General features: G+C 43.4%; 57 protein-coding genes (2 of these 57 only partly in view). 28 read left to right on the top strand and 29 right to left on the bottom strand.

Going from position 1 to position 57,671, the window contains the following annotated elements; all coding sequences use genetic code 11:
- From glnA to tsaC, 5 genes are all read left to right on the top strand, one after another.
- Positions 1-254, top strand: the end of a protein-coding gene (gene glnA, locus C0J08_RS03050) for a glutamate--ammonia ligase (protein ID WP_212654665.1). It extends 1,153 nt beyond the left edge of the window; 254 of the gene's 1,407 nt are visible here — the last part of the coding sequence; its start codon lies off the left edge, out of view; its stop codon occupies positions 252-254.
- Between the two features lie 243 nt (positions 255-497).
- A complete protein-coding gene (glnL, locus tag C0J08_RS03045; protein ID WP_212654664.1) occupies positions 498-1,583 on the top strand; it encodes a nitrogen regulation protein NR(II) in 1,086 nt (361 codons plus the stop codon).
- On the top strand, positions 1,580-3,013 hold the full coding sequence (gene ntrC, locus C0J08_RS03040; RefSeq protein WP_212654663.1) for a nitrogen regulation protein NR(I): 1,434 nt from the start codon (positions 1,580-1,582) through the stop codon (positions 3,011-3,013). The genes glnL and ntrC overlap by 4 nt, the downstream gene beginning before the upstream one ends.
- Before the next feature lie 152 nt (positions 3,014-3,165).
- Positions 3,166-3,546: a DUF3461 family protein gene (locus C0J08_RS03035; protein WP_212654662.1), complete on the top strand. Its 381-nt coding sequence runs from the start codon at positions 3,166-3,168 to the stop codon at positions 3,544-3,546.
- Positions 3,547-3,694: 148 nt separating this feature from the next.
- Positions 3,695-4,252 carry an L-threonylcarbamoyladenylate synthase type 1 TsaC gene (gene tsaC / locus C0J08_RS03030; protein WP_212654661.1) on the top strand — a complete coding sequence of 186 codons (558 nt, stop codon included), beginning with the start codon at positions 3,695-3,697 and terminating at the stop codon, positions 4,250-4,252.
- Positions 4,253-4,429: 177 nt separating this feature from the next.
- Here tsaC and C0J08_RS03025 read toward each other — a convergent pair whose 3' ends face one another.
- From C0J08_RS03025 to amaB, 12 genes are all read right to left on the bottom strand, one after another.
- Positions 4,430-5,143, bottom strand: a complete 714-nt coding sequence (locus tag C0J08_RS03025; protein WP_212654660.1) for an ABC transporter ATP-binding protein — start codon at positions 5,141-5,143, stop codon at positions 4,430-4,432.
- Positions 5,140-6,021, bottom strand: coding sequence for an ATP-binding cassette domain-containing protein (locus C0J08_RS03020; RefSeq protein ID WP_212654659.1), 882 nt, complete (start codon positions 6,019-6,021; stop codon positions 5,140-5,142). The genes C0J08_RS03025 and C0J08_RS03020 overlap by 4 nt, the downstream gene beginning before the upstream one ends.
- A complete protein-coding gene (gene livM, locus C0J08_RS03015; protein WP_212654658.1) occupies positions 6,018-7,292 on the bottom strand; it encodes a high-affinity branched-chain amino acid ABC transporter permease LivM in 1,275 nt (424 codons plus the stop codon). The genes C0J08_RS03020 and livM overlap by 4 nt, the downstream gene beginning before the upstream one ends.
- Positions 7,293-8,204, bottom strand: a complete 912-nt coding sequence (locus tag C0J08_RS03010; RefSeq protein ID WP_212654657.1) for an ABC transporter permease subunit — start codon at positions 8,202-8,204, stop codon at positions 7,293-7,295.
- Positions 8,205-8,312: 108 nt separating this feature from the next.
- On the bottom strand, positions 8,313-9,425 hold the full coding sequence (locus C0J08_RS03005; protein WP_212654656.1) for a branched-chain amino acid ABC transporter substrate-binding protein: 1,113 nt from the start codon (positions 9,423-9,425) through the stop codon (positions 8,313-8,315).
- A gap of 439 nt (positions 9,426-9,864) precedes the next feature.
- Complete coding sequence (locus C0J08_RS03000) at positions 9,865-10,920, bottom strand: divergent polysaccharide deacetylase family protein (protein ID WP_212654655.1); 1,056 nt, start codon at positions 10,918-10,920, stop codon at positions 9,865-9,867.
- 84 nt (positions 10,921-11,004) lie between these two features.
- A complete protein-coding gene (locus tag C0J08_RS02995; protein WP_212654654.1) occupies positions 11,005-12,282 on the bottom strand; it encodes a S41 family peptidase in 1,278 nt (425 codons plus the stop codon).
- Positions 12,283-12,337: 55 nt separating this feature from the next.
- Positions 12,338-13,477, bottom strand: coding sequence for a murein hydrolase activator EnvC family protein (locus C0J08_RS02990; RefSeq protein ID WP_212654653.1), 1,140 nt, complete (start codon positions 13,475-13,477; stop codon positions 12,338-12,340).
- Between the two features lie 7 nt (positions 13,478-13,484).
- Positions 13,485-15,014, bottom strand: coding sequence for a 2,3-bisphosphoglycerate-independent phosphoglycerate mutase (gene gpmI, locus C0J08_RS02985; RefSeq protein ID WP_212654652.1), 1,530 nt, complete (start codon positions 15,012-15,014; stop codon positions 13,485-13,487).
- 124 nt (positions 15,015-15,138) lie between these two features.
- The gene (locus C0J08_RS02980) at positions 15,139-16,050 is read right to left on the bottom strand and encodes a LysR substrate-binding domain-containing protein (RefSeq protein ID WP_212654651.1); all 912 of its coding nucleotides are present in this window, start codon (positions 16,048-16,050) and stop codon (positions 15,139-15,141) included.
- Positions 16,051-16,238: 188 nt separating this feature from the next.
- A complete protein-coding gene (locus C0J08_RS02975; RefSeq protein WP_212654650.1) occupies positions 16,239-17,510 on the bottom strand; it encodes an NAD(P)/FAD-dependent oxidoreductase in 1,272 nt (423 codons plus the stop codon).
- 107 nt (positions 17,511-17,617) lie between these two features.
- The gene (gene amaB, locus C0J08_RS02970; protein WP_212654649.1) at positions 17,618-19,162 is read right to left on the bottom strand and encodes an L-piperidine-6-carboxylate dehydrogenase; all 1,545 of its coding nucleotides are present in this window, start codon (positions 19,160-19,162) and stop codon (positions 17,618-17,620) included.
- A gap of 196 nt (positions 19,163-19,358) precedes the next feature.
- Between amaB and C0J08_RS02965 the strand changes: the two genes are divergently transcribed.
- The 8 genes from C0J08_RS02965 (at position 19,359) to C0J08_RS02925 (ending at position 26,122) form a co-directional block, all read left to right on the top strand.
- The gene (locus tag C0J08_RS02965) at positions 19,359-20,228 is read left to right on the top strand and encodes a LysR family transcriptional regulator (protein WP_212654648.1); all 870 of its coding nucleotides are present in this window, start codon (positions 19,359-19,361) and stop codon (positions 20,226-20,228) included.
- Between the two features lie 97 nt (positions 20,229-20,325).
- The gene (locus C0J08_RS02960; protein WP_212654647.1) at positions 20,326-21,129 is read left to right on the top strand and encodes a DUF1338 domain-containing protein; all 804 of its coding nucleotides are present in this window, start codon (positions 20,326-20,328) and stop codon (positions 21,127-21,129) included.
- Positions 21,130-21,285: 156 nt separating this feature from the next.
- Entirely contained in the window at positions 21,286-21,705 is a 420-nt protein-coding gene (locus C0J08_RS02955) for a rhodanese-like domain-containing protein (RefSeq protein ID WP_249344485.1), read from the top strand.
- A gap of 11 nt (positions 21,706-21,716) precedes the next feature.
- Positions 21,717-21,971 carry a glutaredoxin 3 gene (gene grxC, locus C0J08_RS02950; protein ID WP_212654646.1) on the top strand — a complete coding sequence of 85 codons (255 nt, stop codon included), beginning with the start codon at positions 21,717-21,719 and terminating at the stop codon, positions 21,969-21,971.
- Positions 21,972-22,037: 66 nt separating this feature from the next.
- Complete coding sequence (gene secB, locus C0J08_RS02945) at positions 22,038-22,517, top strand: protein-export chaperone SecB (protein ID WP_212654645.1); 480 nt, start codon at positions 22,038-22,040, stop codon at positions 22,515-22,517.
- A 225-nt stretch (positions 22,518-22,742) separates the two neighbouring features.
- Positions 22,743-24,410 (top strand): COG3014 family protein, encoded by a 1,668-nt coding sequence (locus tag C0J08_RS02935; RefSeq protein WP_212654643.1) that lies wholly within the window; start codon positions 22,743-22,745, stop codon positions 24,408-24,410.
- Positions 24,411-24,473: 63 nt separating this feature from the next.
- Positions 24,474-25,100: a penicillin-binding protein activator LpoB gene (locus C0J08_RS02930; protein ID WP_212654642.1), complete on the top strand. Its 627-nt coding sequence runs from the start codon at positions 24,474-24,476 to the stop codon at positions 25,098-25,100.
- Between the two features lie 2 nt (positions 25,101-25,102).
- Complete coding sequence (locus tag C0J08_RS02925) at positions 25,103-26,122, top strand: LPP20 family lipoprotein (protein WP_212654641.1); 1,020 nt, start codon at positions 25,103-25,105, stop codon at positions 26,120-26,122.
- Positions 26,123-26,255: 133 nt separating this feature from the next.
- On the opposite strand, the gene pobA is transcribed toward C0J08_RS02925, so the two are convergent.
- On the bottom strand, positions 26,256-27,458 hold the full coding sequence (gene pobA / locus C0J08_RS02920) for a 4-hydroxybenzoate 3-monooxygenase (protein WP_212654640.1): 1,203 nt from the start codon (positions 27,456-27,458) through the stop codon (positions 26,256-26,258).
- 295 nt (positions 27,459-27,753) lie between these two features.
- Between pobA and C0J08_RS02915 the strand changes: the two genes are divergently transcribed.
- The 4 genes from C0J08_RS02915 to C0J08_RS02900 all read left to right on the top strand — a co-directional run bounded on the left by C0J08_RS02915 (position 27,754) and on the right by C0J08_RS02900 (position 31,920).
- Positions 27,754-28,644, top strand: coding sequence for a helix-turn-helix domain-containing protein (locus C0J08_RS02915; RefSeq protein ID WP_212654639.1), 891 nt, complete (start codon positions 27,754-27,756; stop codon positions 28,642-28,644).
- A gap of 136 nt (positions 28,645-28,780) precedes the next feature.
- Positions 28,781-28,966, top strand: coding sequence for an RSP_7527 family protein (locus C0J08_RS02910; protein ID WP_212654638.1), 186 nt, complete (start codon positions 28,781-28,783; stop codon positions 28,964-28,966).
- Between the two features lie 300 nt (positions 28,967-29,266).
- Positions 29,267-31,039 (top strand): GGDEF domain-containing protein, encoded by a 1,773-nt coding sequence (locus C0J08_RS02905; RefSeq protein WP_212654637.1) that lies wholly within the window; start codon positions 29,267-29,269, stop codon positions 31,037-31,039.
- Positions 31,040-31,116: 77 nt separating this feature from the next.
- Positions 31,117-31,920: a UDP-2,3-diacylglucosamine diphosphatase gene (locus tag C0J08_RS02900; protein ID WP_212654636.1), complete on the top strand. Its 804-nt coding sequence runs from the start codon at positions 31,117-31,119 to the stop codon at positions 31,918-31,920.
- A gap of 129 nt (positions 31,921-32,049) precedes the next feature.
- On the opposite strand, the gene C0J08_RS02895 is transcribed toward C0J08_RS02900, so the two are convergent.
- The 3 genes from C0J08_RS02895 to C0J08_RS02885 form a co-directional block, all read right to left on the bottom strand.
- Positions 32,050-32,712: a hypothetical protein gene (locus C0J08_RS02895; protein WP_212654635.1), complete on the bottom strand. Its 663-nt coding sequence runs from the start codon at positions 32,710-32,712 to the stop codon at positions 32,050-32,052.
- Between the two features lie 204 nt (positions 32,713-32,916).
- Complete coding sequence (locus C0J08_RS02890) at positions 32,917-33,579, bottom strand: 3'-5' exonuclease (protein WP_212654634.1); 663 nt, start codon at positions 33,577-33,579, stop codon at positions 32,917-32,919.
- A complete protein-coding gene (locus tag C0J08_RS02885) occupies positions 33,579-35,456 on the bottom strand; it encodes a DUF294 nucleotidyltransferase-like domain-containing protein (protein WP_212654633.1) in 1,878 nt (625 codons plus the stop codon). The genes C0J08_RS02890 and C0J08_RS02885 overlap by 1 nt, the downstream gene beginning before the upstream one ends.
- A 344-nt stretch (positions 35,457-35,800) precedes the next feature.
- On the opposite strand from C0J08_RS02885, the gene C0J08_RS02880 reads away from it, so the two are divergent.
- The 9 genes from C0J08_RS02880 to fecE all read left to right on the top strand — a co-directional run bounded on the left by C0J08_RS02880 (position 35,801) and on the right by fecE (position 44,266).
- On the top strand, positions 35,801-36,817 hold the full coding sequence (locus C0J08_RS02880; RefSeq protein WP_212654632.1) for a TRAP transporter substrate-binding protein: 1,017 nt from the start codon (positions 35,801-35,803) through the stop codon (positions 36,815-36,817).
- Between the two features lie 84 nt (positions 36,818-36,901).
- Positions 36,902-37,459 carry a TRAP transporter small permease subunit gene (locus C0J08_RS02875; protein WP_249344483.1) on the top strand — a complete coding sequence of 186 codons (558 nt, stop codon included), beginning with the start codon at positions 36,902-36,904 and terminating at the stop codon, positions 37,457-37,459.
- On the top strand, positions 37,452-38,768 hold the full coding sequence (locus C0J08_RS02870) for a TRAP transporter large permease (RefSeq protein ID WP_011978525.1): 1,317 nt from the start codon (positions 37,452-37,454) through the stop codon (positions 38,766-38,768). The genes C0J08_RS02875 and C0J08_RS02870 overlap by 8 nt, the downstream gene beginning before the upstream one ends.
- 85 nt (positions 38,769-38,853) lie before the next feature.
- Complete coding sequence (locus C0J08_RS02865; protein ID WP_212654631.1) at positions 38,854-39,345, top strand: gluconokinase; 492 nt, start codon at positions 38,854-38,856, stop codon at positions 39,343-39,345.
- A 175-nt stretch (positions 39,346-39,520) separates the two neighbouring features.
- Positions 39,521-40,531: a gluconate operon transcriptional repressor GntR gene (gntR, locus tag C0J08_RS02860; RefSeq protein WP_502711624.1), complete on the top strand. Its 1,011-nt coding sequence runs from the start codon at positions 39,521-39,523 to the stop codon at positions 40,529-40,531.
- A gap of 116 nt (positions 40,532-40,647) precedes the next feature.
- Positions 40,648-41,541 (top strand): Fe(3+) dicitrate ABC transporter substrate-binding protein, encoded by an 894-nt coding sequence (locus C0J08_RS02855; RefSeq protein WP_212654630.1) that lies wholly within the window; start codon positions 40,648-40,650, stop codon positions 41,539-41,541.
- Positions 41,538-42,539, top strand: coding sequence for an iron chelate uptake ABC transporter family permease subunit (locus C0J08_RS02850; RefSeq protein ID WP_212654629.1), 1,002 nt, complete (start codon positions 41,538-41,540; stop codon positions 42,537-42,539). The genes C0J08_RS02855 and C0J08_RS02850 overlap by 4 nt, the downstream gene beginning before the upstream one ends.
- Complete coding sequence (gene fecD / locus C0J08_RS02845) at positions 42,536-43,495, top strand: Fe(3+) dicitrate ABC transporter permease subunit FecD (protein WP_249344481.1); 960 nt, start codon at positions 42,536-42,538, stop codon at positions 43,493-43,495. The genes C0J08_RS02850 and fecD overlap by 4 nt, the downstream gene beginning before the upstream one ends.
- Positions 43,496-43,498: 3 nt before the next feature.
- Entirely contained in the window at positions 43,499-44,266 is a 768-nt protein-coding gene (gene fecE / locus C0J08_RS02840; RefSeq protein WP_212654628.1) for a Fe(3+) dicitrate ABC transporter ATP-binding protein FecE, read from the top strand.
- Between the two features lie 9 nt (positions 44,267-44,275).
- Here fecE and C0J08_RS02835 read toward each other — a convergent pair whose 3' ends face one another.
- Both C0J08_RS02835 and C0J08_RS02830 read right to left on the bottom strand, forming a co-directional pair.
- On the bottom strand, positions 44,276-44,854 hold the full coding sequence (locus tag C0J08_RS02835) for a cysteine hydrolase family protein (RefSeq protein ID WP_212654627.1): 579 nt from the start codon (positions 44,852-44,854) through the stop codon (positions 44,276-44,278).
- 24 nt (positions 44,855-44,878) lie between these two features.
- Positions 44,879-45,244: a hypothetical protein gene (locus C0J08_RS02830; RefSeq protein WP_212654626.1), complete on the bottom strand. Its 366-nt coding sequence runs from the start codon at positions 45,242-45,244 to the stop codon at positions 44,879-44,881.
- Between the two features lie 246 nt (positions 45,245-45,490).
- Here C0J08_RS02830 and C0J08_RS02825 point away from each other — a divergent pair, with 246 nt between their 5' ends.
- A complete protein-coding gene (locus tag C0J08_RS02825; protein ID WP_212654625.1) occupies positions 45,491-47,146 on the top strand; it encodes a methyl-accepting chemotaxis protein in 1,656 nt (551 codons plus the stop codon).
- 88 nt (positions 47,147-47,234) lie between these two features.
- Here C0J08_RS02825 and C0J08_RS02820 read toward each other — a convergent pair whose 3' ends face one another.
- Complete coding sequence (locus tag C0J08_RS02820; RefSeq protein WP_212654624.1) at positions 47,235-48,128, bottom strand: LysR family transcriptional regulator; 894 nt, start codon at positions 48,126-48,128, stop codon at positions 47,235-47,237.
- A 158-nt stretch (positions 48,129-48,286) separates the two neighbouring features.
- Between C0J08_RS02820 and C0J08_RS02815 the strand changes: the two genes are divergently transcribed.
- Positions 48,287-48,976 (top strand): type 1 glutamine amidotransferase domain-containing protein, encoded by a 690-nt coding sequence (locus C0J08_RS02815; RefSeq protein ID WP_212654623.1) that lies wholly within the window; start codon positions 48,287-48,289, stop codon positions 48,974-48,976.
- An 89-nt stretch (positions 48,977-49,065) separates the two neighbouring features.
- Here the strand turns inward: C0J08_RS02815 and C0J08_RS02810 are convergent, their stop codons facing one another.
- The 10 genes from C0J08_RS02810 to C0J08_RS02765 all read right to left on the bottom strand — a co-directional run.
- Positions 49,066-49,362 (bottom strand): Dabb family protein, encoded by a 297-nt coding sequence (locus C0J08_RS02810; protein ID WP_212654622.1) that lies wholly within the window; start codon positions 49,360-49,362, stop codon positions 49,066-49,068.
- A 134-nt stretch (positions 49,363-49,496) separates the two neighbouring features.
- Positions 49,497-50,303 (bottom strand): endo alpha-1,4 polygalactosaminidase, encoded by an 807-nt coding sequence (locus tag C0J08_RS02805; protein ID WP_212654621.1) that lies wholly within the window; start codon positions 50,301-50,303, stop codon positions 49,497-49,499.
- Between the two features lie 108 nt (positions 50,304-50,411).
- A complete protein-coding gene (gene dapF / locus C0J08_RS02800; protein WP_212654620.1) occupies positions 50,412-51,260 on the bottom strand; it encodes a diaminopimelate epimerase in 849 nt (282 codons plus the stop codon).
- A 17-nt stretch (positions 51,261-51,277) separates the two neighbouring features.
- Positions 51,278-51,913: a response regulator transcription factor gene (locus C0J08_RS02795; RefSeq protein ID WP_212654619.1), complete on the bottom strand. Its 636-nt coding sequence runs from the start codon at positions 51,911-51,913 to the stop codon at positions 51,278-51,280.
- Positions 51,914-51,937: 24 nt separating this feature from the next.
- Positions 51,938-53,293, bottom strand: a complete 1,356-nt coding sequence (locus C0J08_RS02790) for a cache domain-containing protein (protein WP_212654618.1) — start codon at positions 53,291-53,293, stop codon at positions 51,938-51,940.
- Positions 53,294-53,412: 119 nt separating this feature from the next.
- Complete coding sequence (locus C0J08_RS02785; protein ID WP_212654617.1) at positions 53,413-54,702, bottom strand: TRAP transporter large permease; 1,290 nt, start codon at positions 54,700-54,702, stop codon at positions 53,413-53,415.
- 34 nt (positions 54,703-54,736) lie between these two features.
- A complete protein-coding gene (locus tag C0J08_RS02780; protein WP_212656223.1) occupies positions 54,737-55,276 on the bottom strand; it encodes a TRAP transporter small permease subunit in 540 nt (179 codons plus the stop codon).
- 62 nt (positions 55,277-55,338) lie between these two features.
- Positions 55,339-56,424: a TRAP transporter substrate-binding protein gene (locus C0J08_RS02775; protein WP_212654616.1), complete on the bottom strand. Its 1,086-nt coding sequence runs from the start codon at positions 56,422-56,424 to the stop codon at positions 55,339-55,341.
- Between the two features lie 166 nt (positions 56,425-56,590).
- Positions 56,591-57,268 carry a platelet-activating factor acetylhydrolase IB subunit gene (locus C0J08_RS02770; protein ID WP_212654615.1) on the bottom strand — a complete coding sequence of 226 codons (678 nt, stop codon included), beginning with the start codon at positions 57,266-57,268 and terminating at the stop codon, positions 56,591-56,593.
- Positions 57,265-57,671: the 3' portion of a GNAT family N-acetyltransferase gene (locus C0J08_RS02765; protein WP_212654614.1), read on the bottom strand. The gene runs 58 nt beyond the window's last position; 407 of the gene's 465 nt are visible here — the last part of the coding sequence; its start codon lies beyond the right edge, outside the window — the gene reads right to left on this strand; it ends in the stop codon at positions 57,265-57,267. The genes C0J08_RS02770 and C0J08_RS02765 overlap by 4 nt, the downstream gene beginning before the upstream one ends.

Here is a 57,671-nt window from a genome sequence, read left to right as displayed (position 1 = left end):
AGATTCACCCTGGCGATGCAGCAGATAAAGACTTGTACGACCTACCAGCGGAAGAAGCGTTGGCTATTCCACAAGTTGCTAGCAGCCTAGAAGAAGCGCTTAAGTCTCTAGATGAAGACCGTGCATTCTTGACTCAAGGTGGCGTATTCTCTGATGACATGATTGATGCTTACATCGACCTTAAGTCTGGCGAAGCTCAACGTATATCTATGACAACTCATCCTCTTGAGTTCGAACTTTACTACAGCGTTTAAGAATCCAAATTGCTAAGTAAAATACGAAAGCCTCGAACCTAGTTCGGGGCTTTTTTTATCGCTTTATTTGCACAAAAATGAACATCATAATTTCAATGCACTATAATTGTGCAATCCACTTTTTATAGTGAATACAAAGACCTTAATAAATACGCCATTTCGAGCTGCCCAATGTTGGTTCGCTTTTTGCAACTATTATTCAGGGGAAACAATCAAAGCAGGAGCAATAGAGAGGCACTGTCTGTGTATAGCTTATTAATCGACCATTTATCTACTGCTGTTGTGCAATTAAACAACAAGCTTGAGATCGAATATTTAAATCCTGCTGCCGAAATGCTGCTTGCGGTAAGCCGACGTCGTATCTATGGCAATGATATTAGCGCCGCCTTCCGTGAAAACGAAAAAAGCATCCAAGCTTTACTTACAGCGATTGAATCTGGCCATCCGTTTACTAAACGAGAGGCGGAAATCGAATGTAGCAACAACAAAAAGCTTTTTTGTGATTACACTGTCACACCTATCATGGGTACGTCTAATGAGACAGAAAGTCTCATTATCGAACTTTACCCACGCGACAGAATGAAACGAATTTCACAAGAAGATGAACTGATAGCTAATCACGAAACGAGTAAAGAACTGGTTCGAGGCCTGGCCCATGAAATCAAAAATCCATTAGGTGGAATACGCGGCGCGGCGCAGTTAATTAGCCGTGCTTTTACCGACGAAGCTCTCAACGACTATACGCAAGTCATCATCGAAGAATCTGATCGACTACGCGACCTCGTTGATCGATTGTTGGGACCAAGACAACTACCTAAAAACAAAACGCTCAATATCCACAAGGTAATTGAACGGGTAAGACAACTCATTTCAGTCGAAGCCGATAATCAAATTGAAATAATTCGTGACTATGACCCCAGTATTCCTGACTTGATTGGTGACGAATCACAGTTAATACAGGCTTTATTGAACATTACAAGAAATGCCATGCAAGCCTTGATAGAAGATGAAGACAATCATCATAAAGCCATTCATATGGTAACGAGAGCGTTACGACAATTTACCATAGGCTCTAAACGCCATCGGCTAGTATGCAAAATAAGCATTATTGATAATGGTCCTGGTATTCCAGAAGCCATTCTAAAAACCTTATTTTACCCTATGGTCAGCGGTCGATCTGATGGTACAGGCCTAGGACTTTCTATCGCTCAATCCATCATTCATCAGCACCACGGGATTGTTGAATGCAACAGTTATCCGAAAAAAACCGAATTCAATATATTAATTCCCATTGAGACGACAGTCCAAGAACAGGAGAAACACTCATGACAGCAGAAGAAACCGTATGGATTGTTGACGACGATCGCTCTATTCGCTGGGTTCTAGAGAAGACATTAGAACAAGAAGGTATCCAATGTCGTTTGTTTGATTCTGCAGAGAACCTCGTCAATCTTATTGATAAAGAACAACCTAGCGCTATTATTAGCGATATTCGTATGCCAGGCATGGACGGATTGGCCTTACTTCAAAAACTCCAAAAGGACCATCCTTATCTACCCGTAATTATTATGACAGCACACTCAGACCTAGAAAGTGCTGTTGCTTCATACCAAGGCGGTGCATTTGAATACCTACCAAAGCCCTTCGATGTAGAAGAAGCCGTCAGCTTGGTTAAGCGCGCTATGCTCCACCACCGCAATGCCAGACCTAGTACTGATGACATGGAGGCCGAACAAGAACAACAAGTTGATAAAGAAATCATTGGCGAAGCACCTGCAATGCAGGAAGTATTCCGTGCTATTGGTCGCCTGGCCAACTCAAATATTACTGTTTTAATTAATGGCGAATCCGGCACTGGTAAAGAGTTGGTAGCACAAGCATTGCACACTCACAGCCCAAGAGCCGCTAATCCTTTTATTGCCTTGAATATGGCAGCCATTCCGCATGACTTAATTGAGTCTGAGCTATTCGGCCATGAAAAAGGCGCCTTTACTGGAGCCAATACACAACGTCGCGGTCGCTTTGAGCAAGCCAATGGCGGTACACTTTTCTTAGATGAAATTGGTGACATGCCAGCCGAAACCCAGACTCGACTATTGCGTGTTTTAGCCGATGGAGAGTTTTATCGCGTTGGCGGTCATACACCTGTCAAAGTAGATGTGCGAATTATTGCGGCTACCCACCAAAATCTAGAGAATTTAGTAGAAAAAGGGTCGTTCCGTGAAGATCTATTTCATCGCCTGAATGTTATCCGCATCCATTTACCTAAGCTGGCAGAACGTCGTGAAGATATCCCCAAGTTGGCTCGTCACTTTTTAAGTCGCGCCGCCGAAGAATTAGCCGTTGAGCCAAAACAACTGACAAAAGAAACCGAAAACTACCTGACTCAACTTGATTGGCCGGGTAACGTTCGACAGTTAGAAAATACCTGTCGTTGGTTAATTGTTATGGCATCAGGACGAGAAGTCTTGGTGGAAGATTTACCACCAGAACTGTTAACCGCTATTCCCAATGAACAACCGTTTTCTTCTTGGGAAGATGCCTTAAGAAATTGGGTTGATAGCACACTCGCTACAGGCCAAAAAGGCATTCTTGATCAAGCTGTTCCAAAGTTTGAACGCATCATGATTGAAACGGCACTGGCTCATACTGGTGGGCGCCGCCGAGATGCATCTTTATTATTGGGCTGGGGAAGAAACACCTTAACGCGCAAGATAAAAGAGCTAAACATTGATCATGCCGAACAAGATGAAGATTAAAACTCCTTTTCACTGAAAAATAAATGCAGGCAAAGTTAAATGCAATTTGCCTGCATTATCTCAGCTTTCTACTATTTTGGACTTGCTTTTACTGGCACAATCCCCTACTAATTAAAGACAGTTATTTGTTTAATAATCAACGGGAAAAAGTTATGTATCCAACACTTCAGTCCATGGGTATCACAAGCATACAGGACATAGAAAAATTTACATTACGCTACGAAGGCGGTCACGACGTTCTTAAAATTTATTACCGTCGTGAAAAAGGTTCTCTACTTCCTAAAAGCAAGAAATTTAAATTTGGTCGATCGACTAAAACCGTACTAGCAGACGGTGGTCAGCAAACCTATCGCCAAGTCCAAGAACCTTCTTTAATTGTTTTACGTGCAATGGAAGAGCTTGAACAAATCGTTGGCAAACAACAGGCACAGCAAGTATCTAAAGAAGATTTAATCAAAGAGCTTGAGCACCTAGAAAAAGTCGTAAACAGTAAAATCGGTGAACTCAAAGAAAAAATCGACGCTATGCAATAGTCTCTAATAGCCAAGCGGGAGTTTTTCCATACTTCGAAAGAGTACTTTTCGACACGCTATAGAAAACTCCCAGCTAGCCCAAATTTAAAAATCTCGCTACAATTTCCCCCCTATATATCTTCCACGCTTCTCTCGAGTCTTTACTTTTATGCACCTTATTACCTCTGAAATAGAGCTTGCAAACATCATCCGTAATGGTGGCGTTATTGCTTATCCAACTGAAGCTGTTTGGGGGCTGGGTTGTGATCCTTTTAACGAATCTGCGGTAAGACGTATTTTAGCTATAAAATCTCGACCAGAATCAAAAGGTCTAATCTTGATTACAGGCGAAAAAGAGCACCTTACGCCATGGTTAAACATCTTAGATTCTAAAAGTGGCGAACGATTAGTTAGCATGAATACAATCCCAACGTCTTGGGTTGTTCCCGACACGACAATCACTCCAAGCTGGGTAAAAGGCGAGCACCAAAGCGTTGCCATACGCTTATCTCAACATGAGCCAGTGAAGCGTTTGTGTGCTGCCTTTCAAGGGGTGGTAGTTTCTACTTCTGCAAATCCCGCAGGGCTAGAGCCTGCTACCAGTGCAGAAGAGGTAAACGCGTATTTTGGAGAGAAGATTGACGCAATATATGATGCTCCCCTAGGCACAGCCTCACAGCCTTCCCAAGTGCGTGACATTTTGACTGATACGTTATTTAGAGCTTGAGACCCAACTCAACTGCCATAAATATGTGGCATGAAATACGACTCTTTTAGATCTCCTTGTGTAAAAGCCACTCTTTTATCCACAATAAAATAAAAAGCGACGTTTCATTCTATGTATAAATGAAACGTCGCTTTACTTTAGCCAAGCCATTATCAATGACTGTTTTAAATTGCCTTTTTAATGACCACCTAAGTAGGCTTCACGCACTTCAGGGTTAACCAATAATTCTTCACCGGTTCCCGTCATACGAATCTCACCATTCACCATTACATAACCACGATTGGCCAGTTTCAATGCATGATTCGCATTCTGCTCAACTAAAAAGATCGTCATTCCTGTACTGGCTACATCTTGCAATATCTGAAAGATTTGCTTAACAATAATAGGCGCCAAACCAAGGCTAGGTTCATCCAACAAAAGCAATTTAGGGCGACTCATTAAAGCTCGTGCAATAGCCAGCATTTGCTGCTCACCACCAGACATGGTTGAAGCGCGTTGATTACGGCGCTCTAAAAGTCGCGGAAATAATTCGAACATATGCTGCATATCTTCTTCAGCATGATCCATACCGATAGGAATCGTCCCCATCAGCAAATTTTCTTCGACAGACATGCTCGGAAATATTCGCCGCCCTTCTGGTGATTGTGCTAAGCCATGCGATGCAACATAGTGAGCAGATTTTTTGGAAATATCCTCGCCACGGTAAATAATTTCACCCGAAGAAATACGAGGCTGACCAAAAATAGACATTAACAAGGTCGATTTACCTGCCCCATTTGCCCCAATCAAAGTAACAATTTCACCTTCATCAACAGTCAACGAAACTTTTTTAAGGGCTTGAATTGGACCGTAATGAACATCAACATCTTTGAATTCCATCAGTGTAGTCATAGCGTTACCTCCTCACCTTCTTCGGCACCAAGGTAAGCTGCAATAACCTTTGGATTATTCTTAATATCATCAGGGCCACCTTTGGCGATCACCTCGCCGTGGTCTAAAACAACGATATAATCGGAAATATCCATAACCATCCCCATATCGTGCTCAATCAATAGAACCGTCGTATTATGCTCATCACGCAATACTCGAATCATCTTAGTCAAGGCTTCCGTTTCGGATGGATTCAAGCCTGCTGCGGGCTCATCTAGGCAAACGATTTCTGGGTTCGTACACATAGCACGCGCTATTTCCAATCGACGTTGTTGACCATAAGAAAGTTCACCCGCCAAGCGATTGGCTGAATCCACCAAATCCACAACACCCAGCCAATAAAAAACACGCTCTAGCGCTTCCTCTTCCGCTTTTCTATAAGCCTTGGTATTTAATATACCCGCTAACAAATTACGATTAACTCTCATATGCTGAGCAACTAAAAGATTCTCTACCACTGACATCTCTTTAAACAATCGAATATTCTGAAAAGTACGAGACAATCCAGCACGATTTACAAGATGTGAGCCGCCAAACATTTTATATTTCAGGCGAGCAAAAAAGGCCGTTGGAGAAAAGAAGTCAGATGCTTGGAATGGTTCACCCAACACTTTAATAATACTGGTTTCTTTTTCAGAAGCAGACAACATAATCTTGCCTCCTGTCGCTTTATAAAAACCAGTAAGGCAGTTAAATACCGTCGTTTTACCAGCACCATTCGGTCCAATCAAAGCTGATACCGAGCCGCGCTTAATATTAAAAGTCACATCATTTAAGGCCTTAATACCACCAAAGTGCATCACCAAGTTTTCAACCGCTAAAATATTTTCTTGGTTCATTTAACCACCCCTTTTCTCGTAGCAAAGCCAGTTCGAGTCACACGAACAATACCCCGAGGTTTCCAAATCATCATAACAACCATCAAAATACCAAACATTAAGACACGATATTCTGCAAACTCCCTTAACATTTCTGGCAATACGGTTAAACAAAATGCAGCGATAACAACACCTAGTGTTGACCCCATACCACCAAGTACCACGATAGCTAAAATCAAAGCCGACTCGAAGAAGGTAAAAGAGGATGGGTTTACGAAACCTTGGTAAGTCGCAAAGAACACACCAGCTAAACCACCAGTAGATGCCCCCAACATAAAGGCAGACAATTTCACTAACACATGATTTAAGCCTAGCGAACGACAAGCAATCTCATCTTCACGAAGCGCTTCCCAAGCACGGCCAATAGGCATTTTAACCAAACGATGCTTAATGAAGAGCACCGCCCATACCACAGCAAATAGAACCAAATATATAAATATATACTTATAAGCTGAATCATAAGGAATATTAAAGAACTCATGGAAGGTTTCGCCATCTCTCGATCTACGCTTAAACTCTAATCCAAAGAAGGTTGGTAAAGGCGCTGAAACTCCGTTTGGTCCATGAGTAAACGACGCCCAATTAGTCAAAATAAGACGAATAATTTCCCCAAAACCCAGTGTAACAATCGCCAAATAGTCGCCATGCATACGCAATACCGGGAAACCCAATATAGCCCCTGCAACCGCCGCCATAATCGCAGCAATTGGCAACATTGACCAAAAGCCTAAGCCTAAGTTTTCATATCCCAACGCCAGACCATAAGCGCCAATAGCATAGAAACCAACAAAACCTAAATCCAGCAGCCCAGCCAGCCCAACAACAACATTTAGCCCAAGGCCCAGTAAGACATAAATTAAACCTAGGATAATAACCGTAAGGACATATTTTGAAGCAATAAATGGTACTAATAGACCAATCGCAATCACCAATGGAATAACCCATACCAATTTTGATTTATGTCCAGGAGGAAGAACTTCTACACCTTCATCGTTGTTGGCATAACGGTAAACCAGTGCAATACCTTTTTCGGTTTGCAAAAAACAGGACATAATAAAACGCCCAACAGCAACAGCGGCAACCAGCCAAGCAACTCGACCAAATTCCGTATTAAAGCCGTAACCATCCAACACGATACCAACAATCGGACCGAATAAAACCAGTGCCATAAAGCCAGCAATTAAGGCATCAATACTACTTTTCTTAAAATTTATTCCGATAGCTTGGCTCATTTATACTTTCTCCACTTCAGGTTTGCCGAGAAGGCCACTTGGGCGAACAATCAAAATGAGTACTAACAAAGAGAACGAGAACACATCCTTATAATCAGAGCTAATCAACCCAGCAAATAAAGCCTCAGATAACCCTAAAATAAGACCTCCCAACATAGCACCAGGTAAAGATCCAATCCCACCCAACACAGCAGCAGTAAAGGCTTTGATACCAATAATGAAGCCGACATAAAAATCAAATGCGCCATAATCCAATGTCACAAGCACACCGGCTAACGCAGCCATAACCGCACCAATAACAAAAACCGTTGAAATGACTTTATCTGTGTCTATTCCTAAAATCGATGCCATCTTACGATCTTGTTGAGTCGCTCGACACATGCGCCCCAATTTTGTTTTTTGGATTACGTATGTAAGTACAGCCATCCCCAAAATAGAAATAAATAAAATTAACAATTTCATATAAGTGATTTGCACAAAACCATCACCTATGTGAAAACGAAATGCCCCCGTTAAAAGCGTTGGCACACCTTGTTGATTAGCGCCCTGACTGAGCTGAACATAGTTCTGCAAAATGAGCGACATACCAATCGCAGAAATCAATACAGATAAACGACTAGAGCTTCGTAGTGGGCGATAAGCAATACGTTCAATCACCCACCCATAAGCGCCAGTAACAGCAACCGTCAGAAATAACGTGCCGACAATAATGATTGGAAAAGATTCGATACCGAAGAATGTTAAAAGGGCAAGTGCAATAGCGGTGATATAAGCAGACACCATGTAAACATCGCCATGGGCGAAGTTAATCATACCGATAATGCCATACACCATGGTGTAACCGATCGCAATGAGTCCGTACACGGAACCAAGGGTAAGACCGTTTACCAGTTGCTGGAGAACGATATCCATCGTAAGACCTCGTGGGAATTTTTTTAATAATAGAGAGCATGCCTACCAGCACAATCCTTAGCTGGTAGACATGGGTCGGTTATAACTGAAATGTAAGACCAAATAGAATTAGTCTACAGTGTGATATTTACCTTGAGCATCCCACTCATACATAACGTAGTCGGAAACCGTTAAATCACCCTTTTCATCAAAGTCTTTCTTACCCATAACGGTATTTACAGAATGTGACTTCAACCATTCAGCGCCTTTAATCGGATCCAAATTGTTGTTCGCTAAAGCTGCAGCAGCAACCTGCATAGCAGTATAAGAGTACAAGGTATAACCTTCTGGCTCATAACCACTATCACGGAACTCTTGAATAACTTTTTTGCCTGATGGGTAAGATGTTGGTGGCGCACCAAATGTCATTAGTACACCGTCCACATATTTAGGAGAACCAGCAACCGAAACAAACTCATCTGACACAATACCGTCACCAGAAATGAAAATTGCTTTTGAACCTTGTTCGCGCAACTGACGAACTAGTGGACCAGCTTCAGAATGAAGACCACCAAAATACACGACATCGGCGTCTACTGAACGAATTTTAGTAATCAAGGCATTAAAATCTTTTTCGCCACGAGTCAAACCTTCGTACATCACTTCTTTAACGCCATAAGCATTAAGCGTCGACTTCATTGCATCGGCAAGACCTTTACCATAAGTGTCTTTATCGTGAATAACAGCAACTCGTTTAGCATGTAGCTGATCCACAATATAGCTTGCAGCTACATCACCCTGCTGGTCATCACGGCCACACACACGGAAAACGTTCGGTAATCCTTGATCAGTTAATGTTGGGTTTGTTGATGCTGGAGTGATCATAAGAACCCCAGCCTCTTCGTAAATTCTTGAAGCAGGAATGGAAGATGATGAACAGAAATGACCAACGACAGCGACAGCGCCATCAGAATCTACTAGGCGGTTAGCAACGGATACAGCTTGTTTTGGCTCACAAGCATCATCCGCTTTGACTAACTTAATCATTTCGCCGTCAATACCACCTTTATCATTAATATCTGCCGCAGCCTTTTCAGCTCCCTTCCACAGCTGCTCACCAAATGCTGCATAAGCACCTGTATGAGGACCAGCAACACCTATGACCACATCTGCTTGAGCTAGTGTTGTAACACCTGCCACAGCAAGAGAAATTAATGTTTTTCTAACAACCGCATTTGACATAAGAAAAGCCTCTACTCGTTTTGTGTTTTATCGTTATTATTCAAAAGCAAGAAGCGTTCCAACAATTCAACCCAACAAAAGGTAGAAAATATGAAACTTTCACTACAAATATCCAAAAATTGTGCACCGAAGTGATACTACACATTAATAGGAGTATAAACTTTGGTCAATAGTAGTGCGCACAAATATCGAAAATAGGCAAAATAAAACTCTAAACTAATGTTTTTTCACAAAACAAAGCCCTGAAAAAATCACTTTTTCTAGTCTTATGAACTAAATGAGAATAAGTAGTGCTCTAAGAAGAGGCATAAAAAGCTAAAACTAAAAAATAAAGGTGGGAAACAGCCAAATCAATTAGACTTAAGTATAAATTTAATACAAAAAAGAAATTAAAAATTACATAAAAATCGCTTTTTTTATCAAAAAACTCGGCTTTTCTTTAATTCGAGGATTTATATGGAGAAGCAATCAATACGTCGGATAAGGGAACAAGCTCAACACCATCCGGTGTAAGTCGCTGAAGACGCTTTTTAAGATAAGCCATGGTTTCTGGATAAGGATGACCAATAGCCAAGGCACTTCCATGCAGCCTTGCTAACTTTAATAATCGAGAAAATTGTCTATCTATCGCCTTTTCCGTGCGAATATTATCTAAAAATACATCGCGACTAACAGTATCTAGACCAAAATCTTGTGCAGTTTTCTTCGCCACACTCTTTGGGCTAGTCAGGCTATCGATAAAAAATAATGAACGATCCTTCAAAGTTTCCATAACCCATTTCATTGAATCGGCTCTGGTTGTCAGCAAACTTCCCATATGATTATTCACACCTTGTATGCCAGGCAGCCCATCTAAATCCTTATTCAAAGTTGCTTTTAACTCATGCTCCGTCATTCTTGCATACAAACCACCAGGACCCAATTTAAGCTCCCGCTGATTTTCCATGGGTGCGTGTAACAGCGTTATACGCTTTTGCTTTTGCGCCGCTTTTGCTGTTTGTATAGCAAAAGGTGTGCTTGGTAATATAGCCAAAGCAACTTCTTTAGGCAGCAAAAGTGAAGACTCCATACCATGGCGGTTATAACCTAAATCATCGATCAAAATCGCAATCCTAGGCATCTTAGGATGCACATCAACAGCCAATCGCTTCGCTGGAAGTTTATCTTTCTCAATAGCTTGATGTTGTTTTTGAAGGACATCATTAAGTGAATCAGAACCAATAGGAACCTCTAAAAATGGCGCAATCGAAGGTTCCCATGGCTTAACTCGTTCAAATAAAGGAGAGTTATAAGGCGCTTGAATACGCTCACCTGACTGCGAAACATCATTTTTTGGGTTAACTAATACAGGACCAAGATGCTCAGGTAATACCTCAGATACAGAAAAATAGCTTTCATCCAGCAAGTTCTGAGCCTCATCAATATCAGAACTCTTCAAGGATATGTATTCATCATCCAGACGACTTCCTGTGGCCCCCACCCCCCCAGAAAACATGAATGAAACCAATATAACGAGAAAAGCTTTCTTTAAATTAAACAAACGAACATTGACCAAAAAAATAAATACGTAAAAATACCATCACTGATTTTGCATTAACTTTGGTAAAGTTTTTAAAATAGTGACCGCTTGAAATAGTTGAAAGTCCGTTTTGGCTAACTCTCCAATATCCGAGTTAACATCAGCACTGGTTCGCTCTTTACCGCCCGTGCCATTGCCTAAATGCCCCTTTAGTTCCGCTTCTTTTACAATAAATGGGTCTTTATCAAAAGATAAAACCGCTTGAGGAACCACCAAATCAGGAGTAATTCCCTGTGCTTGAATAGAACGACCATTTGGCGTGTAGTACAAAGCTGTTGTCAACTTCACAGCATCGCCATTAGATAAAGGAACCACTGTTTGAACAGAGCCTTTGCCAAAAGTTTCGGTTCCTAAAATTACCGCTCGCTTATGATCCTGCAAGGCTCCGGCAACAATCTCTGACGCAGAAGCCGAACCTTCATTTACCAAAACAACAACTGGCACATTAGCAAACTGAGTATTACTTTTTGTCGCTTCCATTTGACTCTTAGACAACTCATGTCGACCATCGGTATAAACAATCAGCCCCTTATCAACAAAAGCATCCACAACTCCCACCGCACTTTGCAACACGCCGCCTGGGTTATTACGCAAATCCAATACCACACCTTTAATATCAGAGGCTTCCTTTAATTTACGAATGGCTTGGTAAAATTCATCAGCACTGTCTCCTTGAAACTGACTAATTCGAAAGTAGGCAATGCCATTACCTAACCATTTTGCCGTAACACTGGCATCTTCAACCAAACGTCGAGTCAATTTGTAATGTTTAAGCTCACCATCTCGTTCGATATCCAACGAGACCGTTGAACCGATATCACCACGCATTAGCGTCACAATATCTTTCATACTTAAATCGGTTATTAAAGTATTATCAATTTTGATTATTACATCACCAGGTAAAATCCCAGCGTCTGCAGCCGCAGATCCATCGATAGGCGTTACGATTGTTAAACGTTTATCCTTCATCTCGACTTCAACACCGATGCCAGCATAGTTGCCTGACGTCAACTCGTTAAAATCAACCAATTCTTCCTTAGTAAAATATTCAGAATGAGGGTCAAGGCCTGAAACCATACCTTTTAGTGCTTTATTAAGAATATCTTGGTCAGACATCACCTCCACATAACCTTCACGAATGGTTTCAAAGGTTTCAACAAAAGATTGAATTTCAGAGGTAGGCAGATTGGACTTTTCCTGAGCATTGACAGAAAACACCCATGATACCAATAACACGAGGATAAAAAATGGAATTCGTTGACGCAGGGTATTAATCATATTTATTCCTATCACTTCTTTCGTCGCTACTCGCTAATAATGCATTAAATAGACATTAACCCGCATTAACCCACGAAAGAGGTTTTAATGGTTTGCCATTATGACGTATAGCAAAAAACAAAGCTGAATCAGGACGACCACCAGAGCTACCAGCCATAGCAATGGTGTCATTCGCACCAACCCATTCTCCGACTTCTTTTAGCAAGCTTTGGTTGTAGCCGTATAATGACATGTAACCATCACCATGGTCTAAAATAAGTAAAAAACCAAATCCGCGCATCCAATCAGAAAACACCACACGGCCTGAAAAAATCGCGTGGACAGGTTCGCCCTCTTTTGCTCTTAATGTCACGCCACCTAAGTTAATACTGCCATTAGAGGATAACTTAGACAGTTTTCTTAAAGGTCGAACTAATTTGCCTCGTTGCGATGAAAAAGGCACATCTTGATCGGGGATTTGAATATCAGCTAAAGCCTCCTCAAGACGTTGCAACATATTTTGTAGGTTTTTCTGATCCTCAACCAACTGTTTGGCGCGCTTATCCCCTTTCGCTAAGTCTTTGTCTAATTTAGCTAATAACTCGCGACGACTCTTCTGTTGCTGGGCTAAACGGCTTCGCTCAGCCTTTAATGAAGCTTCTTCTTTCGCTTGTTGAGCACGATGACTGCGAATACTTTTCTCGACCAAGCTTAAATCATTCACTTCATTGACGAAGCCATTAATCAAAGATTGTCGTGCATTAGAAAAGTAACGGTTGTATTGCACCAAACGTTGGGCGTCTTCTGAACTGTCACCATTCAATAACAACTTAATACTTTCTTCATTACCAGAACGATAAACCGCCCTTAATTGGGCGGCTATTTGTTTATTCTGTTGCTGAATACTGAGTTGCAAGGACTGCTGCTGGACTCTTAGCTCTCCCAGTTGCTTATCGCCTTTTTTTAAACTCTCCTGAAGGCTTTCTATTTCCTTGTATAATTCCTGAATATCTTTTTCTTTCACTTCCAACTGCTTCTCAACATCAGAACGTTCAGACTTAAGATCTTTAAGCCAAGTATTTAGCTTTTTAAGATCCTTCTGTAACGCTTCAATTTGTTGCTTAGCTTCTTCAGGTGTTTGTGGCTCACCTGCCGACCAGCTCACACTGGGCAGCAGGAGTAAACTCAAAAAAAGACAACGAAATAATACAATCATTCTCGCCTCAGGCACGTGTGAGCAAGCTCACACCTGTCATTTCAGAAGGTTTTTCCATATCCATCATATCTAGCAAAGTCGGTGCTAAATCACATAAAGAACCTTCTTTTAAACTTAGTCCTTTAGTGGCTGAAAACAAAATTAAAGGTACAGGGCCGTTCGTATGAGATGTTAAAGGTTGTGAGCCATCTTCACTCAACATTTGCTCAACGTTGCCATGGTCAGCGGTAATCAAGCATTGCCCACCATTCACTTTAAGCGCCTCAATGATTCGACCAAGGCACGCATCAACGGCTTCTACCGCTTTAACGGCAGCATCAAAAACACCGCTGTGGCCGACCATGTCACCATTAGCAAAATTACAAATGATGGTGTCGTATTTACCCGCTTCGATCACTTCGACTAATTTATCTGTGACTTCTGGCGCACTCATTTCTGGTTTCAGGTCATAGGTTGCCACATTGGGTGATGGAATGAGCTCACGTTCTTCCCCATCAAACAAGGCTTCTTCGCCACCATTAAAGAAAAAGGTCACGTGGGCGTATTTTTCGGTTTCAGCAATACGTAGTTGTTTCTTACCATTATTCGCTAGCACTTCACCTAAGGTATTTGTCAAAGCAACGGGAGGAAACGCCACATCGGCCTTGATGTCAGAGGCAAACTCAGTAAAGGTAACGAAAGACGCCAATTTAGGGTAAACAGCACGAGTGAAGCCATCAAAGCTGTCATCGGTAAAGGCACGAGTTAATTGACGAGCACGGTCAGGACGGAAGTTAGCGAAAATAATCGCATCGCCATCTTGCACTGGTGCTGATTCACCCACAATGGTGGCTTTCACAAATTCATCATTTTCATCACGATCATAAGCAGCTTGGATCGCCTCTTCAGCCGTATCTGATTGTAGCTCGCCCTTACCAAGCACAATGGCATCGTAAGCGGTTTGCACACGATCCCAACGATTATCACGGTCCATTGCATAGTATCGGCCAGTTAAGGTCGCAATTTTGCCGACACCCAATTCGGTCAATTTCGCTTCTAATTCTGCGATTGGTGTTTTAGCCGAGCGAGGTGGCGTATCACGTCCATCAGTAAAACCATGAACATAAACGGCTTTGGCACCACGTTTTGCTGCCAATTCGCACATCGCCATAATTTGCTCATGATGACTGTGAACACCACCATCAGACAACAAACCTAAAATATGAACGGCTTTCCCCGCCGCGACCGCTTTATCAACGGCATTAACAAGCGCTTCGTTATCAAAAAATGTACCATCTTCAATGGCTTTGCCAATGCGAGTAAAGTTTTGATAAACCACACGACCCGCACCCAAATTCATATGGCCGACTTCGGAGTTCCCCATTTGACCTTCAGGCAAACCCACAGCAAGACCCGATGTTTTAATTAACGTATGAGGCTGATTATTCCAAAGCGAATCCCAGTTGGGAGTGTTCGCTGCCGTAATTGCATTGGATTTTGATGTTTCACTGTATCCCCATCCGTCAAGGATAAAGAGGGCGGTGGTTTTTTTGTTCATGTTAATCTATCCCGTAAATTGATCATGATTATGCCTCGATACTATCACAGGCTCGTAATTTAGTTACAGACTAGCTTGCCTATTAAGACTATTAATTTCAGTAATAGAGAAGGGGTCACCACAACTATGGCGCTAGCAATTCATTTCGCTTTGCCATTAGCCAGTCCCGAAAAATTACCACCTGTTCAAGATCAGCTTTATCGATTGGATAAGACAGAAGATATTCATGCGGAGTGGCAACGGCTTTGCCAAATGGAGCCACCAGCTCACCATTTCGGAGACTACGTTCAGCCAATATGGTAGGCATGATCGCAATCCCCATACTGCTCTTGGCCGCTTCAAGCAACATATGAAAATGCGCAAATGAAGCGCCAGCAAAAGAGCCACTTTCCAGCCCTTGCGCTACCATCCAATCAGGCCATGCGTTAATTCGAGAAGATAAATGCAAAAAAGGGAAAGCAGTCACCTCTTCGACCTTCCATGCTTCCAATGGTTTATCGCTCATGCGGGTTAATAATTCTGGGGAACATACCGCCACCACACTTTCTTTCATCAATTGGTAAGACACAGCACGGGGCCAATGATCACCACCATAATGTAAGATAATATCAATGCTTTCAGGGTCGATCTTCGCCGCATCGTCTAAGGAGCGGACTTTAATTTGAAACTGAGGATGCTCTGTTTGAAATTGCGCAAGAAGCGGCATCAACCAATAAGAAGCTAAAGTGGGTAATGCGGAAATAGTCAGTGTGGTTTTTTCGTCTTCTCGATGCAACATCCGCAAACACGCGTTTTCCATGCCATCCAAGAGCGGTACGACCTCTTTATAATAGGCGGCACCGGTTCCTGTTAGCACCAAGCGTTTATTAAGCCTAATAAATAAATCGCGTGATAAAAATTCCTCGAGATTACGAATCTGTCGACTAACGGCACTTTGGGTAAGATGCAGCTCTTCTGCTGCTTTGGTAAAACTGAGATGCCTTACCGAGGCTTCAAAACATTTTAACGCAGTTGACGATGGGATATAACGGCGCATGAAGACGTTACTCATTAGCAGAAACGGGAATGGGGATAACTGTATCCTATATCATAGTGATTCCCAACCAATAAAATAAAAAACGCACCATAAAGATGCGTCTTTATATAACCGTTATTCACCGTAAAGGTATTTTACAGTCAAACTAACTCTAGTGCCTGCATAATACAGAGGGCATAAAAGACGCTCTACTCCAAAGCATGTGACTGCTGGCCGAGGTGATATGTATGCGCACCGATCTCGTAAAAAATACGTTTAAGCTCTCGCATAGGAATATTACGCAACAAAGTAGTTGGCACAGACAGTGATTCTCGGCGATCCGTAAACCATTCCGCTAACTCTTTCCCCATAATCGTTCCGGGACCAATACCGCGACCACTATATCCTGCGATACTATATAACCCCTGTTGTAATTGCTGACAATGAGGTAAATGGTCTTCACTGTAAGCAATTTGCCCCGTCCAGCAGTAATCCCACTCTACTTTATTTAACATTGGGAATAATTCGCTCACTCGCTGAGTTGCCCAATTCGAATGAACGCCACCTTCTCCTCCCATACCACCAAAAACCAATCGCCCTTGTCGATCTAGGCGGAACGAACTCATTACAGTACAAGTATCCCAAACCCCCTCTTTATTGGGTAGCAGCTTAGCAAGCTGTGCCTCTGTTAATGGTTTACTGGCAAGCTGACTGTAAAAAATCGGCACAAACTTGCGTGCCTGCTCTTTCACACCATATTCACTGTAAGCATTAGTCGCAATAATCACCTTTTGTGCACAAACTTCCCCACCAGCTGTTTTCAGCAACCAACCGCTATCCTGTGGTTGAATACTCACAACAGGCGAGTGATCGAATAATTTAGCCCCTTCTTTTAGGGCTGCCTGCGCTAAACCACGGGCATAAGCCAAAGGTTGAATCGTACCTGCACGGGGATCAAAGAGCGCCGAGTTGAATTTGCTAGAATCAATACGAGCTTGCGCTTCTGCGGCATCCAGCAGCTGGACCGGCGCACCGCGCCTTTTCATTTGCTCATAACGCCGCTGCAACTGAGCCAACCCCGTTTTACCTACACCAGCATGCAAAGTGCCATTACGAACAGGCTCACACTGAATGTCGTACTCTTTGATTAAACCATAAACGTATTCCGGCGCTCCCGCCAACGTCTCATACAATACTTTTCCAGCCTCAGGACCGATGGCTTTATCTAGGGCATCAGGCTCAAGCCACAACCCAGCATTAGCCAAGCCCACATTTCGGCCTGACCCGCCAAATCCCACTTCCTGGGCTTCAACCACAGCCACAGAAACACCAAATTTCGCCAGATGCAGTGCTGCAGAAAGACCAGTAAAGCCCGCACCAACAATCACCACATCGACATCAACACGCCCTTCTAAAGGCGTCAACACAGGGGCATCAGGGGCGCTCGCACGCCATAAAGAATCACAGACTTTATCAGACATAAAATGACCTCATAGGGGCATTGGTCATAACAAAAGTAGGTGAGAAAATCCCACCTACTAGGTAAAAAGATCTTTGTCACAAGGTAACAAGTACCGATCTTATAGTGTTATTCAAAAACGATACCCTGAGCCAACGGCAGATCACCACCGTAGTTCACTGTATTTGTAGTACGGCGCATATAGTTTCGCCACGCATCCGAGCCAGACTCACGGCCGCCGCCCGTTTCTTTCTCGCCACCAAACGCACCGCCAATTTCAGCCCCAGATGTGCCGATATTGACGTTGGCAATACCACAGTCAGAACCTGCTGGAGACATAAACATTTCCGCCTCACGCATACTTTCTGTGAAAACCGCAGACGACAAACCTTGTGGTACTTCGTTTTGAATCTCAATGGCCTCTTCAAAGGTTTTGTAGGTCAAAACATATAGGATAGGCGCAAAGGTTTCTTCATGAACGATTGGCGCATCGTGGGCAATACGAACAATGGCAGGACGCACGTAGAAACCACCAGCAGGCACGTTTTCAGTCACACGCTCACCACCGCAGATAATTTCGCCACCTTGTTTTTTCGCTGTTTCTAGCGCCGCTTGCATACGATTAAAGCTGCCTTCATCGATCAGCGGACCAACCAAATTGCCATCCACAATTGGACTTCCCACACGAAGCGAGCCATACGATTTCGTCAAGCGTTCAACCAAACCATCAACAATGGATTCATGTGTGATCAAACGACGCAATGTTGTACAGCGCTGGCCTGCCGTACCCGCGGCCGAGAAAACAATCGCACGTAGAGCCAGTTCAAGGTCGGCGGTATCAGAAACAATCATGGCATTGTTGCCACCCAATTCTAACAATGAACGCCCCAGACGCCCTGCAACCGTTTTTGCAACGGCACGACCCATTGCCGTAGAACCCGTTGCGGACACAAGAGGAAACGTCTCATTTGCCGCAATCGCTTCACCAAGATCTCGATCCCCTATCATCACGGATACCGCGGCCTGTGGAATGTCAGGCATATCAGCAATCACGTTTTGGGCAATTTTATACATTGCCAAGGCACACAAAGGCGCTTTTTCGGAAGGTTTTAGCAGAATTGGATCGCCACACACTAAGCCCAACATGGCATTCCAAGACCAAACGGCCATAGGAAAGTTAAACGCCGTGATGACGGCAACAGGACCAAGCGGCTGCCATTGTTCCATCATACGGTGACCAGGGCGTTCAGACACGATAGACAAGCCATGCAACATGCGAGATTGCCCCACAGCGAAATCGCATACATCGATCCACTCTTGCACTTCCCCCAAGGCTTCTGGTGTGATTTTACCAGCTTCCAAAGAGATCACTTGCGCCAGCTCATTTTTGTACTTACGGGCTTCCTCACCAATACGACGAACCAATTCACCACGACGAGGAGCCGGAACCGTACGCAATACTTTGAACGCGTCTTTCAGCTCAGCATTGACCTTATCTAACTGCGCTGGTGTCGCATTATTAAAGGTAGACAGCGCTGCGCCATCGATTGGGCTGTGTGCGGTAAAAGGACTTCCTTCACCTAGGATCGTTGTATTTCCTGTTAATACGCTGAAAAAAGTATCACCTTGTTTTAGGCTATTTACGCCCAGTGTTTCTAAGCAAGTAAGTGACATAAGAACCTCTAAAATTAGTTTAATGAGTGTTACGAGAATAGCTTCACCTTAACCAGCCTAGTCCAGAATGAGAAATACCGTTTTCCTGCTAGTGGTCTAGTTTTTTCCTATAGCAAGACAACAACTCTATAGGTATATTACAAAGGCATACAAAACAGCACTTTTGTAAACGTCACCTTTTAATAAGAGCAGGCCTATGGACATTCGATCATTACGCTATTTTATTGCTGTCTACGAGGAGCGTAGTCTGAGCGCCGCCGCAAAGCGCTGTTTTGTCGCGCAACCCTCCATTTCCACGACGGTTGCACAATTAGAAGAGGATTTAGGAACTAAGCTGTTTGTCCGTCATTCTAAAGGAGTATCGCCTACCGATAGCGGCTCTCAGCTGTATCCACACGCTTGCAAGATGGTCAGCGACCTCAGCGCCATGCGCAGTCTATTCAGCGATACCCCAGCACCGCTAGCTTTGTCTATTTCCCTAACACCTTTTTTATCGGGTGCTTTAATCAGCCAAGTCATCAAAACCATGCTCGATGAAGTTCACGGGCTGACATTGAAACTGGTCGATGAATCCGAAAGCGCCGACTTACGCTTTACTTGCCAGCGCTACACCTCAGAAGAAGATGTATTTTATCCGCTTTGGGAAGATGACTATGTGATCGCTATGCCGTTGGATCACTGGCTAGCGGATTTCCCTTCTTTATCCATCAAGCAAATTGACAAACAGCCGTTTATTTCACGAACGCCATGTGACATTTTGGAATCTTGGAACTACTTGATGCAAAAACAAGAACTCACTACTGACGTTCGAGCACAAGTCAAAACAGAAGAGTACGCATTGGATTTGGTTGCGGCTGGATTGGGAATTTCACTCATTCCCGAGCAATCATCCCGTGGCCGTAATGACCTATGTTTGCGCCCGTTGAACGATGTAAAGCTAAAGCGTGTGGTTGGTTTGGCTCACAAGAAAACTCGCAGTTTCCCAGCTCATCTCATCAATACCATTCTGACAGCTAAGCAGCAATTATTAATTAACAAAAGCCCGACCGAAATTAAGCTCGCATAACTTTTATGCATCACAACGTGCATTTTTACCTTTTGCATAACGGCAGATCATTACACTAAAGTAATTGGATCGATCTAACACTATTGCAGGAAACCTTATGACTCCGACCGATTTTTTCGCATCCTTGTGGGATCACTACACAGACATCACGCCACAAGCACAGCGTATCCAGCAACTTTTTAAAAGCCATGGCGAAAATGTGCTGAATGATCACGTTGCTTTTCGTACTTTTAACAACTCGCCTATTTCCTTAGACAAACTTGAACCACAACTAGAAGCCATTGGCTATAAAGCTTACGGGGCATTTCGCTTTGAAAGTAAGCATCTCAAAGCCCGTTGTTACAAACATCAAACCGATGCAGATTCGCCAAAGATTTTTTTGTCTGAGTTATTAGTAGAAGAGCTTCCAGAAAATTGCCAAGACATCCTCGGCAAATACATCGCACAGATCCCAGGCAATGCGGTACAAACACCGGCTATTTTTTGGGCAGGAAAACTATGGGAAACACCAACGGAAGCTGAATATCTAGCTCTTGCTGAGCACAGCGAATATGCCGCTTGGCTATTAACAATGGGACTGCAAGCCAACCACTTTACGGTCAGCATTAATCACTTGAAGAAGTTCCCAACTATTGAAAAAGTGAACACATTGCTGCAAAACGAAGGCTACGCGCTTAACCAAGTAGGTGGTTTGGTAAAAGGTTCTCCTGAGTCTTTCTTGGAGCAATCCTCAACTATGGCTGACAAAGTCGACTACACCTTTGCCGATGGTGTTCAAAAAACCATTCCTAGCTGTTTTTATGAATTCGCCCGTCGCCATGTCATGCCTGATGGGGTGTTATTCGACAGTTTTATCGAAGGTAATGCCGATAAGATTTTTAATTCCACCAACACAAAATAACAGGTAAGCCCTTCAAGATAACGAGTCATAGTGGCTCGTTATCTACCACTAATCGATTCATCTTTTCATCATATCTTTATCATCTGGTGCTTGTAGTATGTACCGATTCAACCGTCCGTGTATAATGCTCCCAGTTTAAATATAGGTCTTACGATTATGATGAACCAACTTATTGAATTTTCTATCAACCACTGGCAAATGGTCGCTGTCTTTTTTGCGATTCTTGCCACACTACTTTTTGTTGAAAGCCAAGGCGGAGCAAAAGGCCTTGCCCCTTCTGCCGCAACCAATCTTATGAACACAGAAGATGCGGTTGTTGTCGATATTCGTCCAGAAAAAGAATTTAGCACTGGCCATATTACGGGTGCGCTGAATATCCCTGCGACTAAAATGAAAGACAACCTAAATCGCCTTGAGAAACACAAAGACGCCCCAATCATCATAGTATGCAAATCTGGTGTAACGTCTGGCGCTAGTGCGAAAGACCTTAAAAAAGCAGGTTTCACCAAAGTATACAAATTACAGGGTGGCATTGCGGAGTGGCAATCGTCTAATCTGCCACTGGTAAAAGGATAAGGGAGAAAATTATGTCTACTGTCACTATCTACTCAAGCAATTACTGCCCTTTCTGTACTCGTGCAAAACAGCTTTTACATGCTAAAAAAGTTTCCTTTGACGAAATTATTGTTGATGGTAAACCCGCTGTACGAGAAGAAATGAAGCAAAAAAGCGGCCGCCATACTGTTCCACAAATTTGGATCGGTGAGCAACATGTAGGTGGATGCGATGACCTTTTTGACCTTGAACATAACAACAAATTAGATAATTTATTAGCTCAATAAACCGCACGGTATTATTTAAAATTTTACTGTCGTTTTACTTATGACTTATTAAAAAAAGGAACCAAAATGTCCGATATATCAGAAACACCAGAAGCTCAAAACCAAGAGCCACAGACACCGCAGCTTTCTATGCAGCGCGTATTTCTAAAAGACATTTCTTTTGAATCTCCTCGCTCTCCCATGATCTTCCAAGAAGAATGGAAGCCAGAAGTGGGCTTAGAACTTAACACTAAAAGCCGTCAAGTTGGTGAAAGTGTTTATGAAGTCGTATTAGAAGTCACCGTTACAGTAAAAAATGGCACTGAAACAGGTTATTTAGTTCAAGTTCAACAAGGAGGTCTATTCGTTATTTCTGGCCTTGATGATCAGCAACTTCACCATGCATTGGGAGCTTTCTGTCCTGCGACATTATTCCCATATGCGCGCGAAAACATCGATGCGATTATTGTTAAAGGCAGCTTCCCAGCCATCATGCTTGCCCCCATCAATTTTGATGCACTTTATCTAGAAAGCCTACAAAAGCAACAGACTGAAACAACTCAATAATGCCTTGCTCGTCATAAAAGCACAGCAAGTAATAAAAAGGAGGCCACGCGCCTCCTTTTTTATTGCATAATATTGGCCATTCACTTTTAGTATTGGAAGCTGTGATGAAAAAGAAAAAACCTTGCCCAAACTGTTTAAGAGCTCGCTGGTTATTCCTTTACCTCGCTTGCTTTGCGTTATTCGCTCTACTGTTTGCAAATCAGTTTTTAGATAAAGGAATGTAACGTGAAGTGGGTATTTATTTGGCTAAGTCTTTTCTTACTGGCTGGTTGTGCAACCTACAAACAAGACATTGATGAAGGTTTAAGCTTAGCAAAAAAAGGCGAATGGCAAGAAGCAGAAGGTAAGCTAGAAGGCGTCTTAAACAATCCACAAGACCAGCTACTTTACTATATGGAAATAGGTGCCCTTGCCCAAAACCAAGGCGACTATGAACGCAGCAATGCCCTATTAGAAAAAGCAGAACGATTAAGCGATACTTTTTTCCCTGAGAACTTCTCTAATCGCGCTTGGGCATTATTAACTAATCCCAGACAAAGCGATTATCGCGGCAGTGGTATGGAACGCGTTTATATAAGTTACCTTAAATCCCTAAATTATCTAGCACTAGCCGACAAAGCAGAAAAAACAACTAAAAAACGCCAACTTATGGATGCCGCTTTAGTAGAAGTAAGACGCATTGATATAAAACTTAATGAAATCCGCGCACAAAACCCAAGTTACCAAGACCTCAATGCCAAAGAAAACCAAGCTTTCTACTTAAAGGCACTTAGCTGGTTAGGCGATTTCTATACTGGAGGGCGTGACACCGACAAATTTCTCTATCGAGATGACGCTTGGGCGCGTTATATGGAAGGCTTGCAATACGAGATGAGTGGCGAATTTGACGACGCCCGAATCAGTTACCAAAAAGCCGCCCATTTATATGAAGATGGTTATGCCAAGCAATATGATTTACCAAGCATTACCGCAGAACGGGCATGGCTAGATACCATTCGGATGATGCAAAAAGGTGGCTTTAGCCAAAGTGAAATTCAGCAAAAGATAGACGAAAAACTGTCTGTCGATATGAAAGAAACACTTAAACAGTACCACAAAGGGAATGCGGAACTGGTGGTTCTGGAACACCAAGGGTTCATTCCTGATAAAAGTGAAATGACTTTATTATTGTATGCTGACCCAAGGGCCTACTCACTAGTATTGGAACCGCTCCATGGTGGAGGAAACACAGAAACAAATGATGCATTTCGTTGGTTCACTCTAGTTTATGCAGACATCAATCCTCTCAACTTAATTGCCAATTATAAAACGGGCGGTGTTTGGGGAACGTTTTCTGGTATTTTTACCAAACGAGTAATTCTTGGCCGTCCTGCTTGGCAACAGTTGCATTCCGCCAATATTGACAATCTGCTCACTGAACAAACGGTTCGCGTTACAGTGCCATATTATCGCCGCTTTACCTTGGACCAACACCAACCCGAATTACAAATAAACTCGTCTGAAACAGAGTCTTTTAAGAACAGTATACGGATGACATCACTCGCTGATATCGCCTTCCAAGAGCAACTTGCTCAAGCACAAAGAGACATCTACGAAGGTTTGGTGAGAGAGTTATTACGCAGTTGGCTAGCGTATCAAGTGTCGTCCAATGTGGAAGATAAAAATGCCGCCTTACTGTTGAACTTGATTGGACAAGTGGCGGTGTTTGCTTCATCCGCCGCAGACACACGTAATTGGCTGACATTACCAGCACAAATAAGACTAACCCGTGAATCATTACCTCCAGGTGAATACATGCCAGATTATCAAGTAAAGGATAAAAAATTCTCTCTGGGAAAAGTCAAACTAGACGCTAATAAAATTACGCTTTGGAATCTGCGCAATCCCGATTAGACTCTACTTAATTGATTACACTAATGGCTTGGTATCAGGCTAAATGGACGTAAGGAAAATACTATGCACATCGTTAAAGTGAAGCAATCTCAAAGACTTTCTCTGCTCTGGAAAGGCTTAGTTGCCCTTTTTATGGCGGTCTTATTAACTGCCTGTTCAGGCAGTGTTAAGCGTCTTGATACAAACGAAGATGTTATGTTGTCTGACCGTTGGAATGACACAGACTCTCGTCTCGTAGCGGAAGAGATGATGGGAGACATGCTGACATTCCCTTGGTTCCGCAACTACAATTTCAGCAATAAAGGTAACCCAACCGTTATCGTTCAGACTATTCGCAATAAGACATCAGAACACATCCCAGTTGATACCTTTATCAATGACATCAAACGCAGCTTAATTCGTTCTGGCAAAGTCGACTTTGTCGTATCAGGTGCAGAACGCGATGAAGTGCGTAGCGAACGTGAAGAACAAGAACTGAATGCCGCACCCGACACCGTTGCCAAATTTGGTCTAGAACAAGGCGCTGGCTTTGCCCTATCAGGCAGCATCAACTCTATTGTTGATTCCAATGGCGACCAACGTGTTAGCTTCTATCAAGTTGACCTTAAGTTGATTGATATGACCACCAACCGCGAAGTATGGAATGGTCAAAAGAAAATCAAAAAATTGGCTGACAAAGGCTTTTTCTAAAAATGAAACTCTCCGCTTTACCTGCACCGCTTAACTGGATGGTGGTATCAGGCCTATTAGTCACCTTAACTGGCTGTTTAGGCACCAATACCCAAAAAAGTGAGACCTTGCCCGATTGGGTATCGTCTCCTCCGCAGGACAGCACGCACATATATGGTGTTGGTAGTGCACCGCGTATTGAAAATATCGCACTGGCCTTCACGCAAGCGGAGCAAAACGGCAATGTTCAAATCGCCCAACAGCTCCGCACGCAGGTCAGTCAGGTAAATACGCAAGACACCCAAGTGCGATCAGGACAAGGCGGAGAACAAGTTTCCAAAACACAAACGGCCTACACTCAGGTCACCACTGCCCCTATTGAACTAGAACAAGCTCACAACGAGCAACGTTTTGCAGGTAAAAACTACGTCTATGCGCTGCAATCTCTTGATCGCAGGCGTATTGTCGCCAAATTAAAAAGCGCTATTAATGACACAGACGACAGCATACGTAATCACGCCGCATCACTAACAAAGAACAAAGACCCGTCTCCTGAACCGCAAGACTGGCAAATCTACATGCAGCTCATTCCGTATTTTGCTCAGCGCAAATCATACCAAGATGAACTAAGTCTTTATTCGACCGAAAGAACCTCTGCTGGTAAAGCCGATGCAGACATTCGAACAATAGAAGATCGGCTTAACCTAGCATTAAGCCGCTACGGCTTTGATGTATCCTCAACCAGACAAGCCGATTCCCTTGCTAGCGCCTTATCAAAGTTTGGTCTGACGCCTAAAAGTGATTCTTTATTCACACTAAACAGCCGAACGGCCCAGCATCAAGAAACGCAAGATGGTCGCTATTATGTGTTTGAGGATGGCACCTTGGAACTTATTGATCCAACTGGATCACGTCTTGCTTCTTGGACAGTCAGTGCCAGGGGCATTGCTAAGAACCTAGGTAAAGCTCAGGAACAAGCCACTATAAATTGGTCTAACCAAGCCATTGAAGCGATGTTTACTTGGTTAACACGTTTGAATTAACCGTGCATTAAAACAAAAACAGCGTGTTAACTGACGGATAAAAAGCCTCAATAAACACATCTGAAACAAAAATAGCGGCTGTAATAATAATTACATTGCCGCTATTTTTTTATTACCTATTTACTGTTATTTCTTAAGCCAGATCTTCATATGGCAGGCCAACATATTGCATCGCGATAATGCGGCGACCTTCTTCATTATCTGTGTAGAAATTCAATTCTGAACTCATGAACTTTCCATGTGTGGCTGCGTCATTATCATGAGCATCGCCCTGACCAAAGTCGTGTAACATATTGGTCATCCACCATGAAAAACGCTCCCCGTGCCAAACACGACGTAAACAAATATCGGAATACTGAGAAATGCACTCTTTATCACCTTCTTTGTAAACACGAGTCATCACTTTATACAAAGTTGCTACGTCAGAAGCGGCAAGATTCAAACCTTTCGCTCCCGTTGGTGGCACAATGTGCGCCGCATCGCCAACCAGAAACAAGTTACCGTATTGCATTGGCTCACAGACAAACGAACGTAGTGGCGCAATGCTCTTTTCAATACTTGGTCCAGTAACAAGCTTTTCAGCCACATCATCAGGGAGACGACGCTTTAGCTCTGTCCAAAAATCATCATCACTCCAATCTTCAACTTTGTCAGTCAAAGGCACCTGAAGGTAATAACGAGAGCGCGTTTCAGAACGCATACTGGTCATGGCAAAACCACGGTCTGTTTTACAGTAAATCAACTCTGGGTTGACTGGTGGTGTATCCGACAAAACACCTAACCAACCAAATGGATAAACACGCTCGTATTCTTTACGAGAAGATTCGGGAATAGTTTGACGAGAAACGCCATGGAAGCCATCACAGCCAGCGATGTAATCACAATCCAATCTGAGTTTTTCACCATTGTGCTCAAAAGTCACGTAAGGCGCGTCGCTTTTCACATCATGCAATTCCACATTACTGGATTCATAGTAAGTTGTTAAACCAGCACCATCACGGGCTTCCATCAAGTCACGAGTTACTTCGGTTTGACCGTACACCATTACGGTACTGCCACCCGTGAGTTTTTCTAATTCGATCTGCACACGTTTGTTATTAAACGCCAGTTCAACACCATGATGCACTTGACCTTCGCGATCCATTCGCTCACCAACGCCCGCTTCACGCAACAAATCTGTCATGCCTTGCTCAAGCACACCAGCACGAATACGGCCAAGAATATACTCGCCAGATACTCGTTCGATAATGACGTTGTCGATACCTTGTTTCGCTAACAGTTGACCAAGCAACAAACCTGAAGGGCCCGCACCAATAATCGCTACCTGTGTTTTCATGTTTCTCTCCGATTTATTGTTATTTTCTCGACGCTGATTCAGTCATCAACATACCAGTGAGGGACATAATGAAAGATAAAGGAGCAATACGTTAGGTGATTTTTCATCAAAAAATTGTACTTTTTGATCATTTCGGCATTTAATGACGGATGAAAAAACAATCAAATAATATGATTTTTTGTCTCTTTTGACGTAAAAACTCGATAAATTTATGCTTACCTGTACGCTTTGGACCTAAAAGTAAAAATAAGCTTTAAAAGTACATTTCGAAGCATTAAAAAATAAGAAAGAAGCTATGACGAAAACAAACATTCCTCACTTTGGGCTGTATGGTGAATCCAGTTGGATTAATGACTCCGAGTTTTTCCATATTGAAGACATAGAATCCCGCAGTGGTGATTTAGGATGGAAAATCAATCCACACCGACATGCGCAGCTTTTTCAAATATTAATTCTAAAATCTGGCGAAGCTAAAATTCAGCTGGATGAGCAACAACAAAAACTGCAAGGCGCCTGGGCAATTATTGTTCCTGCTGGTGTTGTACATGGTTTTCGCTTTGCACCAGATACGGATGGAAGAGTGATCAGCATCGCAGAACCTCTGCTGGAAGATGCCTACCAAGAAAAAGCGGCCAAGTTTATTCAACCTCTGCTTAGTCAAGCTTGTTATATCGATTTTAATGGCCACCGTAATATGTTTTCTGAGCTTTGGCCATTGATACAGCAGCTAGAAAGTGAAGCGTCTTATATACGCGAAGGACGAGCTTTAATGAGTGAATATCTCATCAAAGCCATCTTATTAATGCTTCATAGACAACAAACCAATGATAAGCACCACATCACCAACAGAACAGAAGGTAGTCAAGCACACCAACTCAAAGAATTGATCGAAAAACACTATCGAGAGCACTGGACCAGCCAACAATATGCAGACGCCTTAGGGATCACTACTAGCCGCTTAAATAGACTTTGTAAGACAACGTTTAATCAAAGTGTGCTCGACTTAATTCATGACCGTGTTTTATTAGAAGCAAAACGCAGTCTTATTTACACAGTGCGTTCCATAGAAGAAATTAGTTACGACTTAGGCTTTAAAGACCCTGGCTATTTCTCACGTTTTTTCAAACGCTCGTCAGGGATTCCACCAGGAAAATTCAGAGTACTCAGTAATCACCCAAACATTTAACCTCTTTTAAACTGTTGAAAAACGAATGATGAATTTTTCTAACCTATTAGCTGAAAATTGATCGTTTGCTGAATGACTGGTCAAATCCTAAAATAACAAGTGTCAAATATGACTTAACTTTTTTAGGAGAATCACTATGAACAACGATCTTAAATACGATGCTTTCGGTAACCTTGATGCAGATTACTATGTCGAAAAAGCTTACGAATTACGCCGTCAATACTTTGCAGCAGCAACTAAAAAAGCAGCAGCAAATGTTAAAGCTTTCTTCGTAAAATTGACTGCTAATCGTTCTATTAAATCAGCTCAACCTCAGCACTAAGCTTTCACGTCATCTGTATTTGACTGGTTTATTACCGTTGTTGTAACAAAGAAAACAACAGCCGTTATAAAAGCAAATAAAGTACGACGCTAAAGAACCCAATGTTTCCGATGATCGAAAGGCAAGAATAAAAAATCGATCCGGTAACGGGTTTCTCTTCCCAGACAAAACTCAAAAATCCTTTAAATAACATCTTCTTAGCAAAACATTTTCACCTCAATCTCCGTCATCAAACCGTCACAAATATGACATAAAATATCGTTCTAGCCACTTTTATAATCTAGACGTATTTGAGAGAAAATGAGCCAAACTAACAACAATGCTCTACTAGATAAAATCCTTTTAAATGGATTAATCACGCCATACTTCCAGCCTATTTACGATCTAAATAATGGTGAAATTTATGGCCATGAGGCGCTGTCACGTGGCCCGATGAATTCCACTCTCTTCTCGCCAGACCCTTTATTCACACTGGCCCAACAAACTGGCAACTTACACAAACTAGAGTTACTTTGCCGAGAAAAAGCCCTATCCAAATTCGCCAAACTGGATTTAAAAGGCCGTTTATTTTTGAATGTCAGTGCATCCTTGTTAGGTTCCCCAGATCATCAATCGGGTATGACCTTGGCGATTTTGAACGAGCTGGGACTGGACCAAAAAGACATTGTCATCGAACTGTCTGAACAACATCCCTACGATCACAACGGCTTGCCACGCAGCAGCGTCGACCACTATCGTGAAATGGGTTTCCAAGTCGCTATTGATGACCTTGGTGTGGGGTATTCTGGCTTGCAGCTTTGGTCTGAATTACAACCAGACATAGTCAAAGTGGATAAACATTTTATTCAAGGGATAGATAAAGACGAAATCAAACGTGAATTTGTACGCTCTATTCTGACCATTGCCCAGCGGCTAAACTGCACCCTTATTGCTGAAGGCATAGAGACACAGCAAGAGCTGGACCAACTGATCGAAATCGGCGTCACTCTGGGACAAGGTTATTACCTTGGTCGCCCCACAGAGCACCCAGCGTTTTCAACTCATCCTTATTTGGCAAAACAAGCCCAACGTCGCTTACAGTTTCAAATAGACCATGCGGAAACCGTACAAACTCTGTGTCGCCCAACGCCAAGCCTGCAAGAGAATAGCTTATTAGAAGACGCTTCACAGTGTTTTAAAGGGCAACCCGATCTGGTCGCGATTCCCGTGGTAAACGGGCAAAATCAGCCCATTGGTGTGGTGCGTCGTCATCAGCTCCATGAGCTTTTTTCCACGCCCTATGGACGCGCCCTTTACGAGCACAAACCCGTTACCAATCTACTGAGCAACGATGTGCTCATTGTGGAAAGCAACATCAGCTTATCCAGTGTATCTACCTTGATGACCAACCAAGAAGCCGACACGCTTAATAACGAGATCATTGTCGTCCGCGAGGGCAAATTCATTGGCACGGGCCATTTAAGAGACTTGCTAAAACGCATCACTGAATTAAAAATTCAAAATGCCACCTACTCTAACCCGCTCACATTATTGCCCGGCAATGTGCCTATTCATCGTGAAGTCAGTCGTCGTTTATTAGCCAACGAAGACTTCCATGTGGCCTACTTCGATCTAAATGACTTCAAACCCTTTAATGATTTTTTTGGTTATTCCATTGGCGATGAGGTGATTCAGCTGGTTGGCTCTTTAATTAAAAATCAGGTGAACCCGGAGAATAACTTTATTGGCCACATTGGCGGTGATGACTTTGTGGTGATCTTTGGTGATCAAGACTGGTATCAGCAATGTGAAAGCATCTTAGATACCTTTGCTCAGCAAGTTCGTGCTTTTTATAGCGAAGACACCTTGCAAGAAGGCGGAGTTTGGACCAAAAACCGCCAAGGAGACACGCTTTTCCATCCAATTTTGAGTCTCGCGATTGGTGTAGTTCATCCCAACCCCAAACAATGCACTAACCATCATCAAGTGGCAGAGCTGGCTGCACAAGCCAAAAAATCAGCCAAACAACAAGGCGGCAATCACATTTATCTGCAACCCGATCTAACCCTCCATACTGCCGATGTTTTTTGCTAAATAAAACTGTCATTAACTCCTCATACCTCTGTCACATAAGCTCCTTATCTTGGCATTAGACCTTAGAGGAGGCGCTTATGCAGACTAAATTTCGATCCGTATTTATTTCCGATGTTCACCTTGGAACCAAAGCCTGCCAAGCGCTACATCTATTGGACTTTTTGCAAAGCATTGAAACCGATACCTTGTACCTAGTTGGCGACATTATCGATCTGCAAGAAATGCGTCATCGCGCCTATTTTGTCGATACTCACCATCAAGTGGTCGAACGCATTCTGGAGATGGCAAAGTCTGGCACCAAGGTCATTTATATTCCCGGTAATCACGATGCCTTTTTCCGTCAGTTTGCAGGGCAGACTCTTTCTGGTGTGGAGATAAAACTCAACGCCCGCCACCAAACTGCCAACGGTCGCACCTTTCACATTAGCCACGGCGATGAATTCGATCAAATGGTAAAAATCAGCCCACTCATGCTTGCCATTGGCGATAAAGCCCACGGACTCATGTTGTCACTGAATCAATGGATAAATGGCGTAAGACGCTTGTTTGGTTTGCCTTATTGGTCACTGGCTGGCTACTTAAAAAGCCACATTAGCAAAGCAAAAGAGTTCATCGAACGCTTTGAAACCGCTGCCCTCAAATCTGCCAAAAACCACAAAGTCGACGGCTACATCTGCGGGCACATTCACTTCGCTTCCTTTCGTATCAAAGACGATGTTCTCTACTGTAACGATGGGGACTGGGTCGAACACTGCACGGCGTTAACCGAATCCGCCGCAGGGGAAATGAGCCTAATACACTGGTCGGAAAACCCAAGAGTTTTGGCGACAGAACCAAAAGAAGAAGATTGGGGATTATCGACGCTTACTTCTAGAAGTTAGTGGTGCTGATTAAAGGGTCAGATCTCTTAAACATAGAGTTAATTGGGGTAACTAACAACATACCTATTTTTTAAGGAATCTGAACCTTTGGCTTTCTAGCTAACTATTTTTATTCGTTTGAGCAACTTATTAGCTGTTGTTTTCAAGTCTTTTAGATTCACCTTCAATAACGTCATCTTTTTCTCTTTGTTCTTGTTTTTTTCGTTCCGAAAACTCTTTTGTAAACTCCTCAAAGAACTCACGCATATCTTCTCTAATTTTAAGTTCACGTGCTCTGATTTTATCAAGTTGCTCACGATGTAATTTGATATACGTTAATGTCCTATCGAGATCTACTTTACTCCGAAACCAAATAACTTTTGTTGTGCCAATTGAATCAGTGTTAGTTTCATACATCGCAATTTCGCCAACAAAACGCTCCCCATTATAGGTAGACATTAATGTAATAGTGCCTCTATCACTCTTTTGTTTATCAGCGGCTTCATATGTTAGAGGTAAAAGTAAATTTCTAAAGCTACCACATACAGAATACTCTTCACCGTCATCTGCTCCTGTTTTGCATATTATATGTCCTGAAATTGAATGACCATGACGTTTAAGACTTATAATCTCTTGACGATAATCTCCAGTATCAACGTATAAGGAGTACCATTTCCCTTCGACGTGCAGATCTTTATAAACACGCTCCTCAAACCAAGGCACTACAACTGCCTTCCAGAATCGGCCTATAACTAAAACCAAAATACTTACGACCACACCTGAAACCAAGCCAGCAACTACATTCTCAAACATATAATTCCCTATAATTTGAACTAGACTTTACTAAATGCCTAACATTTAATTAATACATACATTATTTTAGACAGAAAAATTTTATAGATTGATATTAAAAGACTTCCTGTTAAGCAACCAGTAAAAATGCCACTAAACCACGATTATTGTCGATGACCATAAGCGCTTGATTCCCGCCTTCGCGGGAATGACGTATTAAATCCACTAACGCGTTGTAAACCGCACTCTTCCGCCACCCATTTGGTTGAGGTCATGCAGTCGGCAGTCTCTGCCTTGGTAAGCGATTTGGGCGAGTAGCAGTTCTGCAGTGGCTAGGGCATCGGTTAGCGCGTCGTGTCCTTGATAGTCGGGTAATCCGTAGCGTTCACGGCAAACACCAAGACGAAAACCGCCGTCTTGAATTGGCTGCTGGGATCGGTTGGCTTTGGTGCGTTCAATGGCGAGCGTGTCTAGCCAGCTGACCGAAAAACTGGGCAAGGCTTCGGTTTGCCAAGCATGTTTTAGAAAGCCCAGTTCCATTGGTGCGTGGTGCATGACCAAGACTCGTTCGCGCAGAAGATGCCTTAGGTAACGCAGCACGCTTTCTTGCCTTTTACCTTGCTGTTGGACATCCGAATCAGTGATCATGTGAATGCCGACGTTGTCGCCAATTTGTGCGCTATCCAACACAATATGTCGCGCGCTATCCAGCTCGATTACGCCCTTGTGAATACACACCCAGCCAAAACTGACGATGTGATCGTGTTTTGGATCTAACCCTGAGGTTTCAATATCCAGTACGAGGTAATCCCATTCCGACCAAGCCCGCTTGTGCGACTGCCGCGACCTATGCCATTCACTGAACGTCTGTAACAAAGCAAAAGACATCAACTATAACCTCTTAAAAACCGCTGCTGGACGATGTCTTGCACATCATTGATGATGCTAAAAGTGGTTTTAAGGTGCTTGCGTTCTAATGGGCTCAAGTCTTTCGGATCCAAGTAAGCGCTGGCTTTGCCGCTTGCTTGCCAATGACGAGCTTGAGCTTCTAAACGCAGATCATTGAGTTTGTCCCACGCATCCATAAGGTTTCGCGCGGTATCGACACTGATGAGTTTTTCTCGAATGGCTTGCTCCAATCGATCTAACGTCCCCGCTCGATAAGTCCTACATGACAAACCATACAAGCGCGCCAAATCATTGATTAACGCCAAACCTTGGTGCTTCAGATCCAGTTGATTTTTATGCTCACCAGAAGACTCCAATACAAAGTGACGGAAAAAGCCCAAAGGTGGTTTGCTGGCCAACGCGGTGCGGGTCAGTGTGGCTAAAAACACGCTGTTTTTGCTCACTTCAAGTTGCATGGCACGGATCAAATGATTCACGGCCTCGCCCTGTTCACTGGCCGAATCATACACGCAACGAATATCAAAAAAGATGCTAGCGTGCAGCAAGGCGCTCGGCGCACTGCTTTTGATCCATTTCTCGAACGCTTGTCGCCAATCGTCTTGGCTGAGCCGCCACTCTGGGTTACTCGCCATGATGTTACCTGGGCAAAGGCGAATACCACATTGGGCTAAACCTTGGCAGATAAACTCGGATAAATCGGCAAAGTACTGGCTTTCATCCGCGCTTGGCTCTCGCTCTAACATCAAGCCATTATCTTGATCACTGCCTAGGGATTGATCTCGTCGCGCTTGCGAACCAAACACCAGAAATTGAAACGCCATGGGCGCTGGGCCACATGTGTCCAAGGCCAGTTCAATCACTCGACGCGTTAGATTGTCGCTCACGGTTGCCAAGACTTTGCCCACGTCGGCGGGTTTCATATCGGTCACAATCAAGTTCATGATCAAAGCGGGCCATTGTTTGCAAACACGAGCCAAATCTTCAATGGAGGACTGACGGTGAATTTGGTTAATCAACAAGAGTGGACTGAGTTCTTGATGTCGCAATAAATCCGCGGCCGTGAGCATGCCAACGGCTCTTTGCTCTTCATCGACAATGGGCAAGTGATGAATATTGCTTTCGCTCATTAAGGTTTGCGCTTGCATGACCAACGCATCGGGACGCAAATTCACCGGATCTTGTGTCATTACGTCTTTCACCAAAGAATCAGCGGAACCACCTAAGGCCAAAATGCGCGAACGTAAATCACGATCCGTGACTATGCCAGACAGCTTGTCATTTTCGACCACCAGAATCGAACTGACCCGCGCCTCTGTCATGCGCATGGCAATGGTTTGCACACTTTCTTCTGGGGTCGCTAGGATCAGCTGTCGCGTCATAATGTGTGAAATAGGCGTCGATAATTGCAAAGCTGGGGAAGCCAGCTCATTACTTTGGCTGCGAGATAATTTGCGTAAGCGATTATGCTGGGTATGTTCAAAGAAGAGTTCAAAGGCTTCGCTTTTTTCTAGCATCGCCAGAAATCGAGTTTTCTCAAAGCGATACACCAAGCTGTCTTCCATGGCGACCACTTGCAAACCATCAGGATTTTGCGCCATGACACTGGACACACCAAAGCATTCCCCATCTGCAATTTGATCCACCAATCCGCCTTTGGGTGTGCGAATTTCGCAGGCCCCGCGCCGAATCAAGTGTACCGTGGCCGCCTCGTCTTTTAGAGTCAAGGTTTGCCCTTGGCGCACATACAGCATGGTAACGCCCATCAATAATTGCTTACGTTCAGGTAGAGTTAAACTCGAAAAAGGCGGAATGGTTTCAATAAATTTATGCACTTCAGGAATGTCTATCGCAGCCATTTTATTATTCTCTTTTGCGGACAAAATTACCTAACACCAGTGTGCGCTTTTATCTTAGCCAACAAAACCACCCTTAGACCAATGTCTAGGACAAATATTTATAAGATTACGTCTGTGGCATTTCATTTAAAGCTAGAAACGACCGTTGAATAAGATTTCTTTGCATATCAATCATCTACCTTTTGAACGCTAATTTTTTGTGGAACAAGGCTTGACTAACCCAAAATGTTATCGGTAACATCCACAACTTAGTTACCGGTAACATTTAGCGTGACTAAGGCATCATTCCTAAAACTGCGACGATAAAGCAGTTCTTTCAAAAAAAAATAATGGGAAGCAATACTATGAATAAGTTCACTACCACGTTATTGACTACGGCTATGGCCGGTATTCTATCGACTTCAGCGTTTGCAGCGGATTACAACTTTAAGTTCCAATCTTCTGACCCAGCTGGCGACAAAAACTTCCAAGTCCAAAAAGAATGGACTAAACGCGTCGAAACAATGACTGGTGGCCGAGTTCATATCGACTTGCTTCCTGTTGGCAGTATTTTCAAACATACCGAAACATTAGACGGTATTAAAATGGGCATCTTGGATGGTCAAATTACTGCAACTGAATTTTTCTCTGGAAAAGATCCCGCTTTTGGCCTTATTGGTAATACAGTAGGTGCTTGGTCAAACACTCAGCAGTTGCTGCAATATGTTAACTACGGTGGTGGTTATGAACTGATGAACGAGCTTTACGCTCCGTATGGCGTAAAATTCATCGGTGGTTCTACGACTGGCGTTGAATCTTTGGTTTCTCGTGTACCCCTAGACAGTGTAGCAGATTTGAAAGGTCTGAAGCTTCGAGCTCCTGAAGGCTTAGTACAACGAGTATTTGCCGCTGCTGGCGCAGCACCAGTTAACCTACCTGGTTCAGAAGTGTTCACAGGTCTTAGTAAAGGTGTTATCGATGCCGCTGACTACACAGTTTTCTCAACTAACCAAAAAGCTGGAATGAACGACATTGCAACACACCCAGTTCAACCAGGTTTCCATTCTCTGCCATTGATTGATATCTCAATGAATAAGAAAAAATGGGACAAACTACCTGCTGATATCCAAGCTATTTTGACCGTTTCAGTTCGTGACTTCGCAGAAGACATGACCACGCAATTACGTATTGCCGACCAAGCAGCGATTAAAGCCGCTAAAGCCGATCCGAACATCACTATTCATGATTGGTCAGCTGAAGAACGTAAGAAATTCCGTGCCATTGCTCGTACACAGTGGAAAGAGTTCGCAAAAGGTTCTGCCAATGCGCAGAAAGTATATGACTCTATTACCACTTACCTAGAAGCGAATGGTCTTCTTTAAGTTCAATTAGAATCCTTCTAAACCAACAAAACAGGCGCGATATGAGTAATCGCATCAGCGCCTGCTTTTCATTGGACCATAATCATGAAAGACGAAATTCATCCACAGACACTAGACAGTTCTGAACAGCCAAGAAATGCGCTAGATCGTTTGATCTACCGCTTTGGCAACTTTATCAGCTTGTTGTTTATCTTCACTGTTGGCATTTCATTTTACGAAGTATTGATGCGTTACCTCTTCAATGCCCCCACCATTTGGGTTCACGAAACCGCTTCATTTTTAGGGGGCTGTTTGTTCGTTTATGGTGGTATTTACGCTTTATCAATCAATAAACATGTTCGTGTGGTGCTGATTTATGACCTCGTCTCAGACACGACCCGCCGTTGGTTGAATGTTTTTCATCATGTTATGGGGCTAATTTTTACCAGTTTGCTTAGCTGGGCAGCATATCAGATGGTGCAAGACTCTTGGCTTACTCCCTTTGGTGACATTCGTTTAGAAACATCTGGATCCGCTTGGGATCCTGTTTTCCCAGCCTTAGTTAAAGGCATGATCTTTATGACGCTCTGTATCATGTTTGTGCAGTTTTTCTTGCACCTAGTACAAGAATTAAATGGTTTAAGGAAACGTAAAGATGTTTGATTTATCCGCAATGGGCATAGGCTACGGCAGTCTCCTCATGCTCGGTTCGATGATTTTATTACTGCTAACGGGCATGCAATTAGCCTTTGTTACCGCGTTAGTAGCACTTGTTTTTGCAATCGGTTGGTTTGGCGTTGGCGCTTTGCCTTTGATCACTAGCCGTTTGTACAGCTTCGTTGGTAGCTATGTGTTTCTTGCTGTACCGATGTTTGTTCTCATGGCCGCCTTATTAGATAGGTCCGGTATCGCCCGAGATCTGTTTGATGCGATGAAGGTTTTTGGTCGAAAACTACGTGGCGGTGTTGCCGTACAAACCTTGTTGGTTGCTATCGTTTTGGCTTCTATGTCAGGCGTTATTGGTGGCGAAACCGTATTGCTTGGTATCTTAGCTTTACCGCAAATGTTACGTCTTGGCTACAACCGCAAACTGGCAATCGGTGTTACCTGTGCCGGTGGTGCATTAGGCACCATGTTACCGCCAAGTATCGTATTAATTATCTATGGTTTAACCGCTAGCGTGTCCATAGGCGATTTGTTCAAAGCGGCATTTTTACCTGCGTTTATTCTTGCCTTCGCTTACATGGCTTATGTGTTAATCATCTCTCGCCTTCATCCTGAATATGCGCCATTGCCGAGCGAAGAAGAGCTAGCTGCGGACAAAGATGTTAACTATTTTAAAGCGCTATTGTTTCCTCTGCTGACTGTGATGATGGTTTTAGGCAGTATTTATACTGGTGTGGCTTCTGTTACTGAAGCATCAGCACTTGGTGTTGTCGGCATCATCATTAGTGCAGCGATTCGTGGTGAACTGAATTTCGCAATGTTAAAAGACAGCGCCAAGGCCACCATGAGTACTTGTGGCATGATCATCTGGATCGGTATTGGGGCAACCGCACTAGTAGGCGTTTACAACCTAATGGGTGGTATCGATTTCGTTGAAGAAACCATTCTTGCTCTAAGCGGTGGTAGCGTGATGGGCACCATCATGATCATGATGATCATCTTACTTGTGCTCGGCATGTTCTTAGACTGGGTTGGTGTTGCGCTGTTAACAATGCCAATTTTTGTGCCAATCATTACGGGACTTGGTTTAGACCCAATCTGGTTCGGTGTGGTGTTCTGTCTAAATATGCAGGTGTCTTTCTTATCACCACCCTTTGGCCCTGCGGCATTTTATCTGAAGTCGGTTGCACCTAAAGACATTAGTCTTGGTGAGATCTTTAGTTCATTAATGCCGTTTATTGGTTTACAGGTGCTTGTGCTCGGCTTAGTCATATTCTTCCCTGAGCTGGCCCTCTGGTGGAAATAACCCATTGAGACCTGCCGTTCAATACGGCTTTTTGAACGACACTGTGGCCTTGCAGACCCCAGCAAGGCAATAAGGACTTAAGAAGATGACAAAGAGAATTGTAGTTTTAGGCGTATCAGGTTCAGGAAAATCCTTGATAGGTAAAAGTATCGCCGACAAATTGGACTATCCGTTTTTTGATGGTGATGATTTTCATAGCCAAGCAAACGTAAATAAAATGCGACAAGGCACACCTCTCACGGACGAGGACCGCAAAGACTGGCTGGCAACACTAAACGCCATTTTAATTAATAACCCAACTGCCGTTATCGCATGTTCTGGTTTAAAACCAGAATATCGCGCCATGCTGCGTGATGGTCTAGACGATGTCACCATGATCTACCTTAAAGGAAGTATCGATACCATTTGGCAGCGTCACCAAAAGCGTGACGGCCATTATTTTAATGGCAGAGATATGCTAGAAAGCCAATTTGCTACCTTGATTGAGCCAACCGCAGAAGAAGCGCTAGTGATCGACATTTCTCAAAATGCTGATAGTGTTTTAAACGAGGCGCTTATGCTTTTAGGAAAACACTAGTGTTTTACAAGAGACGTAATCTTTTACGTCTCTTGCTAAACACATTAGTGAATACTTACCCTCAATACATTTTCCTCTTTTATTGACAAAAAAACACTAGCATCTAATTTTTGTTTCTAGCCATGAATGGCTTATGATAATGTTACTTGTAACAATACATGGATACGTCACTGGTATGAAAAGCTCTAACATGAAGAATAAACGCCCGACATTACAAGACGTTGCTGACTTAGTAGGCGTTACGAAAATGACGGTAAGCCGCTTTCTTAGAAACCCCGACCAAGTCTCATCCCCCTTGCAAACTAAGATTGCGGCGGCATTAGAGGATCTTGGCTACATACCAAATCGTGCCCCTGATATTTTATCCAAATCTAAAAGTCATGCGATTGGCGTTTTATTACCGTCATTAACGAACCAAGTATTTGCAGAAGTCATTCGCGGTATTGAATCTGTTGTAGAACCTGCAGGTTACCAAACCATGTTGGCCCACTACGGTTACAGTAAAGAAGCCGAAGAAGCGAGGATTGCAACTCTACTTTCTTACAATGTAGACGGATTAATCATCTCAGAAAGCGACCACACAGAACGAGTTAGAAAAATGTTAGCCGTCGCGGGTATACCGGTTATCGAAATTATGGATTCCGTATCAGCACCAATAGAACAAGCCATCGGTATCAATAACGAGGCCGCGGCTTATGCCATGACCGAGTTTATAATCAAACGAGGACGTCAAAAGATCGCCTATTTTGCAGCTCGAATGGACCAACGAACACTGCTCAAAATCAAGGGCTATGAAGCTGCAATGCTCGACCATGGTTTAACGCCTTTGTGCCTGAAAACCAACAGTGCATCGTCTTTTACATTGGGAGCAAGCTTCCTCAAAGACGTATTACAACAACAGCCTGGAACCGATGGTATTTTCTGTACTAACGATGACTTAGCAATCGGTGCCCTTTACGCCTGTCAAAAAGCAGGTATTAATGTTCCCCAAGATATCAGCATTGCTGGTTTCCACGGCCATGATATATCTCGCGTCATGGTGCCAAGACTGGCAACGGTTATTACACCTCGTGAAGAAATGGGGCGACTCGCTGCCGAGCATTTATTGTCCCGCTTACAGGGAAACCCTGTTTCAAAAAGAGTCATTGATCTGCCTTTCCAAATAGAAGCTGGTGAAAGTATCTAGTCACCAGCTAGCAATAGACTAAGCTTGAGCACATAAGAATTAATCGCTACAAAAGCCTTCAAATATAATTGAGAAGTGTTATCATTATCATGTTTTTTACTTTTAAAGGCTGTATCATGAAACGCGCTCTGTCGGTTGCTCTATCGATTCTATCCATTTGTTTTTGTTCACTTTCCCAAGCCGTTACCGTTCAAGACAGCAAAGGCACCTTTACTTTGGACTACACACCAAAGCGAATCGTGGTCTTGGAATTTTCTTTTGTGGACGCCTTAGCGGCGGTGGGAGTCAGCCCTGTGGGTGTGGCCGATGACAAAGAGCCAAGCCGTATTCTTCAAGAGGTTCGCAATGAAATTGGGGAATGGACATCCGTTGGTACACGCTCTCAGCCCAGTCTAGAAACCATTTCATCCCTAAAACCAGATCTTATTATCGCCGATATTTCTCGTCATGAAGGCGTTTATGCCGACTTACAAAAGATAGCTCCTACCTTGATTCTCCCATCTCGACGCGCTTCCTACGAAGAAAACCTGGAAGCCACGGCCATCATCGGCAAAGCCATTGGTAAAGACAAACAAATGCAAGCGCGCTTGAAAAAACACGCCGATATTATGGCTGATTTGTCCAAACACTTACCGAAAGGCAAAGAAGTACAATTTGGTGTGGCTCGTGATGACGCGTTGTTTCTACACACTTCGGATTCCTACGCTGGCGGTGTTATTCGAGCCTTAGGATTAAAAAATGCCAATACCGGCCGAGACGACGATGCTTATCGCCAAACCAGTTTAGAACAGCTCCTTGCTGTGAACCCTGATTACTTTCTCGTCGGCAATTACGTGACGCCAAGTATTGTCAATAAATGGGAAAAAGAGCCACTTTGGCGGATTCTGAAAGCCGCAAAAAACCACCATATTTTCTATGTGAATCCAAATACTTGGTCTCGTTGCCGCGGCATCATTTCTGCGGAAACCATGGGCAAAGACTTGTATAAGGTTTTTAACGCAAACACATGATCCCAATGCGTCTCGCTTTTTTTGCTCAATGCACGGTCTTGCTTCTCGCTTTATTCGCTTGCTCATTAGTTAGTCTAATCAGTTGGTCGGCCATTCCTATTTCAGCGATGGATGCCGTGCAAGCTTTGTACAATATGAATAACGACAGTATTGCTCAGCATATTGTTCATGACTTACGACTGCCAAGAGTCCTTATTGGCATCATGGTAGGCGCCAATCTCGCCGCGGCTGGTGTCATCATGCAAGCCCTAACGCAAAACCCGCTCGCTTCCCCCTCTGTTTTGGGGATCAACGCCGGTGCGGCGCTTGGTATGGCTTTGGTTTCAACCATTGCTCCTTGGTTTGGTTTACTCGGTACCTCCTTCGCGGCGATTATTGGCGGTGGCACGGCTTGGGCGTTAGTGATGTTGCTTGGCAGCGCTTGGCGAGGGGGAAACGAGCACGGCCGTTTAGTTCTTGCAGGCGTAGCCATTTCCGCCCTATGCGCGGCGCTAACCAAAGCTGTCATCATCATGGAAGAAGATCAAGCATCTGGTGTACTCACTTGGCTAGCGGGCAGTTTATCCGATGCAAGATGGCAAACTTTTGATGCTTTTTGGCCCTTTTGTGTCGCCGGATTATTAGGCGCAATATTGATGGCTCCGACCCTCAATCTACTGCAACTTGGTGACGACAATGCGCGTAACCTTGGTGTGTCACTTATGTGGATAAAATTGGGGGGCAGCTTTTTAGTATTGCTTTTGGTGGGTAGCGCCATCAGTAGCGTGGGAGCCATTGGCTTCGTCGGACTGCTCATTCCTCATATGGCAAGAATATTGATCGGACAAGATCATCGCAAATTTTTGCCTGTGGCTATGCTGCTAGGTGCCTGTTTAGTGGTGTTATCCGACACATTAAGTCGAGCCATTATTTATCCTGCCGAAACACCCGCTGGCGCCATTTTAGCGCTCATCGGAGCGCCATTTTTCATCTACCTTGTCCGTAAGAGAACACTATGATGGCCTCGCGATCCCTGCCTTTTTTACTATTCGTTTTGCTAGGGTTACTGGTCGCAAACTTAATGTTTGGTGCGGTTTCTATTCCTTTCAATCAAATGCTTGAAGGGTTTCAAAGCGGCAATGAGCATTACTTTACTCTTCATGAATACCGCCTTCCGCGTACTATTTTAGCCATGTTAGTTGGCGCTATGATGGCGCTGGCGGGTGCCTTGGTACAAGGCGTAATTCGTAACCCCTTGGCTTCACCCGATGTGCTTGGTGTCAGTCATGGGGCAGGTCTCGCCGCTGTGATTTATATGACATTTTTCCCAACCGCTGATGTGCGCTGGCTACCAGAAGTGGCCTTGATTGGCAGTTTTATCGCTGCCATCACTCTGTGGTGGTTATGTGGTCAGCATAGTAGCACCATTAAATTGGCGATTACTGGTGTGGCATTGGCTGCGCTGTACGCAAGCAGTGTCGATTTTCTCATGCTGGTAAAACCGCTAGAAATCAATAATGCACTGCTTTGGCTAACGGGCAGTTTGTGGGGACGAGGTTGGAGCCAGCTTTCAATGTTGTTGCCTTGGTTGTTGCTTGTACCTGCCGCTCTTGGGCTTGCCAAGCCGCTAAACCTGATACACCTTGGCGATGACAGCGCCATTAGCCTTGGTATCAAGGCAAACAAACTGCGCTTAGTTGCCTTGGCGGTTGCTGTTGGACTCACCGCCTCTTGTGTGGCGATTTGTGGCCCTATCGGATTTTTAGGTTTGGTGGCCCCTCATTTGACCCGCAAGCTAGTCGGAGGTCGCCATCAAATACTCTTGCCCTCTACCATGTTAGTGGGGGCGGTTTTGTTGCTGTTGGCGGATCTTGTGGCACGCACCATTGACCCTCCGATCGAATTACCCGCTGGTATTATGACGGCCATTATTGGTGCTCCGTATTTTCTTTGGCTTCTCCTTAGGACAAAATGATTTATGTCTCTTAGCGCTCATAATCTCTCTGTTGGCTACCACAATAAAGCCATCGTCAAACAGGTCGATCTAAGTATTCCTGAAGGAAAAATCATTGCCCTACTCGGGCCAAACGGCTGTGGTAAATCGACCTTACTCAAAGCCATGGCTCGTATTTTGTCACCATTGGAGGGACAAATTCACTGGCAAGGTAAAAACCTTCATGGCATATCGTCTAAAAAGTTGGCTCAACAACTGGCCTTGCTGCCACAAACTCAACCCATTCCAGAAGGGATAAAAGTCAAAGATTTGGTCGCTTACGGACGCAGTCCATATACAGGATTTTGGGGCAGAATTAACCAAGACGATCAAGTGATAATCGATAAGGTCATGGAGGAAACCGGTATTACCAAACTGGCCGATCAGCTCGTTAGCGAACTTTCAGGCGGGCAACGCCAGCGAGTTTGGCTGGCAATGACATTGGCACAGGATACGCCTTATTTATTACTAGACGAACCCACCACCTACATGGATTTAAGCCATCAAGTAGAATTGATGCATTTGTTACGCAAACTGAACCGCCAAGGCAAAACCATCATTACGGTACTGCATGATATCAATCAAGCGGCTCGATATTGCGATCATTTGATTGTCATGAAGCAAGGTGAAATCATCACTCAGGGTTCGCCAGAATCTGTACTCACCGAAAACCTGTTAAGAGATGTCTTTTCATTGAACGCTCAGATCCACCCAGACCCTATTTCCAATACTCCAATGTGCGTGGTGGAATAATACGAAGCCTTAATCACTAAGGCTTGTGTGTTCTTTCGGTAACAAAGCAAAGGCTTCATCTTGGCTAATGACGGTGGCGTATTCACCATGTAAATTCGCCAATGACATGGCATGCACTTCATCCGCACTGCGCGTTTGCCCGAAAAAATCGTCCTTTTCAAACGCAAAACAAGCGCTACCAACCACATAAGTTTTAAATCCTAAATTGCCTGCGCTTCGCACTGTAGATTCAACCGAGTTATTAGTACTTACTCCCACGACAACCAATGCTTGCGCTTCCTGTTCACGTAACCAGCCCTCTAAATCGGAATAAGTGAAAGCATCAGGAACCGGCTTTTCTATGGTCTTTTCATCGGCCAAAGGCTGGAAAGCGTCTTGAAACAGCACACCTTCTTGTTCTGGCCAAAATAGAGACTCAGGCTCTGTGGAAAAATGGCGTACATGAACAACCGGAGCATGACTCGCACGCCAATGAGCCAATAGCTCAGCAATTTCATGCTCTGCATTGGGGTTATTGCGCTCCCCTGCTTGAGGCCAAGACATACATTGCTGCATATCTATAATCATCAACACCACTGACTCAGACATTCGCTTTTCCTTAAGTTTCAGGACCTACTTTTCATCGTCTTTTGTTTGCTTGTTACTCTCTTTAAACTCTTCTCGGTTTTCTAATGCAAGTAATCGCTTTTGTTGGCTACGTAATTTAAAAAAGAAAACCACCAGCGCCATACACAATAAAAAAGTTAGATTACCCATAAAATTCACCCGATATTCTAGAGACTTAATATGGGCCATTTTGGTAGAAAGTGATTGATAATCGCCTAATGAAGCTGTGGATACTTGTAAAATTGCCACACTACGTTCCAGCTCAAATACAGTTTGCGCAAGTTTTTTCTGGTCTTCTGAAGCCTTAGTCGCCGCTATAGAAACCGATACAAAACAACCTAAAACCAAACACAACAATACGCGATACAACATACTCTTCCCTCTCTACATCACCCCAAATGCGATGAACTGATTTATTTACTGATAGCACCTTAACAACTTCCTATCTCAGAGTAATACTCTTTGCAGCCATAACGAAATGATTTTTTTAAACTCGATCTTCCTCTCCTCTTAAGAAAACTAAAAACTTGCGCAAAATATAGAAGTTAACTAAAAATTAAGAAACATATAGATCACATTAATATCCCCACTCCCTATCACAATAAAGGACATAGCTTGATGAAAAAACGATTAACCACCTCGGCCAGACTTTGGCTTTTTGCCGCTATCGCCATTATTGGCGCTGCTTCGATAGGAATAAGTGGTGTCATCACCATGTCTTCAAGCAGCAAAACAACCCACAGCAACCTTGGCATCATTCAGACTCAAAGCAACAATCTCCTCACGATTGAAAATGCAAAAATGAACCTGCTACTACAAGTAAAAGCCTTTAAAGATGCGTTAATAAGAGGCAATGTCCCTGAAAACCTAAGGAAGTACACTGCAGAATTTAATCAGCATAGGGATGCCGTAAGTAAAGACCTAATTGAAGCGAAACAATTGATGCAGAAATTAGGCTTAGATACTAAAAAGATAAGTGAACTGACCGTACTGCATGATCAACTCAGTAATCAATATCAATCCGCTCTTGATAAATTTGACACCAATGATGCTCAAGCAGGTAAGAAAATTGACGTATTGGTAAAGGGAATTGATCGCCCAGCTGTAGCGGCTATGGACACTCTTGTCGAAACATCAGAAAAAGAATACAGCGGCTTAATTACAGAGCAGCTTGCTTTCCTTGATAAAACAAACCAAAACGCGTTACACCAATCACTTATCATTTGCGCTACCATTGTTCTACTTATCATTGCTTTGGCACTATGGATTAATCGTAATGTCATGGGTCAGCTTGGTGGAGACCCAGCCTATGCCGCAGACATTGTCAAAAGCATTTCAGAGGGTAACCTGACAACGGCAATCGACCTAAAATCGAATGATAAAACCAGTCTACTTGCTCAGATGAATAATATGCAATTGGCCCTTAGGGAGGTGATAGAACAAATTCGAGACGCCAGCCATTCCCTTGTCAGTTCATCACAACAATTAGCCGCTTCATCTCATCAAGTTGCCGTGAGTAGTACACAACAAAGTGACACATCAACCGCCATCGCCGCTTCAGTGGAGGAACTTACTCAAGGTATCTGTCAAGTGTCTGAAAGTGCCGATGAAGCCCATCAACTATCAAGCAATGCACGGGATGCTTCGACAAACGGTGCACAACAAATGCAGAAAAATATTACCGATATCAATAATATTTCCCAATCTATTCAAGAGGCCACTAACACCATACACAAACTGGGATCACAATCCGAAAAAATCTACAGTGTTATTGGCGTCATTCAGGAAATAGCCGATCAAACCAATTTACTCGCATTAAATGCCGCGATAGAAGCCGCAAGAGCAGGAGAAACAGGGCGTGGATTCTCCGTTGTGGCCGATGAAGTTAGAACACTTGCCGAAAAAACCGGTAAATCTACGGCGGAAATTTCGGACACCATCAATATGATTCAAAATGATACCAAGATTGCCATTGGCGTTATGGAAAATAGCGCCAGCCAAATGCAACCTGTCATAGAAGGTATTGATGCAACGAACGTTGCTATGCATGAAATAGAGAATGGCACAAGACAGGTTCTAGACTCGTTAGACCAAATCACCATGATTCTGGCAGAACAAAGCAAAGCAAGTAATGAAGTGGCGCAAAATGTAGAAGAGAGTGCTCAGCTTAACAAATCAAACAGTGAGGCCGTAAACGAAGTTTCGACAGCGGCTCACCACCTTAAAGACATTGCACAAAACCTCACTCTCAGCGTACAGAGGTTCTCGATTTAATAAGAGAGAAGCCAAACATCTAACCGCAATACCTTAGTTTGATGTTTGGCTTCTGAGTTTGTATTGGCATAAAAAATAAAACACCACCTCAAAATCGAGCAAAAGAGCGTTTCAGGAAATCCAGTAACAATCGCAACTTTTTAGACTCCGCAGTGCCTGGGGGAAAAACAGCGTAAACATCAATCCCAGTGCATTTATAATCGGGCAAGATTCGCTCTAAGCTGCCTTTATCTATTCGAGGCTGCGCATCGTACATGGGAATGCGCCCAATGCCATTGCCACCTTCTAAAAATATCGTTCTAGCCGCCGCGTTATTGGTACTCACATCTCCATGAACAGACAAACTAAACGATTTGGAACCTTGGCTAAGGTGTACGGTATTGGCGGCTGGTGTATAAACCACCCAGTCGTGGTCATACAGCTCTTCAGGTTTGGTTGGCTTACCTCGGCGTCGAAAATACTCTGGCGAACCACACAAACAGGTTTCAAACGTCTTCAATTTGCTTGCTTGTAAACCCGAATCCAACAAAGGTGCGCCTCGAATCGCCAGATCTACCCCGTCCTTTATGATATTGACCACTTCATCGCTTAAAGAGACATTTAATTCGATTAAAGGATAAAGTCGTCGAAATTCGTTTAAAGCTGGCACCACCACCTGCAAACCTAAATTCACCGGACAAGAAACTTTCAATTTACCTTCCGGCTCTTGTTTGGCTTTTTCTATTTGTCGGTTCGCCTCATGGGCCTGAAAAGCAATAGCTCGACAGCGCTCATAATAGGCTTCGCCCGTTTCGGTCAATGACAAAGATCGAGTGGTACGATTCAGTAGTTTTACACCAAGCTGTTCTTCTAATTTTTTTAGGTGATAACTCACCACGCCACGGGAAATTCCCATGAATTTTGCCGCGGCCGTCAAACTGCCTTGCTCCACCACTTGGGCAAACACCACCATACTTTTTAACTGCTCAAAGGAGACTTCCATCGTACTGATTCTCTATTAAAGAAGGGTTGTCATGCTTTTAATTGTATCAATTATTAAACCAATGAAGTCAAAAACCTCTCCATTACGTCGATTCGATTAGTTAGATAGACTAATTGCAACTTAGTTAAATAACTCATCGAAACATTTAGGAGCTTCTTATGAGCAACAAAAAAATTCTAGTCGTACTGACTTCCCATTCTGATTTGGGCGATACAGGCCATAAAACAGGCTTTTGGGTAGAGGAATTTGCCACACCTTATTACGCTTTTCTTGATGCTGGCGCAGAAATTACAGTCGCCACACCAAAAGGTGGTCAAGCACCAATCGATCCAAACAGTACAGCACCAGACGCACAAACAGAGGCAACTGAACGCTTCTACAAAGACCAAGCGGCGCAAGACGTGATTGCTAACACAGTCAAATTGAGCGATATGAAACAAGACAATTTCGACGCAATCTTCTATCCTGGTGGTCACGGCCCATTATGGGATTTGACCGAAAACGAAGAATCCATTGCCTTGATCGAAAGCTTTATTAAAGCCGACAAGCCAATCTCTTCTGTTTGTCACGCACCAAGCGCGTTCTTGAACATCAAAGACGCAGAAGGTGAGTACTTCATTAAAGGCAAAACCGTCACTGGTTTTACGAACAGCGAAGAAGCGGCGGTGCAATTGACGGAAGTAGTGCCTTTCTTGTTAGAAGATGAAATGAAAAAACGCGGTGCGGATTACAAAAACACAGCAGACTGGACACCATTTGCCGTTCAAGACGGTTTGATGATCACAGGTCAAAACCCTGCAAGCTCAGAGTTGGTTGCCGAAAAACTATTGGCTCATTTAAACAAATAAGCCCTACTAGCCAATAAGTGAAAGTATAAAAACCGCCTCAAGGTGACTTGAGGCGGTTTTTCTGTTATATCATCAATAAAACCAAATCGTTATAACCCGTAATCAAACACAATAATATCATCCAAAATGGAACCTAATTGCGCTTTTAATACCTCGTGTTCAGGATGCGGAATATAAGCATCGCGAGCGGCATCATCGACAAACGTCATAAACACACAATGGGTATACCCTTGGTTACGACCTTCTGGACTGCTGTTTTCACCCCACTCAACCGATTCAATGCCATCGATCTTGCTCTTAATTTTTTCGAAGTTAGCCATAGAGGTTGCGATATCCGCTTCTGTCGCTTGCTCTTTGTATTTAATAAACAATACATGACGAATCATAAAGACACCTTATTTCTTAGGATTTAGCAAAATCATACTCCGCTCCTCCAACGAAAAACATGCGGACAATCAACAATCCTTAAAAGGTCAATCTTGCTCAATAGATGATGCAGAATGTGTAAGACACAAGGCATTTACGGTAAGCAACTCATGCGAAATTTGTCATCTAAAGTGACTGGCAAAACCAAGGTACTGAACTGTAAGCGTTCTGATTGTTTGCACATGTTATTACGCTCTGATTCATCGTCCACATAAAGACGACGATATTCCGCATTCAAAACAGGCTTTCCAGCTTTAATAAAGCTGGAATAAGAACGGCATTCGGAGTATTCAAAGCATTGTTCTGTGATGGCAAAATCAAAGTCACTGCTCAGTGCCCGTGCCTGATCAGGGTCGTTTTTCAAACCTATCGCCAAGCCTCGACTATGAGCCTCTGCCGCTAAAAAACGATTGTAATTTAACTGATCATTGGCTCGAAACGAAAACCCTGTATTGATTCGGTAGCTGTCCACATTGTCCGGCTCAACACCATCACAGCCTTTTGTGACGGCTAAATCAAGACGACGAATCATGACATCACGCACACCGCTAGAGCGAATATCTAGCCAGCGTTCATCTTCCCAACCACTCAGCGTTTTACCTAAATCTTTATCGGCAAAATCGGCCGCATCGGGTCGCCAATCTTCGTATGAGCCCGCGGAGAAATAACAAATCACTTTTTTATCAGAGGCTTGCAGACGTTGAATCAGCTCAACAGAGGAATCAAACAAATCAATGTCGTATAAATCGACATCGTAGCCCTCATTTACCTCACCATCGAGCTGCCATTGCCAAGTCACAGAAACCGGCGGACGATACCAATCATCCGCTCCATAAAGAGGAGAAAAAAGCGACGAAAGCAGCACACATAACAAAGAGAATGGAAACAGTAAAACGCGCATAGTGGACTCCATATGCCAAGAGGCGAAAACGCCCGCGACAAATCTTGCCGCAAACCACCACTCTACCCTGTTATGGCGCGAAAGGCTCTTAATCTAGCGCCTTATACCTTAGTGGAACAGCTGAGACAGACATTCATCAGCAATACGACCATGACAAACAGACGTCACACTGCCACTCATACTGACACGAAAATCCTCACTGATTTCGATATCAATCTGACCACCCGGCATCATCACCTTGATAGACGCATCGCATAAACCGAGTTTGTATGCCACCGCAGCCGCAGCACAACTGCTGCTACCGGACGCCAAAGTATAACCAGCTCCACGCTCCCAGATCTCAATCACAATATGATTACGATCAAGCACTTGCATAAACTGTACGTTGGTTCGATTGGGGAAATTCGGGTGGGTTTCAATCAGCGGTCCAAACTCTTTAGCCATGGTTTCGGTAGGAGATTCCGTCAAAATCACACAATGTGGGTTACCAATAGTGACGGCACTATAGATGTGATTCAAACTCATTACATTGAGGTTTTCTAACAAAACTTCCCGAGGCTCACCCCACACTGGAATGTCTTGGCTAAGAAAAGACACTTTGCCCATTTCCACATCCACCCGAGCGCCGTTTTCCGAGACTTGCGCTTTGACCACGCCACCTTTGGTTTCAATGGTAAAAGGCTTGTCCGCTACTAAACCTTGATCCCATAAGGCGCGACAGAATATCCGCAAACCGTTACCACTCTTTTCCGCTTCGCTGGCGTCAGGGTTAAATATGCGCAAACCAAAGTCCGCAACATTGGAAGGAAAAGGACCAATCAACACTCCATCCGACGCCACACCGTAATGTTTATGACAGATATTTTTAATGATCAAAGCCGCAGGCTCATCTGGAAACTCATCAGGCGATACCACTAAATACACATTACCTAGCGCATGATACTTACGAAAGTCCATCGCCTTACTCCTCAAAACTAATCAATCAACTGCTTGGCTAAAGCGTATTTTATCAAGCCCGCTGAAGTATGAATATCCAGTTTATTTTTAACATTCTGGCGGTGCGTTTCGACGGTTCTGACGCTGATATCCAGCAATTGAGCAATTTCTTTATTTGATAATCCAGCCGCAAGAGCTTTTAATACAGAGGTTTCACGTTTCGTTAATTCTTCACTTTCTTTTGGCGGAGGCGGGGCAGCAGAAAACAGTGAATCTGACGCGCCAGAGCTAAAATACGTACCACCTTGGCACACTGTATTAATCGCTTGAACAAGTTCTTCTGATGATACGTCTTTGAGAACATAGCCATTTGCCCCTGATTGGATCAACGACAAAATATATTCTTTGTCGTTGTGCATACTAAGCATTAGGATTTTTACGTTCGGCTGTTCGGCTTTGAATCGTTTGGTCGCTTCTAAGCCATTTAATACTGGCATAGAAACGTCCATGAGAACCAAATCAGGCTGTGTTTCTTGGGCTTTTTCTAAAGCACTCAAGCCATCAGATGCCGTGGCAATTACATCAATATTATCTTCTAACTCCAAACGAGCTTGCAGCCCATCCAGCACCAACATATGATCATCCACTAAGAGAACGCGAATTTTTTTTGTCATTATTATCACTCTTCACTTATTTACTTAAAGACGCTGCTCAAGAGGTAACATCGCACGCACTGTGGTGCCTTTGCCACGTTGCGACTCCAGTATAAAATCGCCACCAATTAGTTCAATTCGCTCACGCATATTAATCAACCCAATACCTGAATACAGCTCCGATTTGTTCGAGATACCTCTACCATCATCCAAACACTCAAACACAACTTGCCGATTGAATAGCAAAACGGACAGAAAAATATTTTTAGCTTGAGCGTGTTTTTCAATATTTGTTAACGACTCTTGGGTCAGGCGATAGACAGTAATTTCTATTTCATCTGGTAATTTACAAGCCACATCAAAACGATACGTTACCTGAATTCCGGTTCGCTCCATGAACTGGTCAATTAGAGCTTTAAGCGCGGTATCTAATCCCAAATCGTCCAACAAGGTAGGGCGTAAATTATGCGATATTTGTCGAACTTCACTGATCGTCTGATTGATCAAGTCTTCTGCTTTTGCCAGTTCTTGGTGAACTATGTCTTTGTCATGATCTCGCTTAAGTTTGTTCTCTGCTAATTCAATACGAAACTTACAGCTGACTAATAACTGATTAATTCCATCATGCAGTTCACGAGAAAAACCACGCCTTTCATTGACCTGCAAACGCATAAAACGTTGCGCCAGTTCTTTTAGTCTTGAGTCAGCCAATTTGTGTTCATGAAGGTTAATTGCCAAGCCTAACAAAATGACAAAAACCACGGTCACCACAACCACTTCAATCACAGTAAAAAAGCTACGTTGAATATTGTCATTCATGGTAGCTTTGGTTTTCGCCAACTCGGCGTAAACATCATCAAGATACAAACCCGTGCCCATCATCCAATTCCATCGGTCGATGGCAACCACATACCCCATCTTATTTTCTTGCTTCATCAATGGCGGCTTTTCCCAAATATATCTGTGAAAACCACCACCAGACTGAGCAGCTCGAATTAAACCTTGAATTAAATAGTTACCGGTACGATCCTGAAAATCCCATAAGTTTTTGCCCACAAAATCAGGCTGGGTAGGATGAACCAAATTGACGCCAGACATTTCATAGGCAAAGAAATAACCATCGTCTTCATAACTTAATCCAGCGAGAATTTTCTTCACCTGATCCTGCGCTTCGGCTTCGCTTAATGCTTTATTGTCTAACACTGGCCGAATAGCAGACATGGCAATGTTGACGTGATTTTTNAACGCCTGCTTTTTTGCATTCACCAAGTTAAATTCATAGATGGATAGTTCTTCGGAGGCTAAATCACGAGCCGATTGAAAACCTAAATAGGTAATAATGGCCGTCGCGACAATAAGTGGCGCGACAGCAAGCAAGATAATTTTACTTTTTAATCTCACAAAAAAGACCTTTTTATTATTGTTAGACTACAAGAAATCATTGGTAAACAGCGTAAATTATCAACAAAAAAAGCGGGTAAAAAACCCGCTTCCTTACTTTGTATTTTACCCTTAATGAATCATTCCATACCGTACAATTCAGGGAAAACCATAATACTGACCAGAACCAAGACCTGGATCAATATAAACGGCATAACCCCTTTATAAATGTCCGTAGTACGGATCGAACTAGGCGCGACCCCTTTTAAATAGAATAGACTAAAACCAAACGGTGGGGTTAAAAAAGAAGTCTGTAAATTCATTGCAATGAGAATCGCAAACCAGACCATATTTATGCCCAAGGTTTCAGCGACAGGCGCAAGAATCGGCACAATGATAAAAGCGATTTCAACGAAGTCGATAAAGAAACCCAAGATCAAAATTGCGATCATAGCTAAGATGATAAAGCCCCATTTTTCACCAGGAAGGTTTAATAGGACCTCTTCCACAATGGCATCGCCGCCAGTGTAACTAAACGCCATAGAGAATGCCGTCGCGCCCATTAGTATCGCAAATACCATGGCCGTCACTTTTACCGTTTCCAAGCCACTGTCATAAAGCATTTTCCAGCTAAACTGACGATAAATAAGCGCTAACACAATCGCTCCCATCCCCCCCAAAGCAGACGACTCAGTCGGTGTCGCAATCCCCGTAAAGATAGAGCCCAATACGATCAATACCAAAGCCAATGGTGGAATGATCGCCTTTAACGCACTACGAATTTGTTGTGCTCGTGTTTCATTATCAACATCCTGTGGCATGGCTGGTGCCAGTTCAGGCTTAAGAAACGTAAGAATCAAGATATAGACAATATAACAAGCAATTAGAATCATGCCAGGAAACAAAGCCGCATGAAAAAGATCGCCAACGGGAATACCTAAGACATCACCCAAAATGATCAAAATAATCGAAGGTGGAATGATTTGTCCCAAAGTACCAGACGCACAAATAGTGCCGCAGGCCAGTGATTTGCTGTACTTATATTTCAGCATGACAGGCAAAGAAATCAGCCCCATTGCCACCACACTAGCGCCAACCACACCAGTCGATGCCGCTAATAACGCCCCCACTAAAATAGTCGAAATAGCCAAACCGCCTCGAACACCGCCAAACAGTTTGCCCATGGCTTCTAATAATTGTTCTGCTAACTTCGTCTTTTGTAACACGATACCCATAAAGACAAACAAAGGTACCGCCATCATAACGGTATTTTCCATGTAGCTTTGAATACGAAATGGCATAAAAGCAAACATATCGAAACCTTCAGCAAAAACGCCGAAGATAAGCGCAATACCACCAAAGGTGAAAGCTACAGGGAACCCTAATAACAGCATTACTAGGGCAACAAAAAACATGATTATTCCAATCATAAATAACCTACAAGCTTAAAATGGAGACAAAAAATCAATGTTGAATAGGAGGATGTGAGAAACCTTCTTCGTTCACACCACGCAGCACATTAATGCAGCGAATAATCATTCCTAACCCACTGATTGTCATAGAGAAAAAAGCAAAAGGAATAACCGCTTTGATAATCCAGCGGTAAGGCAAACCACCAGGGTCACCACTGGTTTCACCCAAAACATAAGCTTCATGAGCAAACCCAACACCGTAGTACCCCACCAACAAGGTAAAAGGTAGAAGAAGAAACACACAACCAAACAAATCAATCCATGCTTTACCTCGGATGGATAAGTTTTCATAGATTAAATCCACACGCACATGACCGCCGTGCTGAATACCATAAGGAATGCCTAACAAGAAAATCGCAGCATATAAATGCCACTCTAATTCCTGCATTCCTATCGACACATCATTGAAGGCATAACGCATCAAAACATCATAAAAAACGTTAAATAACAAAACGATAAATAATAGGGTGGAAAGCATCCCAAGAAAATTAGAAAAACGAGTAATGCCTCGTTCTAGGGTGATTAACATAATGACCAACTCCTCTCCTAGAAAAAAGCATGACGAGCATTAGAGGCTCGTCATGCTTAGAGGTTTTATTCCGCTAAACTATCTACGCTGTCCAAATAAGCTCGGTCAGAGATATTGGTCCAAACACGTACTTTTTTCAGGTATTCCGCTTGAGAGTCCAAGATTTCTTTAGCCAATGGATCTTCGGCCGCTTTCTCATCAAGTAACTCTTGATTGGCTTTTTTCATCGCCATAAGTACTTCTTTCGGGAAAGTTTTTACCTGAACATTCGGGTATTCCGTCTTCATGGTCGCCCAGTTTTCAGCACTCTCGTGGTAAGACTGAATGTACATGTCGTAAGACGCTAGCTTCATAGAAGTACGCAGAATTTCGCGAAGATCGTCTGGAAGTTTTTCCCACGTGCGCTCGTTTACTAGAAATTGAAGTTCTGTCGCTGGCTCATGCCAACCTGTGTAGTAGTAAGGCGCAATTTTGTGGAAGCCCATACGCAAATCTAGAGACGGCCCTACCCACTCAAGGGCATCGATAGTTCTGCGCTCAAGCGCTGTGTACAATTCGCCAGAAGCGATATTGGTAGGCTTAGCGCCCAGTTTCGCTAGGACTTCACCCGCAAACCCAGGAATACGCATCTTCAGACCTTTTAGGTCATCAAGTGAATTGATTTCTTTTTGGAACCAGCCGCCCATTTGGTTGCCAGTATTACCGCCAGGGAAGGATAGTAAGCCGAACGGCTTATACACCTTCTGCATCAGCTCCATACCACCGCCATAATAAAACCAGCCGTACTGCTCAGGCGTAATCATGCCAAAAGGCATAGTGGTAAAGTAAAGGGTATTTGGCACCTTGCCTTTCCAGTAATAGGACGCAGAATGCCCCATGTCGTACTGACCTGAACGCACCATATCAAACACACCCAAAGGGGCTTTGTGCTTGTTGGCGGAATCAATCGTGATTTTTAAACGTCCATTAGACATTTCATTAGCAATACGCGCCATATTTCGTGGCGCATCACCAAAGATAGGAAAATTGGATGACCAAGTTTCAGCCATCTTCAATTTATAGACTTTATCGGCAGCAATAGCAGGTAAAGAGAAAGCACTTAGCGCCACTGCGGTTGCAGCAACAAGAGTTGTAAGTTTTAAGGATTTCATCGTTTTATCATCCTGTGGTCTTATTTTTGTTATGTAAGATCGAGCAGGATAGATAATGGCGCGTACAGAAAGTGCAAACAATTCGTACGAATACCGAGAACATAAGCGGATACTACGCACACACCTCCGTATTACTACGTAGAAACACTTAACATGACATTCTTAATTAATCAGCCATTAACTCAATAATATAAGGCTCTATGGCCTCGGCAAATAGCTGATATTGGCTTGCATTCGGGTGCAAAAAATCATTCATCACATCACTGGTAATTCGCCCTTCATCATCTAAAAACACAGCATTAATATTGTGAAAAAAGACGTTTTTATCGTCGGCAAAATGAGCAATGATTTTATTCACTTCTTCGTTCAACACGCGAAGTTTTTGCGTGGGCATTGCACTACGAGGAAAAATAGCCAAGAGCAAAACTTTAGTTTTCGGCAATTTCTCCGCTAGTACTGACAGAATCGTTTGAATGCCAAGAGCCGTGTCTTCGGCTTTATCCATGCGGTGTCCCGCATTGTTTGTGCCAATCAATAAAACCAACAATTTAGGCTGAATATTATCAATTTCCCCATGAGCCAATCGCCATAAAACATTCTCGGTTTTATCACCATTAAAACCCAAATTCAGCGCATTCCTTGATTGATAAAAAGTCCGCCAAACGTCCGCCCCTTCCTTCTCCCATGCTTGGGTAATGGAGTCGCCCAGAAAGACTAAATCCACGCTTTCCATCGCCTTTTTCTCGGCGAGCTTTTGCTTATGACGAGGCAACCACCAAATGGAGTCTTGTGGCGATGGCGTAACCGATAAAGGTTTTGACTGGCTAATTTGCTTTTCCATCATAAATTACGTCCTAAAAAGTGTGTTCCGGGAATCGGGTTGTAACTCACTGGATCACAAGGCTCAAACCCCAAACGAACATATAAACGTCTTGCGGTTTCAAAGTCAGCTAAGACATCAAGACACATGCGCTGATAGCCACTTTCCTTCGCTATCTCCATTAAGTTATTCACCAATTTCTCGCCCAGTTGATGACCTCGTTCGCTGGGGCGAATATAAACACGCTTCATTTCACACACCTTCTCATCCACTCGACGAAAAGCCCCGCAGCCGACCACTTCATTTTCATTCCAAATAAGTAAAACAACACCATTAGGAAGTGAATATTTACTTTCTAAATCCGCAAACTCTTGTTCATTCTGTTGATAATCCAAGCTCACAGGAGCCGACGCAATGTACTCACGAA

This window comes from Marinomonas sp. CT5, assembly GCF_018336975.1.
GTDB lineage: Bacteria > Pseudomonadota > Gammaproteobacteria > Pseudomonadales > Marinomonadaceae > Marinomonas.
This window is presented reverse-complemented; position numbering and strand designations above follow the sequence as displayed.

Excerpts from the sequence above, each read along its gene's own strand:
- C0J08_RS03035 (WP_212654662.1), top strand. The coding sequence starts at position 3,166 with ATGTATCCAACACTTCAGTCCATGGGTATCACAAGCATACAGGACATA.
- C0J08_RS03025 (WP_212654660.1), bottom strand. The coding sequence starts at position 5,143 with ATGACTACACTGATGGAATTCAAAGATGTTGATGTTCATTACGGTCCA.
- C0J08_RS02795 (WP_212654619.1), bottom strand. The coding sequence starts at position 51,913 with ATGACAAAAAAAATTCGCGTTCTCTTAGTGGATGATCATATGTTGGTG.
- C0J08_RS02910 (WP_212654638.1), top strand. The coding sequence starts at position 28,781 with ATGAACAACGATCTTAAATACGATGCTTTCGGTAACCTTGATGCAGAT.
- C0J08_RS02955 (WP_249344485.1), top strand. The coding sequence starts at position 21,286 with ATGATGAACCAACTTATTGAATTTTCTATCAACCACTGGCAAATGGTC.
- ntrC (WP_212654663.1), top strand. The coding sequence starts at position 1,580 with ATGACAGCAGAAGAAACCGTATGGATTGTTGACGACGATCGCTCTATT.
- secB (WP_212654645.1), top strand. The coding sequence starts at position 22,038 with ATGTCCGATATATCAGAAACACCAGAAGCTCAAAACCAAGAGCCACAG.
- C0J08_RS02975 (WP_212654650.1), bottom strand. The coding sequence starts at position 17,510 with ATGTCTGATAAAGTCTGTGATTCTTTATGGCGTGCGAGCGCCCCTGAT.
- C0J08_RS02925 (WP_212654641.1), top strand. The coding sequence starts at position 25,103 with ATGAAACTCTCCGCTTTACCTGCACCGCTTAACTGGATGGTGGTATCA.
- C0J08_RS02865 (WP_212654631.1), top strand. The coding sequence starts at position 38,854 with ATGACAAAGAGAATTGTAGTTTTAGGCGTATCAGGTTCAGGAAAATCC.
- grxC (WP_212654646.1), top strand. The coding sequence starts at position 21,717 with ATGTCTACTGTCACTATCTACTCAAGCAATTACTGCCCTTTCTGTACT.
- C0J08_RS02785 (WP_212654617.1), bottom strand. The coding sequence starts at position 54,702 with ATGATTGGAATAATCATGTTTTTTGTTGCCCTAGTAATGCTGTTATTA.
- tsaC (WP_212654661.1), top strand. The coding sequence starts at position 3,695 with ATGCACCTTATTACCTCTGAAATAGAGCTTGCAAACATCATCCGTAAT.
- amaB (WP_212654649.1), bottom strand. The coding sequence starts at position 19,162 with ATGTCACTTACTTGCTTAGAAACACTGGGCGTAAATAGCCTAAAACAA.
- C0J08_RS02880 (WP_212654632.1), top strand. The coding sequence starts at position 35,801 with ATGAATAAGTTCACTACCACGTTATTGACTACGGCTATGGCCGGTATT.
- fecE (WP_212654628.1), top strand. The coding sequence starts at position 43,499 with ATGTCTCTTAGCGCTCATAATCTCTCTGTTGGCTACCACAATAAAGCC.
- C0J08_RS02885 (WP_212654633.1), bottom strand. The coding sequence starts at position 35,456 with ATGGCTGCGATAGACATTCCTGAAGTGCATAAATTTATTGAAACCATT.
- C0J08_RS02915 (WP_212654639.1), top strand. The coding sequence starts at position 27,754 with ATGACGAAAACAAACATTCCTCACTTTGGGCTGTATGGTGAATCCAGT.
- C0J08_RS02835 (WP_212654627.1), bottom strand. The coding sequence starts at position 44,854 with ATGTCTGAGTCAGTGGTGTTGATGATTATAGATATGCAGCAATGTATG.
- C0J08_RS02900 (WP_212654636.1), top strand. The coding sequence starts at position 31,117 with ATGCAGACTAAATTTCGATCCGTATTTATTTCCGATGTTCACCTTGGA.
- gpmI (WP_212654652.1), bottom strand. The coding sequence starts at position 15,014 with ATGAACAAAAAAACCACCGCCCTCTTTATCCTTGACGGATGGGGATAC.
- C0J08_RS02830 (WP_212654626.1), bottom strand. The coding sequence starts at position 45,244 with ATGTTGTATCGCGTATTGTTGTGTTTGGTTTTAGGTTGTTTTGTATCG.
- C0J08_RS02905 (WP_212654637.1), top strand. The coding sequence starts at position 29,267 with ATGAGCCAAACTAACAACAATGCTCTACTAGATAAAATCCTTTTAAAT.
- C0J08_RS02815 (WP_212654623.1), top strand. The coding sequence starts at position 48,287 with ATGAGCAACAAAAAAATTCTAGTCGTACTGACTTCCCATTCTGATTTG.
- C0J08_RS02890 (WP_212654634.1), bottom strand. The coding sequence starts at position 33,579 with ATGTCTTTTGCTTTGTTACAGACGTTCAGTGAATGGCATAGGTCGCGG.
- C0J08_RS03020 (WP_212654659.1), bottom strand. The coding sequence starts at position 6,021 with ATGAACCAAGAAAATATTTTAGCGGTTGAAAACTTGGTGATGCACTTT.
- C0J08_RS02875 (WP_249344483.1), top strand. The coding sequence starts at position 36,902 with ATGAAAGACGAAATTCATCCACAGACACTAGACAGTTCTGAACAGCCA.
- C0J08_RS03010 (WP_212654657.1), bottom strand. The coding sequence starts at position 8,204 with ATGGATATCGTTCTCCAGCAACTGGTAAACGGTCTTACCCTTGGTTCC.
- C0J08_RS02930 (WP_212654642.1), top strand. The coding sequence starts at position 24,474 with ATGCACATCGTTAAAGTGAAGCAATCTCAAAGACTTTCTCTGCTCTGG.
- C0J08_RS02770 (WP_212654615.1), bottom strand. The coding sequence starts at position 57,268 with ATGATGGAAAAGCAAATTAGCCAGTCAAAACCTTTATCGGTTACGCCA.
- C0J08_RS02820 (WP_212654624.1), bottom strand. The coding sequence starts at position 48,128 with ATGGAAGTCTCCTTTGAGCAGTTAAAAAGTATGGTGGTGTTTGCCCAA.
- C0J08_RS02775 (WP_212654616.1), bottom strand. The coding sequence starts at position 56,424 with ATGAAATCCTTAAAACTTACAACTCTTGTTGCTGCAACCGCAGTGGCG.
- C0J08_RS02965 (WP_212654648.1), top strand. The coding sequence starts at position 19,359 with ATGGACATTCGATCATTACGCTATTTTATTGCTGTCTACGAGGAGCGT.
- C0J08_RS02805 (WP_212654621.1), bottom strand. The coding sequence starts at position 50,303 with ATGCGCGTTTTACTGTTTCCATTCTCTTTGTTATGTGTGCTGCTTTCG.
- gntR (WP_502711624.1), top strand. The coding sequence starts at position 39,521 with ATGAAAAGCTCTAACATGAAGAATAAACGCCCGACATTACAAGACGTT.
- C0J08_RS02850 (WP_212654629.1), top strand. The coding sequence starts at position 41,538 with ATGATCCCAATGCGTCTCGCTTTTTTTGCTCAATGCACGGTCTTGCTT.
- C0J08_RS02895 (WP_212654635.1), bottom strand. The coding sequence starts at position 32,712 with ATGTTTGAGAATGTAGTTGCTGGCTTGGTTTCAGGTGTGGTCGTAAGT.
- pobA (WP_212654640.1), bottom strand. The coding sequence starts at position 27,458 with ATGAAAACACAGGTAGCGATTATTGGTGCGGGCCCTTCAGGTTTGTTG.
- fecD (WP_249344481.1), top strand. The coding sequence starts at position 42,536 with ATGATGGCCTCGCGATCCCTGCCTTTTTTACTATTCGTTTTGCTAGGG.
- C0J08_RS02855 (WP_212654630.1), top strand. The coding sequence starts at position 40,648 with ATGAAACGCGCTCTGTCGGTTGCTCTATCGATTCTATCCATTTGTTTT.
- C0J08_RS03005 (WP_212654656.1), bottom strand. The coding sequence starts at position 9,425 with ATGTCAAATGCGGTTGTTAGAAAAACATTAATTTCTCTTGCTGTGGCA.
- livM (WP_212654658.1), bottom strand. The coding sequence starts at position 7,292 with ATGAGCCAAGCTATCGGAATAAATTTTAAGAAAAGTAGTATTGATGCC.
- C0J08_RS02995 (WP_212654654.1), bottom strand. The coding sequence starts at position 12,282 with ATGATTAATACCCTGCGTCAACGAATTCCATTTTTTATCCTCGTGTTA.
- C0J08_RS03000 (WP_212654655.1), bottom strand. The coding sequence starts at position 10,920 with ATGTTTTCTGGGGGGGTGGGGGCCACAGGAAGTCGTCTGGATGATGAA.
- C0J08_RS02980 (WP_212654651.1), bottom strand. The coding sequence starts at position 16,050 with ATGCGCCGTTATATCCCATCGTCAACTGCGTTAAAATGTTTTGAAGCC.
- C0J08_RS02870 (WP_011978525.1), top strand. The coding sequence starts at position 37,452 with ATGTTTGATTTATCCGCAATGGGCATAGGCTACGGCAGTCTCCTCATG.
- dapF (WP_212654620.1), bottom strand. The coding sequence starts at position 51,260 with ATGGACTTTCGTAAGTATCATGCGCTAGGTAATGTGTATTTAGTGGTA.
- C0J08_RS02825 (WP_212654625.1), top strand. The coding sequence starts at position 45,491 with ATGAAAAAACGATTAACCACCTCGGCCAGACTTTGGCTTTTTGCCGCT.
- C0J08_RS02810 (WP_212654622.1), bottom strand. The coding sequence starts at position 49,362 with ATGATTCGTCATGTATTGTTTATTAAATACAAAGAGCAAGCGACAGAA.
- C0J08_RS02960 (WP_212654647.1), top strand. The coding sequence starts at position 20,326 with ATGACTCCGACCGATTTTTTCGCATCCTTGTGGGATCACTACACAGAC.
- C0J08_RS02990 (WP_212654653.1), bottom strand. The coding sequence starts at position 13,477 with ATGATTGTATTATTTCGTTGTCTTTTTTTGAGTTTACTCCTGCTGCCC.